We start from the raw sequence: 57,671 nt of genomic DNA, 5'->3' as shown, positions 1-57,671 counted from the left end.
CACCGGAGCGTACAACAGTACGTGAGGAGCAGAGCGAAGAAGCTGACGAAGAGATGCGAAGTTTATCTTTAGCCGAAATTGTTCCTTGAAAACTAGATTATGAAAAGTAAGAACCAAGAAAGAAACCGAGTAATCGCCATCTTAGATTCTCTATTTAGAGAATTACTTCTTTGAAAAGTAGTCGTATTAAACGAATACTCCTTCAAAGATTGGAGAGCAAAGAGAAGCAAGTAGGTCAAGGAAGCGACCGAACGAGCACCGGAGCGTACGACAGTACGTGAGGAGCAGAGTGAAGAAGCTGACGAAGAGATACGCCGCTTATCTTTGGTCGAAATTAAGTTAAGTTAGAAAGGGCGCACGGTGGATGCCTTGGCACTAGGAGCCGATGAAGGACGGGATTAACACCGATATGCTTTGGGGAGCTGTAAGTAAGCTTTGATCCAGAGATTTCCGAATGGGGAAACCCTCTATCCGTAATGGGATAGAATCTTTACCTGAATACATAGGGTACTGAAGGCAGACCCGGGGAACTGAAACATCTAAGTACCCGGAGGAAGAGAAAGCAAACGCGATTCCCTGAGTAGCGGCGAGCGAAACGGGATTAGCCCAAACCAAGAGGCTTGCCTCTTGGGGTTGTAGGACACTCTATATGGAGTTACAAAGGAACGGGGTAGACGAATCGATCTGGAAAGGTCAGTCGTAGAAGGTAAAAACCCTGTAGTCGAAACTTCGTTCCCTCTTGAGTGTATCCTGAGTACGGCGGGACACGAGAAATCCCGTCGGAAGCAGGGAGGACCATCTCCCAAGGCTAAATACTCCCTAGTGACCGATAGTGAACCAGTACCGTGAGGGAAAGGTGAAAAGCACCCCGGAAGGGGAGTGAAATAGATCCTGAAACCGTGTGCCTACAAGTAGTTAGAGCCCTTTTATGGGTGATAGCGTGCCTTTTGTAGAATGAACCGGCGAGTTACGATTACATGCGAGGTTAAGTTGAAGAGACGGAGCCGCAGCGAAAGCGAGTCTGAATAGGGCGAAATAGTATGTGGTTGTAGACCCGAAACCAGGTGATCTACCCATGTCCAGGGTGAAGTCCAGGTAACACTGGATGGAGGCCCGAACCCACGCACGTTGAAAAGTGCGGGGATGAGGTGTGGGTAGCGGAGAAATTCCAATCGAACTTGGAGATAGCTGGTTCTCTCCGAAATAGCTTTAGGGCTAGCCTCAAGATTTAGAGTATTGGAGGTAGAGCACTGTTTGGACTAGGGGCCCCCATCGGGTTACCGAATTCAGACAAACTCCGAATGCCAAATACTTATTCTTGGGAGTCAGACTACGAGTGATAAGATCCGTGGTCAAGAGGGAAACAGCCCAGACCACCAGCTAAGGTCCCAAAGTATACGTTAAGTGGAAAAGGATGTGGAGTTGCTTAGACAACCAGGATGTTGGCTTAGAAGCAGCCACCATTTAAAGAGTGCGTAATAGCTCACTGGTCGAGTGACTCTGCGCCGAAAATGTACCGGGGCTAAACGTATCACCGAAGCTGTGGATTGACATCTATGATGTCAGTGGTAGGAGAGCGTTCTAAGGGCGTTGAAGCTAGACCGTAAGGACTGGTGGAGCGCTTAGAAGTGAGAATGCCGGTATGAGTAGCGAAAGATGAGTGAGAATCTCATCCACCGAATGCCTAAGGTTTCCTGAGGAAGGCTCGTCCGCTCAGGGTTAGTCGGGACCTAAGCCGAGGCTGAAAAGCGTAGGCGATGGACAACAGGTTGATATTCCTGTACCACCTTTAAATCGTTTGAGCAATGGGGGGACGCAGGAGGATAGGGTAAGCGTGCTGTTGGATTAGCACGTCCAAGCAGTTAGGCTGGTAATGAGGCAAATCCCATTACCACATAAGCGGAGCTGTGACGGCGAGGGAAATATAGTACCGAAGTTCCTGATTCCACACTGCCAAGAAAAGCCTCTAGCGAGATTTAGGGTGCCCGTACCGCAAACCGACACAGGTAGGCGAGGAGAGAATCCTAAGGTGAGCGAGAGAACTCTCGTTAAGGAACTCGGCAAAATGACCCCGTAACTTCGGGAGAAGGGGTGCTCTTGCGGGTGCAAGCCTGCGAGAGCCGCAGTGAATAGGCCCAGGCGACTGTTTAGCAAAAACACAGGTCTCTGCGAAGCCGCAAGGCGAAGTATAGGGGCTGACACCTGCCCGGTGCTGGAAGGTTAAGAGGAGGGGTTAGCACGTTAGTGCGAAGCTCTGAATTGAAGCCCCAGTAAACGGCGGCCGTAACTATAACGGTCCTAAGGTAGCGAAATTCCTTGTCGGGTAAGTTCCGACCCGCACGAAAGGTGTAACGATCTGGGCACTGTCTCAACGAGAGACTCGGTGAAATTATAGTACCTGTGAAGATGCAGGTTACCCGCGACAGGACGGAAAGACCCCGTGGAGCTTTACTGCAGCCTGATATTGAATTTTGGTACAGCTTGTACAGGATAGGTAGGAGCCTTGGAAGCCGGAGCGCCAGCTTCGGTGGAGGCATTGGTGGGATACTACCCTGGCTGTATTGACATTCTAACCCGCACCCCTGATCGGGGTGGGAGACAGTGTCAGGTGGGCAGTTTGACTGGGGCGGTCGCCTCCTAAAAAGTAACGGAGGCGCCCAAAGGTTCCCTCAGAATGGTTGGAAATCATTCGTAGAGTGTAAAGGCACAAGGGAGCTTGACTGCGAGACCTACAAGTCGAGCAGGGACGAAAGTCGGGCTTAGTGATCCGGTGGTTCCGCATGGAAGGGCCATCGCTCAACGGATAAAAGCTACCCCGGGGATAACAGGCTTATCTCCCCCAAGAGTCCACATCGACGGGGAGGTTTGGCACCTCGATGTCGGCTCATCGCATCCTGGGGCTGTAGTCGGTCCCAAGGGTTGGGCTGTTCGCCCATTAAAGCGGTACGCGAGCTGGGTTCAGAACGTCGTGAGACAGTTCGGTCCCTATCCGTCGTGGGCGTAGGAAATTTGAGAGGAGCTGTCCTTAGTACGAGAGGACCGGGATGGACGCACCGCTGGTGTACCAGTTGTCTTGCCAAAGGCATCGCTGGGTAGCTATGTGCGGAAGGGATAAGTGCTGAAAGCATCTAAGCATGAAGCCCCCCTCAAGATGAGATTTCCCATAGCGCAAGCTAGTAAGATCCCTGAAAGATGATCAGGTTGATAGGTCAGAGGTGGAAGCGTGGCGACATGTGGAGCTGACTGATACTAATAGATCGAGGACTTAACTAAAATGAAAAGCGGAAACGCCTGTTTATCGGCGTACAAACTGGAGGAGCATCGACTGAGATAAAGGAAACACGATGAACGTTAGTGAATCGATGTGGACTTATCGTAGGGAGATGATCAGAAGTTTGATAGGCGATAGGCGTTGGAGCTGGACAAAATGATTACTTGTTTCTTTCTTCTTACCATAATCTAGTTTTCAGGGAATAATTTTCTAAAATTATACTTGAAAAAATCTCAAAAACATGTATAATAAAATATGTCTTGAGAAAAGTCTGGTGGCGATAGCGAGAAGGTCACACCCGTTCCCATACCGAACACGGAAGTTAAGCTTCTCAGCGCCGATGGTAGTTGGGGGTTCTCCCCCTGTGAGAGTAGGACGTCGCCAGGCTTTATATATGGAGGATTAGCTCAGCTGGGAGAGCATCTGCCTTACAAGCAGAGGGTCGGCGGTTCGATCCCGTCATCCTCCACCATTTATTATTGGACAACTATATTTACGCCGGTTTAGCTCAATTGGTAGAGCAACTGACTTGTAATCAGTAGGTTGGGGGTTCAAGTCCTCTAGCCGGCACCATCTAATGAGCCATTAGCTCAGTCGGTAGAGCATCTGACTTTTAATCAGAGGGTCGGAGGTTCGAATCCTCCATGGCTCACCATTAGAAAATTTAAAATAGTATTAAGCGGGTGTGGCGGAATTGGCAGACGCACTAGACTTAGGATCTAGCGCCGCAAGGCGTGGGGGTTCGACTCCCTTCACCCGCACCAATTTACTATCAATTAAATAGATGCGGAAGTAGTTCAGTGGTAGAACACCACCTTGCCAAGGTGGGGGTCGCGGGTTCGAATCCCGTCTTCCGCTCCATAAAACAATGCCGGGGTGGCGGAACTGGCAGACGCACAGGACTTAAAATCCTGCGGTAGGTGACTACCGTACCGGTTCGATTCCGGTCCTCGGCACCATTGTTTTTATATTAATGCGCCCGTAGCTCAATTGGATAGAGCGTCTGACTACGGATCAGAAGGTTATGGGTTCGACTCCTTTCGGGCGCGCCATTATATTTCGGGAAGTAGCTCAGCTTGGTAGAGCACTTGGTTTGGGACCAAGGGGTCGCAGGTTCGAATCCTGTCTTCCCGACCATTATTCTCATTATATGGGGCCTTAGCTCAGCTGGGAGAGCGCCTGCCTTGCACGCAGGAGGTCAGCGGTTCGATCCCGCTAGGCTCCACCAATTTTATAATTCTTAATATGATGGCGGCGTAGCTCAGCTGGCTAGAGCGTACGGTTCATACCCGTGAGGTCGGGGGTTCGATCCCCTCTGCCGCTACCATACATATTATCTTGGACCTTTAGCTCAGTTGGTTAGAGCAGACGGCTCATAACCGTCCGGTCGTAGGTTCGAGTCCTACAAGGTCCACCATATTATTGAGGAGGAATACCCAAGTCCGGCTGAAGGGATCGGTCTTGAAAACCGACAGGCGGGTCAAACCGCGCGGGGGTTCGAATCCCCCTTCCTCCTCCATAAAAATTAAATTATAATATTGTCGCGGGGTGGAGCAGTCTGGTAGCTCGTCGGGCTCATAACCCGAAGGTCGCAGGTTCAAATCCTGTCCCCGCAATCTGGTCCGGTAGTTCAGTTGGTTAGAATGCCTGCCTGTCACGCAGGAGGTCGCGGGTTCGAGTCCCGTCCGGACCGCCATATAAAATGGCTCAGTAGCTCAGTCGGTAGAGCAAAGGACTGAAAATCCTTGTGTCGGCGGTTCGATTCCGTCCTGAGCCACCATTTTAGTACAATCTAAAATGAATAATAAGTATAATGGCGGCTATGGCGAAGTGGTTAACGCATCGGATTGTGGCTCCGACACTCGTGGGTTCGATTCCCACTAGTCGCCCCATACAAATAAAATATGCGGGTGTAGTTTAATGGTAAAACCTCAGCCTTCCAAGCTGATGTCGTGGGTTCGATTCCCATCACCCGCTCCATATATGGGCCTATAGCTCAGCTGGTTAGAGCGCACGCCTGATAAGCGTGAGGTCGATGGTTCGAGTCCATTTAGGCCCACCATAAAAATATTCCGCAGTAGCTCAGTGGTAGAGCATTCGGCTGTTAACCGAACGGTCGTAGGTTCGAGTCCTACCTGCGGAGCCATTTTTTTTGGGGAAGTACTCAAGAGGCTGAAGAGGCGCCCCTGCTAAGGGTGTAGGTCGCGTAAGCGGCGCGAGGGTTCAAATCCCTCCTTCTCCGCCATTGGCCCGTTGGTCAAGTGGTTAAGACACCGCCCTTTCACGGCGGTAACACGGGTTCGAATCCCGTACGGGTCATAAAAACTGATAGCATTTGCTATCAGTTTTTTTATTTCTTATAAGATTCTTTCCGATAAATTCTCTATAGTCTCTAGGAGAACCTATGAGTTTGTATCGATTAAAATTTTCCCTGTCTCAGATTTTCTTCCATTTATCCTCACTTGTAAATAATCTATTCCCCGGGTTTTTTTAATCAAAATCAGAAAGAAATCCAGTATCAGGACCTCTAAACAGATCAATTGCTAGAACTTTTTTGTCTGTTGTTTCAAAAAAAGGATTCATTTCTTCCCCTATTTGTTCTTTTAAATATTCTTCTTCCCTTTTACTCATTATCATTTTCCTTCCTTATGTTAGAAATTCACTTTAGTATTCCTCTTCATAAAAAAAACTATGTTAAAAGTTCACAATCTAAATGAGTCAATTAAACATAAAAAGATTTATAGTATCATAAAATTTTAAAAACAAAAAAGGATTTACCTTCTATTGATAGAATATTAAAATTAATCAAATTTAATTAATCACCAATTTTTTAGCAATGTATGCCATAAATTGTTTTGGAAGCAAAAAAAAAGGGAATTGAAAAGTACAAAGTGTAAAATTTACTCACTTAATATTATTTGTAATAGAAAGTAGGATGACAGTGGAGACAGTATATCCAACAGAATTTCAACTACATTTATTTCATGAAGGAAACTTATTTGAGAGCTATAGATTATTTGGATCCCATATTCATCATAAAAATGGAGAGAATTATACCAGTTTTTGTGTTTGGGCTCCCAATGCTCTAAGTATTCAAGTGGTTGGGGATTTTAATAATTGGAATGGTGAAGGTTATTCCCTTGAAAAAATTAATAATGAAGGTGTGTGGCTTCTAAATGTAGAGAGGGATTTAACGGGTGCTATGTATAAATATAAAATAACTGCACCTGATGGAAGAGTTTTTCTTAAAGCTGATCCTTATGCTTTTCTCTCCGAGGTAAGACCTAATACAGCTTCCATTGTTTATTCCTTGGAAGGTTACAAGTGGAATGATACAAAATGGAAACAAAAAAAGACAAAAAAGAACTATTTAAATGAACCTCTTGCTATATATGAAGTCCATTTAGGATCATGGAAAATCCATGAGGATGGAGAACTGTATACCTATAGGGAACTTGCTGATGAATTAATTCCATATGTTGTGGAACAAGGATTTACCCACTTGGAAGTGCTGCCCTTAGTAGAACATCCACTCGATATCTCCTGGGGATATCAAGGTACAGGATACTATTCTGCAACAAGCAGATTTGGAGAGCCAAAGGATTTGATGTATTTCATCGATCAATGTCATCAACATGGGCTCGGCGTGATATTAGATTGGGTACCTGGACATTTTTGTAAAGATGAGCATGGACTTTATCAATTTGATGGAACTAGTCAATATGATTATAAGAATCCGGCGGATAGAGAAAATTATGTTTGGGGAACGGCCAATTTTGATTTAGGAAAAAATGAAGTCCAAAGCTTTTTAATTTCAAATGCAATTTTTTGGATGGAATATTTCCATGTAGATGGATTTAGAGTTGATGCTGTTTCTAATATTATTTATTGGCCAAATTCAAATGAAAATAGCGTGAACCAATTTGGAATCGATTTCCTCCAAAAACTGAATCAAACAGTTTGTCAATACGATCCAACAGTTCTAATGTTTGCAGAGGATTCTACTGATTGGCCTCAAGTAACTGCACCAGTTCATTATGGTGGCATTGGATTTCACTACAAATGGAATATGGGCTGGATGAATGATATTTTAACCTATATGGAAACTGATTCAGTTAATCGAAAGCAAGTACATGATAAAGTCTCCTTTTCCCTACATTATGCCTTTTCCGAAAATTTTGTTTTACCATTTTCACATGATGAAGTTGTTCATGGAAAGAAATCGTTAGTAGATAAGATGCCAGGAGATTATTGGCAAAAATTTGCTCAATTCCGGCTCCTCTTAGGATATATGATTACACATCCAGGAAAAAAATTATTATTTATGGGAAATGAATTCGCCCATTTTGCTGAATGGAAGGATAAAGAACAGTTAGATTGGATGCTGCTAGATTATGAGATGCATCAAAAAGCAAATGAGTATATGAAGGAATTACTAAAAATCTATAAAAGGTCCAAACCTTTATATCAGTTGGATCATGTCAATGATGGCTTTGATTGGATTGATGTAAATAATAGAGAGCAGTCTATCTTCTCTTTTATACGTAGGGCAGAAAAGGAAGAAGATTATTTAGTCGTCATTTGTAATTTCACTTATCATACATATGAAAATTACAGAATCGGCGTTCCTTTAAATAACTCTTTCCGAGAAATATTAAATAGTGACACTGATAGATTTGGTGGAGCTAATTATATAAATAAAAAGGTAATAAAAGCAGAAAAAGTAGAATTTCATGGAAAACCTTATTCTGTTCAACTAACGATACCAGCTTTCAGTATAATCATTTTACGTCCAGTTCAACACCGGAAGGGGAGAAAAGGAAATGGGAAAGAAACGGTGCGTCGCAATGCTATTAGCAGGAGGAAAGGGGAGTAGACTTTATTCCTTAACAAAAAGTCTAGCAAAGCCAGCAATCCCTTTTGGAGGAAAATATCGAATTATCGATTTCACTTTAAGTAATTGTTCCAATTCGGGAATTGAAACTGTTGGCGTCTTAACGCAATACCAGCCGCTCGTTTTAAACTCATACATTGGAATAGGGAGTGCATGGGATTTAGACCGTGTTAATGGAGGAGTAACCGTATTACCTCCTTATAGTGAGTCATCAGAAGTGAAATGGTATACAGGAACAGCAAGTGCTATTTATCAAAATCAGAACTACTTGTCTCAATATGATCCCGAATATGTTCTCATTTTATCAGGAGACCATATTTACAAAATGAATTATGAAGAAATGCTTGAATATCACATAGATAAGCAAGCAGATGCTTCTATCTCCGTGATTCAAGTACCATGGGAGGAAGCGAGCAGGTTTGGTATTATGAATACAAATAAAGAGATGAACATTGTAGAATTCGAAGAGAAGCCTAAACATCCAAAAAATAATCTAGCTTCGATGGGAATCTATATTTTTAAATGGCATGTTCTGAAAGAATTACTAGTAGAAGATAATTTAAATAAAAATTCCTCCCATGATTTTGGCAAGGATATTATTCCTTTACTCATCGAAAAACAGAAAAAAGTGGTTGCCTATCCATTTAAAGGGTATTGGAAAGATGTCGGAACTGTTCAAAGCCTATGGGAAGCAAACATGGATTTATTGGATGATAATTGTGAATTAAATATTTCTGATTATAATTGGAGAATTTATACGGTAAATCCCAATCATCCACCACAATATATTTCTAGTGAGGCGCATGTGAAAGAGTCGATGGTGAATGAAGGGTGTATTATTAGTGGGAATTTAGAGAAAACCATTGTTTTTCAAGGTGTTACTGTAGGAGAAGGGACAATTATTAGAAGTTCTGTCATCATGCCTGATGCGAAGATTGGTAATAATGTTTATATTGAAAAGGCTATTGTCCCTTCTGAAATAACCATACCAGATGGAATGGTCATTAAACCAAAAAAAGACTCCAATGAAGTAGTCCTTGTAACAGAAGAAATGGTTAATGAAGTGATTTCCTAACAAACTAGATAGGAGGGGTTAAGATGATAAGAACTATGCTGGGCATTATTGATGCAACAACACATAAGGAAGATTTAGAAGAATTAACTGCACATCGCACACTTGCTGCACTTCCGATAGGCGGACGGTACCGCTTAATTGATTTTGTCCTTTCCAATATGGTGAACTCTGGAATAGGTAGTGTTGCTATTTTTCCAAAGTATCAGTATCGCTCGTTAATGGATCATTTAGGTTCGGGGAAAAACTGGGATTTAGATAGAAAGAGAGATGGATTGTTCTTTTTCCCAGCATCTTTAACCGCAACAAATACAGATGGAATAGGTTCTTTTAATCATTTTGCGGCAAATATGGATTATTTTCAGAGAAGCAAGCAAGAATATGCGCTAGTTGCAAATTGCTTTACTGTGTTTAATATGAATTTTAATCCTGTATTAGAGCGGCATCTCTCTTCTGGTTGTGATATAACGGAGATCACGAATAATGGAAGTTCGTTAGAAATATATCTAATTAAGAAGTCAAAGCTGATTGATTTAATAGAATCTAGAGCTGTTACAGGTTATACATGTATGAATGATGTTGTCTTAGATATGAATAATCAGCTAAAAATATGTGAATATGAATATAACGGCTATGCCGAAAAAATAGATTCAATATCCAGTTACTATCATGTAAGTAAAGATATATTAAAAGCTAAAGTCTGGAATCAGCTTTTTATCAAAGAAAGACCAATATTTACAAAAGTTAAAGATGAACCACCTACACGATATACAACTACAGGTGAAGTGAAAAACTCCATGATAGCAAATGGGTGTTTTATTGAAGGCGAGATTATAAATAGTATTGTTTCTAGAGCGGTTAAGGTTGGAAGAGGTTCAAGTTTAAAGAATTGCATTATTATGCAAAAATGTACGATTGGAGAAAATTGCCACTTGGACTCAGTTATTTTAGATAAAGATGTGGTTGTAGAAAGTGGTACTGTGATGACTGGTACTGCAAGTTCTCCCTTTGTAGTCAGAAAAGGAACAGTGCAAGGAGCGTTGATGAATTCGTGAAAGTATTATTTGCAGTTTCAGAATGTGTACCATTTATAAAATCAGGGGGACTGGCAGATGTAGCTGGTTCTCTTCCTAAAGAATTAAAGAAGCAAGGTACGGATGTAGCGGTAATTATGCCAAAGTATCAAGATATTCCAGCACATTTACTTGCCAATGTTAAGAAAAGATGCTATTTCTTTGTTCAAGTAGGTTGGCGAAATCAATACTGTGGAATTGAAGAATTAGAAGTAGATGGAATTACTTTTTATTTCATTGATAATGAATGGTATTTTAAGAGAAGTGGTTTATATGGTTATGGAGATGATGGAGAACGGTTTGCCTTCTTTAATCGAGCCGTACTAGAGAGTTTACCTTATTTAACAGACTATCCTGATATTATTCATTGCCATGATTGGCATACGGCTATGATTCCTTTCCTGTTGGATGTAGACTATAAATGGAAAAAAGAGTATAGCAATATTAAGACTGTATTTACCATACATAATCTTCAGTTTCAAGGAATATTGCCAAGAGAAGTTCTTGGTGATTTATTTAATCTAAATGATTATTACTTTACAACAAATAATCTTGAATTCTATGGAAATGTTAATTTGATGAAAGGGGGACTTATCGCTGCTGATAAGATAACGACAGTAAGTCCTACCTATAAAAACGAAATACAAACAGAATATTATGGTGAGAAGCTGAATAATGTATTAAAACAGAGAGAGAAAGATTTATATGGAATTATAAATGGGATTGATGAAGAAACATATAATCCAGAAACAGATCCGGTAATTGCAGCAAATTATACGGTTACTTCTCTAGATAAAAAGCAAGAAAATAAACGATTTATTCAAAAAAAATTCGGATTGAAGGAAGACGTTGAAATCCCAATAATTTGTATGATAACTAGGTTAACTAGTCAAAAGGGATTAGAATTAGTTAGACATATATTTCATGAAATAATGGAAGAAGATGTACAGTTTCTCGTATTAGGAACAGGAGATCCTGAATTCGAGAACTTTTTCCGTGAGATGGAATATACGTATTCTGACAAATGCAAAGCTTATATTGGGTTTGATGAAAATTTAGCTCATCAGATGTACGCAGGTGCAGACTTATTTTTAATGCCATCAAAATTTGAGCCTTGTGGATTAGGGCAGCTAATTGCTTTACGATACGGGAATATCCCCATTGTGAGAGAGACAGGAGGGCTAAATGACACTGTTTTCTCTTATAACGAATGGACAGAGGAAGGAAATGGATTTAGTTTCACTAATTTCAATGCCCATGACATGCTTTACACGATTAGAAGAGGCATTCATTTTTATAAAGAGGAAAAAGAAGTATGGCATAAGCTAATGAAGAATGCCATGTCGATGGATAATAGTTGGGCTCAATCTGCATTTAAATATAATCAGTTATATGCAGAGCTTATCTCGAGGAGTGAATCCCATGTTTTCTAATAAAGAAAGTTTTAAAAGGTATTTCTTACAAAGGCTTGAAATGACTTATGGAAAGACCTTTGAAGATACAACAAGTAGTGATCATTTTCAAACGTTAGGGCATATGATTAGAGAATATGTAAGCTCAAACTGGATTCAGACAAATGAACAAAGTCGTAACAACAACGGAAAACAGGTATATTACCTTTCTATTGAGTTTTTATTAGGGAGATTACTTCATAATAATTTAATTAACTTAGGGATTGATCAAGTTGTTATCGAAGGTTTGAAAGATCTTGGAATCGATTTTTTTGAAGTGGAAGATATGGAGCACGATGCCGGACTAGGCAATGGTGGATTAGGAAGGTTAGCAGCTTGCTTTTTGGATTCTTTAGCTACATTAGACTTACCAGGGCATGGTTGTGGGATACGTTATAAACATGGTTTATTCGAACAACGAATTGTTGATGGTTACCAACTTGAATTGCCAGAACAATGGTTAAAGCAAGGCCAGGTTTGGGAAGTTCGAAAGGAAGACTTAGCGGTAGATATTTATTTCTGGGGAAATATTGATATGTATGAGAAGAATGGAAAGTTACAGTTTCGGCATTTAAATGCCGAAACTGTAACAGCAGTTCCCCATGATGTACCAGTCATTGGCTACCATACGACGACTGTTAATACATTAAGATTATGGAATGCTGAACCGTCGTCCTTAATTGCAAAAGATGTGAAGGATATAATGCGTTATAAAAGAGAAACAGAATCGATATCTGGTTTTTTATATCCAGATGATTCCAATGATGAGGGAAAGATATTACGGTTAAAACAACAATACTTTTTAGTTTCTGCAAGCTTGCAATCCATTATTCGAAATTATAAGCAGCAATATAAAAACATTAGTGAAATGCATCACTATATAAGCATACATGTAAATGATACACATCCCGTATTGGCAATCCCAGAGCTAATGAGAATATTAATGGATGAAGAAGGATTAGGCTGGGATGAAGCATGGGAGATTACTACAAATACTATTTCTTACACCAATCATACCACGTTATCTGAAGCATTAGAACAATGGCCAATCTATATATTCCAGCCCCTATTACCCCGAATTTATATGATAATTGATGAGATAAATGAACGTTTCTGCATGAAGTTATGGAAAAAGTATCCTGGTGATTTTTTGAAAATTGAAAAAATGGCTATAATTGCCCATGGCATGATTAAGATGGCCCATTTAGCATTAGTGGGTAGCTATAGTGTAAATGGAGTAGCGGAAATTCATACAGAAATTTTGAAGAAACGAGAAATGGCTGATTTTTATGCCTTCTATCCAGAAAAGTTTAATAATAAAACGAATGGAATTACTCATAGAAGGTGGCTAATAAAGGCAAATCCTAAGCTTACAAACTTAATTTCTAATATAATTGGTGATAAATGGGTCAATCAGCCAGAATCATTAAGGGAATTATTAAATTATCAAGAAGATGCTAGTTTACAAGAAAATCTCGCAGCAATTAAGCAAAGTAATAAGGAAAGACTTGCAAAGATAATCAAGGAGAAAAATGGAATTCTTGTAGATCCTTCCTCTATTTTTGATGTTCAAGTAAAGAGACTGCATGCTTATAAAAGACAATTATTAAATATTTTGCACATCATGTCTCTTTATAATAAATTAAGAGAAGATCCATCCATTGATATGGAGCCTAGAACGTTTATTTTCGGAGCAAAGGCATCACCGGGATATTATTATGCAAAAAAGATTATTAAATTAATTAATACAGTTGCTCATAAGGTTAACAATGATAAAAGGATACAAAATAAATTAAAGGTTGTTTTTATAGAAAATTATCGAGTTTCCTTAGCGGAACATATTTTTCCAGCTGCTGATGTAAGTGAGCAAATCTCCACCGCAAGTAAAGAAGCGTCGGGCACTGGTAATATGAAATTTATGATGAATGGTGCATTGACACTTGGAACAATGGATGGAGCAAACATTGAAATGCATGAATTAGTGGGAGATGATAATATTTTCATCTTTGGGATGAATGCAGATCAAGTATTAGAGCTTTATCAAAATGGTGGCTACAGCTCTCGAGAGTATTTTTACCATGATGATAGAATTCATGAAGTAGTGAATCAATTAAAAAATGGTTTTTATGATCATCCAGTGGGTGAATTCGATCCTATTTTTGATTCGTTACTAATTGAGAATGATCAGTTCTTTGTATTAAAAGATTTTAATTCTTATGCAAGCATTCATGAAAAGGTGAACCAAGCATTTAAGAATAAACAAGACTGGCTGCGAAAAAGCATTGTAAATATTGCGATGTCGGGCCATTTTTCAAGCGATCGAACAATAAAGGAATATGCAGAGGATATTTGGCGTATAAAACCTTATATTTAATTGTTTAGAAGCAGGCTGGGATATAAAGAAATTCAGCCAAAAACCGAGCAATTTTACGGAGATGCTAATAAGCTTCGTATAATTGTTTGGTTTTTTTATTCATTAAAAAAAGAAGGTTTGTAGTTTAATTCATGCCTGATACACCTTGATTTCCATGGGGCGAGCGGTGAGTTCTCCTGTTAGACGACACCGTTCTCACGCCACTCCCATAGAAACTCTTCGAGCATGCAGGCTGCTTTATTTTTCCGACTCCTTTATTATCCAATAAATTTCCCAACGAAAATTAAACCAAAAATATTCACCTTCACTGATTGGACCTTTAGTTTTATTTAAAAGTCTCTTAATCCTCCTCTTCTTCAGTATCCTCTTCTATATATCCATCTGATTTATGGAATGGAACATCACCAAAGGGAGCTTCTATTCCTTCCTCATCTAATGCTTGTTCATATTTTTCTTGATCTTTAGATGGATATACAGCTCTTTCTGTTCCATCGATATTTGTAGCTGTAAAGTTTTCATAATCTTCCGGGAAGGTATCATCGTCGTTCTCTCTATCGTAGAGACTGTCATAATCTTCGAAATCACCTCGTAAATCTGATGGCGTTTCAGAAGTTCCATAGCGAGCTACCTCTTGAAAACTATCATCGTAGTCTCTAACATCGCCAGTATCATAATGACGAAATTCATTACCATGAGCTAATTCTAGAATATCTTCCTCTACAGGTCGATCATTTGCAATAGTTTGTTCATCACTATATTCTTTTAGCGTAAGAGCTGTCGGAATTGCTTCTAATCTTTCGTAAGGAATTTCTTTACCTGAAACCTTACAAATTCCATAAGATCCGTCTTCTATTGCCTTTAAGGCGTTATTGATTTTTTCTAATTCAGATTGGTCATGTTGTTCTAAGGCAGAATCTTTTTCTCTTTCAAATAATTCTGTTCCCAGATCTGCTGGATGGTTATCATAACTAGATAATTCTCCAACTGATTCCAAGGCATTTTCTTCACTGGCGTATCCGTTTGTTCTATCTAATAAAGTTGCTTTTCTTTCTTCTAATTCTTTTTTTAAATGACTTATTTGCTCTGTTGATAACAAGGTAAACACATCCTTATCTGTTCCTACTATTAGTATATATAGACAACCTGTTCATAAATTTCCCTGTATTATGTTTATCAAACCTACTTTTCCATTTGTTATCCTTTTCTTAAGAAAAATAAATAGTTGAAAAGTGCATTAAGAATTCACTATGATTGACATAATATTAAAGACAGGTGTATCGTAAAATATGCTAAAATAGTAAGTGGCGTATATCTTTGAACCAATATAATCAAGCGTATATTCTTGATTAGTTTTAGGGGGATTTACAAAGGGATGAATGATAGCAAAGGAATAATGGTACAAACAATAATAAAGGAAAGTGATTCTCCTACTATCTTAGTTAGTGAAGTGAAGAAACTAGAAAAGAAAATAGATATTCTGGAGTTTTTTTCAAATTACAGTTCTTATAAAGGAAAACGTTTTTTCTGGAAGGACCCTTCTGAAAAAAACATGCTTGTAGGAATCGGCATTTGTGAAGGGATAGAGTATTCATTAGGGGAGAACTCTTATTCATTTGTAGAAAAAAAATGGAGACAGCTGTTAGACAATGCAATAGTATTTAATGAATATAATGAAATAGGGATCGGACCAGTCCTTTTAGGTGGTTTCTCCTTTGATCCATTAAAAGAGAAAACACAAGTCTGGGATGGCTTCTCGGAAGCACATTTTTACGTACCTCAATTTATGTTAAGTGAAATAAATGGAAGTCAATTTATTACTACTAATATAATGATTCAATCAGATAAAAAGGATGATGCAAAAGAAGAGTTAAAAAAGCATTCTATTAGGTATCAAAGAGTAGAAGCATTTTCTACAACTTTGCCTTTGATTGAAAAGATTACTGAAATCGATCAAGAAACATGGAAGGATAAAGTTAATAAAGTAATAAATGAGTTAAATGGAGATTTAAAAAAAGTAGTGTTAGCACGTGCTACTCAAGTGCATTTTTCTAATGATGTTGAGACAGAGTTTGTTCTTAAAAATTTAATACAACAACAAAGCAATGGTTATATTTTTGCTTTAGAAGCAAAAAACAAATGTTTCATCGGAGCTTCTCCAGAAAGATTGGTAAAAAAAGAAGGACCAACTGTTTTTTCTACCTGTCTGGCCGGGTCAATTGCGAGGGGAAAAAACAAAGAAGAAGACGATACCTTTGCACAAGCCTTACTTTCGGATTCGAAAAATAGAGAAGAACATAATTATGTTGTTAAAATGATTAAGAATGCTATGGAGGAAGTCTGTAGTACGGTAGAAATGCCATCCAATCCAAAAATCTTGAAGATGAGAGATATTCAACATCTTTATACTCCAGTTAGCGGGAAGGTAAAAGAAACAGAATCCTTAATTTCCTTTATTCGCTTATTGCATCCAACTCCAGCTCTTGGTGGATTCCCTCGAGAGGAAGCCTTAAAGGTTATTAGAGAGGTGGAAGGATTAGATAGAGGGATGTATGGTGCTCCTATCGGTTGGCTTGATTACCAGGGGAATGGAGAATTTGCAGTAAGCATCCGTTCTGGTTTAATAGATGGGAATGCCGCAACCATTATTGCTGGATGCGGTATTGTAGCTGACTCTGATCCAGAATCTGAGTATGTAGAAACTGCAATTAAATTTAAGCCAATGCTAACTGCGTTAGGAGGAAAATAAAATGAGTCATCAGCAACAGTTAACTGCCTATTTGGATGCGCTAATATCCGAGTTGGTAAAAAACGGGGTAGAACATGCTGTTATCAGTCCAGGATCAAGATCAACCCCCATCAGTTTATTGCTTGCAGAGGAAGAGGACATAAAACTGCATGTTCATATTGATGAAAGATCAGCTGCCTTTTTTGCTTTAGGAATAGCGAAAGCGTCCAAAAAACCAACTGTATTAGTATGTACTTCTGGTACTGCCGCTGCAAATTATTTTCCGGCAATTGTAGAGGCGAAGATTTCTCGCATACCTTTAATCGTACTGACGGCAGATCGGCCCCATGAACTTCGTGATGTGGGAGCACCGCAGGCAATTGATCAATTAGATCTCTATGGAAAGCATGTTAAATGGTTTATGGAAATGTCGACACCTGATAATAGTCCAGGTATGATAAGATATGCTAAAACAGTGGGTGCTAGAGCGGTAGCAATGGCAAAACAGCATCCTAGCGGTCCAGTGCATGTGAATATTCCATTGAGAGAACCATTAATTCCTGATTTAAATAATTTAGAACGCTACCGTTCAGAAGACCAGGAAACAAGAACTATCCAGATTAAAACCGGGGAGTTTACGATTCATGATTCCTATTTTCATGATTTAGCAGCAAGCCTGGAAGCGGAAGAGGAAAGAAAAGGGATTATCATCTGTGGAGAGATCGATAAAGAGGACTTTTCTTTAAAAATACTTCAATTGGCTGAAAAAACTGGTTTTCCGATTATAGCTGATCCACTTTCCCAACTACGAAGTAAGAGTGCGGACAAGGACGTTGTCATCGACACCTATGATACTTTTTTGCGAAATGAAAGGATTAAATCACTATTAAAACCGGATATCGTTATTCGTTTTGGAAGCATGCCGATTTCTAAACCATTAACTATATTCTTACGAGAAAATGAAAAGGCAAAACAGATTGTAATAGATGGGGGAAGCGGCTACCGTGATCCCAATCAACTGACAACAGAAATGGTTTATTGTGAAGAAGGATATTTTTGTGAACAGCTTTCATCTTTTGTTTCTCCTTGCTCAATAAATCACTATTTGAATAAATGGATAGAAATTAATGAAAAAACCAAAAAGGAATTAACAAAAATAGCAGAAATTAAAGAAATGAGTGAGGCAAAGCTTTTTCATTGCTTGGGTGAAATGATTCCCAATAAGGCCGTTTTATTTGTAGGAAATAGTATGCCCATTCGCGATTTGGATACTTTTTTTCATAAACAAAAAAAACAAGTAACCATTATTGCAAATAGAGGAGCAAATGGAATTGATGGGACGATATCTACTGCGCTCGGAGTGGGGGTTATTAAGCAGCCGCTCTTTTTAATTGTAGGGGATTTAACCTTTTTCCATGATTTAAATGGATTAATCCTTTCTGAGCTATATCAGCTTCCAATCACTGTCATATTAATAAATAATAATGGAGGCGGAATCTTTTCATTTCTTCCTCAAGTAGAATTGCCGAGACATTTTGAATTATTATTTGGAACGCCTTTAAATATTGACTTTAAGCATGCAGTGGAAATGTATAAAGGACAATATCAGCTTGTTAACAGTTGGAATCATTTAGAGATATTATTCCAAGATAGTGATTTCGCGGAGGGCTTAAGAGTGTGGGAAATACGTACTAATCGGGAAAATAATATTTTAGAACATCGGCAAATGACGAATCGGATTCTAAAGATGTTAGATCAATTAGATTAAAAAGGTGAAGCCTATGTTTATCAAACTACAGGATATAAGCTATCATGTAACGGTTGAAGGAGAAGGAGAACCTCTTTTATTATTACATGGATTTACTGGGGATAGTGGAACTTGGATGCCATTTATTCCTTTATGGAAGAAGAACTATAAGGTTATTACGGTCGATATTATTGGTCATGGAAAGACGGATTCGCCGGAAGAAATAGAAAAGTATACTATGCAAGAAAGTGTCACTCATTTAAGAGCGCTTATTGATCATCTTCAATTGGCTTCTGTTTATTTATTAGGTTATTCGATGGGTGGTAGGTTAGCGTTAGCATACGGTATGAATTATCCTGAAACAGTTAAAAAACTTATTCTAGAAAGTTCCTCTCCCGGCTTAAAAACGGATTTAGAGAGAAAGCAAAGACGAATACAAGATGAGAAACTGGGAGACTCTATCCTTGAACAAGGAATAATAAACTTCGTGAAAAAATGGGAAGAAATTCCATTATTTGAAAGTCAAAAGATGCTGAGTGAAGCTGCAAAGGAAGCAATTAGGAAGCAGCGGCTAGCTAATAACCCAGTTGGATTAGCAAATAGTTTAAGAGGAATGGGGACAGGTGCACAAAATTCGTATTGGTCCTCTCTTTCTCGCTTATCAATAGATACATTGTTAATTACAGGAGAACTTGATCAGAAGTTTTGTCAAATCGCTGAAGAAATGGTTGACTGTAATAAAAAAATAAAGCATTTAACTATAAATGATGCTGGTCATGCAATTCATGTGGAGAAACCAGAAATTTTTGGTACAATAGTATTGGAGTTTTTAAGGAGCTGACATTGATGTTCAGCCCTATTAATAAGGAGGAAAAAGAATGACAGTGGAATGGGTAGCTGGCAGACAATATGAAGAAATCATTTATGAAACATATAATGGTATTGCCAAGATTACAATTAATAGACCTCATGTACATAATGCATTCACGCCAAGAACCGTTAGTGAATTAATTGATGCGTTTGCAATGGCAAGAGATGATAGTGATGTAGGAGTTATCATTTTAACTGGTGCAGGCGATAAAGCATTCTGTTCTGGTGGAGATCAAAAAGTTAGGGGTCATGGTGGATATGTAGGAGAAGATCAAATTCCCCGCCTAAATGTCCTTGATTTACAACGTCTAATCAGAGTTATTCCTAAGCCTGTCATTGCGATGGTAAAAGGATATGCAATTGGTGGAGGACATGTGCTGCATATTGTCTGTGATTTAACGATTGCTGCAGATAATGCTATTTTTGGACAAACTGGTCCAAAGGTAGGTAGCTTTGATGCTGGTTATGGTTCTGGTTATTTGGCAAGAATCGTTGGCCATAAAAAAGCTAGGGAAATTTGGTTCTTATGCCGTCAATATAATGCCCAAGAAGCTCTAGATATGGGATTAGTAAATACGGTAGTTCCGTTAGAAAAAGTAGAAGAAGAGACGATTAAATGGTGTGAAGAGATTTTAGAGAAAAGTCCAACTGCCCTTCGTTTCTTAAAAGCTGCCTTTAATGCAGATACAGATGGTTTAGCTGGTATACAGCAATTTGCCGGTGATGCAACTTTGCTTTACTATACAACCGATGAAGCAAAAGAAGGAAGAGATTCCTTTAAGGAAAAACGCAAACCTGATTTTGGACAATTCCCGCGTTTTCCTTAATGGAAAAGGATGAATGAAAAGCTAGCTATCCAAGAGATGGAATCGCAATTCATTCGTATTAATTAATAGATACTGGGGTGACACTCGTTTTTAGCAATGGTGTTTTAATGGACATGCTAATAATAGTGTCACCTTTGTTTGTATAGAAAAGAGGGTTAATAAATTGACAGAAATACTTCCGAATTTTATTAAAAATAGAGCACAGTTAACACCAGATAGAGAGGCAATTGTATTTAAAGAAGAAAGACTAACATTTAAAGAATTATATGAAAAGGCTTATTACCGTGCAGGGATTTGGTCAGCCATTGGAGTAAATGACACAGATTATGTGGGGTTTCTTGTTAAAAGTGATTTAGAAACTGTACTTCACTTATTTGCTATGCAAATTATTGGAGCAAAGGCAGTTCTTCTTAATAATCGCTTAACAGCGAAGGAAATGGCTTATCAATTAAACGATGCGAATGTTTCCTATTTAATCTCAGAAGAAGCGTTTAAAGAGAAGGCAGCTTTGCTTGAAAAAGAGAAAGAAATGACTGTATTTTATAAAGAAAATATAACAGAAAGTACCTACATTGAGCCAAAAGAAAAGGATCAAGTGTCTTTAGAGGAAACTTGTACGATAATGTATACGTCAGGAACAACCGGACTTCCGAAAGGAGTCATTCAATCTTACGGTAATCACTGGTGGAGTGCCGTGGGAAATACGTTGAATGCAGGCCTATATGAAAAGGATACCTGGTTATGTACCGTTCCATTATTTCATATCAGTGGATATTCGATTTTAATGAGAAGTATCATTTATGGGATGAAAGTCGTTTTGCATGATTCCTTTGATGAAAAGAGGGTATTAGAGGATTTATGGAAAGAAAAAGTAACGATTATATCGGTTGTCACCACGATGCTAGAGCGAATCGAAAAGGCTGCTCATGATAAGTTTCCACCTTATTTTCGGTATATGCTTTTAGGTGGGGGGCCAGCCTCCATAGAACTGCTGACTAGATGTATGAATAAAGGGATTTCTGTTTATTATTCATATGGAATGACGGAAACTGCCTCACAAATTGTTACCCTTTCGCCAGAGGATAGTATTAGAAAAATTGGTTCAGCCGGAAAGCCACTTTTTCCTGCTCAATTACAAATTGTTAATCAAGCAGGAGATCGTTTAGGATCAAATGAGGTAGGCGAAATTAAAGTGTGTGGGCCGAATGTATCAAAAGGCTATTTAAATAAAGAGAATCATTTACAAGATAGCTGGTTTTTTACCGGTGACATAGGGTATATAGATTCTGAAGGATTTCTCTATGTGTTAGATAGACGGTCAGACTTAATTATTTCGGGTGGAGAAAATGTTTATCCAGCAGAAGTCGAAGCTGTACTGACTGAAATGGACGGGATAAAAGAAGCGGCAGTGATAGGGATTCCTGATGAAGAATGGGGACAAGTACCGATTGCATTTATTGTTACAGATGAAAGTATGCAAGAGAATACAATTATCGAAAAATGTACAAACGTTTTAGCAAAATATAAAATCCCCAAAAGAGTATTTTTTATATCAGAAGTTCCACGAAATGCCTCAGGAAAAATAGTCAGAAGAGAATTAAGAAAATGGATAGAGGAACAATCGAACTTATCTTTGTATTTTAACTAGTTCATGTTATTGTGGCTACTAGTAAAAAAATTCAATGAAAGAAGTGTACGCATGAGCTTATATCATGGATCATTATATTGGCCAACAACGGTTCAGGAAAGACCCGTTTATCCAAAGTTGAATAATCATGTTACTTGTGATGTGCTTGTAATTGGTGCTGGAATGTCAGGCGCCTTATTAACTTATATGCTTGCAAAGGAATCGCTTCAGGTGATTCTAGTGGATAAAGGTAGTGTTGGCAATGGAAGCTCTGCTGCCAACACAGGGCTATTGCAGTATTCTAATGATAAAATGCTGCATTCCTTTGCAGAAAGTATTGGGGAAGAAGATGCTGTTCGATTTTACGAATTATGCCTTAATGGGATGAAGGAATTGAAAAGTATCGCAAGTTCCTTACACGAAGATGTCCAATTTGTAAATAGACAAAGCTTATATTACGCAAGTACAGATTCAGACGTATTTTCTCTAAGAAAAGAATATGAGATGCTAAAAAAGTATAAATTCCCAGTAGAATTTTTAGAAAAGGATATGATTTATAAAGCATATGGATTTAATAAACATGCGGCAATAAGAACAAGTGGGGACGCAGAAGTGAACCCAGAAAGGTTTATTATTTCCTTAATAAAAGAGGCTGCACAAAAGAGCAATGTTCAAGTTTTTGAAAACACGGAAGTTTCAAAGCCTCAGAATAAAGATGGCTGCTGGTTGTTTAACAATGGCGATTCCAGTATAAAGGCAAAGCATGTCGTGTATGCAACTGGGTATGATTTAGATAATTTTGCAATAGACATACCTACAAAAATAAATAGAACGTTTGCAATCGTTACAAACCCAGTATCTTCTTTTCCACATTGGGAGGATCGGTGTTTAATTTGGGAAACCAAACGTCCGTATTTCTATATGCGAACAACCCTTGATGGAAGGATAATAGCGGGTGGTTTAGATGAAGAAATAATGGAAGCGCCTAGAGACGATCAGATTTTACAATTATATGCGGATAGATTATTAGTTCGTATTAAAGAACATTTTCCCCATTTGCAACTAAAAGCTGACTATGTATATGGAGCAACATTTGGAGAATCAAAGGACGGAATTCCCTTTATTGGCGAACATCCACAGCAAAAGAATTTATATTATTGTTTAGGATTTGGAGGAAATGGTACAGTTTATAGTGCTTTCGGTTCGACCATATTGAAGGATTTAATAATAAAGGGGAAGCACCCTGATGCTGATTTGGTACGATTAGATCGATAAAAAAAAGGAATCCCTAGTAGTTTTGATTGGGATTCCTCTTTGCATTTCCATAAGTTTAGCTTAAGCTATTTTCAGGTTCAAATGTCTTACAGTCTGTTTCATAACTTGTATCCGCATGTTTTCCCACATTACTTACAACATAAATTTGGTCGGCTCCACAACGGTTTCCTTTTTCCCAAAAAGTACAATTCCTTACTTCACAAAGTACGTCTTTTGCCATAGGATACCACTCCTTTTCTTAAGTTGTTAATCCAAAGCCTTTTTAGGAGATGTCTTCTATTTGCACATAGGATGCAATTGAGACTGTTAACAGTCATTGCACTTTAGTATTATTAGAAGGTTGGAGGAATTACATACATAGGACAAATGAAAAGAAGTACCAATGTTGGAAAGTATCATCTATTTCAAATTTGTATATTAGGCAAATTTTCATTACTATTAATAAGGAGACTCTTTCTTTAGAACAGAAATTATTTGTATTTTATGAATTGAATTTTTTAAGGAGTGCAAAAATGAGCCTATTACAAGATATGTTAGTCTATAATGAAGAATTTGTAAGGGAACAAAAATATGAAAAATTTATTACAGGTAAATTTCCCAATAAAAAAATGGTGATTCTAACTTGCATGGATACAAGATTGTTAGAACTTTTGCCACAAGCATTAAATCTTTCTAACGGAGATGTGAAAATTATAAAAAATGCAGGAGCAGTAGTTGTTCACCCATTTGGAAGTATTATGCGAAGTATTTTGGTTGCAGTATATGAGCTGCAAGCTGATGAAGTGATGGTAATAGGTCATCATGACTGTGGGATGAGTGCATTGCATTCAGATAGCATGGTGGAAAAAATGAAAGAAAGAGGCATATCAGACGAAACGTTTGCAACTTTACAACATTCTGGAATTAATCTAGAAAAATGGTTGACAGGTTTTGATTCTGTATCAGATAGTGTTACCCATAGTGTAGAAATGATTAAAAGGCATCCGCTATTGCCAAGTGGCGTTCCAGTTCATGGGTTAGTGATAGATCCAAAGACTGGAAAATTAGACTTGGTAATAGACGGTTATTAATTTTTCTCTTTTGGCGAATGAGGATGATTTCTACAGTGCCAATCTTCTGGTACTGGATCCAGACCACCTGGATGAAAGGGATGACATTTAAGAATTCGTTTAATGGTTAAGTACCCTCCTTTAAAAGCGCCAAATCTTTGAATCGCTTCTAAGCCATAACTAGAGCAGGTTGGATAAAAACGGCAAGTTGGCGGTTTTATTGGAGAAATTACTTTGCGATAAAATTGGATAATAAATAAAAAGACGTATTTCATTATGCTGTTTCCTCTCCTTCTTTGCATGTAGTATAACATGGGTGAAGAGAGGAGTAAAAGTAATCACTGTTTAACACAAAATTCCCACTGGAAAAATATTATATATATTAAGTTGATGAAATTACTCGGCTTTTTAGATATAATAAAGATAGAAGAAGAAAGGGAGATGACTTTATGCCTTCAGTTGAAAGTTTTGAATTAGATCATACTGCCGTAAAAGCCCCATATGTAAGACATTGTGGTGTACACAAAGTTGGTAGTGATGGAGTAGTTAATAAATATGATATTCGTTTCTGTCAGCCAAATAAGCAGGCAATGAAGCCAGATGTTATTCATACGTTAGAGCATCTACTTGCCTTTAATTTACGCGCACATGTAGAAAAGTACAATCATTTTGATATTATTGATATTTCTCCAATGGGGTGTCAGACTGGCTATTATTTAGTTGTAAGTGGGGAACCAACCGTTGAGGAAATTATCGATTTATTAGAGGCAACGATGAAAACGGCAATTGAAATTACTGAAATTCCAGCAGCTAATGAAACACAATGCGGTCAAGCAAAACTACATGATTTAGAAGGTGCAAAAAAGCTGATGAATTTCTGGTTAAGCAAAGATAAAGAAGAATTAAAACAGGTTTTTGCTTAAAAAAAGAAATAAACATTCCAACCAAATAGAAACCCAAACAAATTGTACGGAAATGCTAATGAAAAATTCCGTATATTGTTTGGGTTTTTATTCATAAAATTGATTTATCTTTAAAACATAATAACCAAAATATTAAGCTCTACAAAAGGGGACTAAGAAGCCTTGAAAATGATTCTTTGAAACGGATCCATAAGGATCTTTTTGAATATTGGTCGGCTGTTAAATGTGTGGATAAGTCCATGTCCTTTAAGAAATCGTCTGTCAGCTCATTAGCAATCTGTTCACTATAAATAAAGGCGTTTACTTCAAAGTTGAGTCTAAAGCTTCTCATATCAATATTAGCAGTTCCAACTGAAGCGATTTTTCGATCGACTAAAATTGTTTTTGCATGGATGAATCCATTTTCATATATATAAATCTTTGCTCCTGCTTTTAACATTTCTCCAATATAAGAATAAGTGGCCCAGTAAACAAACATATGATCCGGTTTATTAGGAATCATAATTTTAACGTCTATTCCTGAAAGAGCTGCAATTCTTAAGGTATCCAGCAAACTGGCATCAGGGATAAAATAAGGTGTTTGGATATAAACACTTTCTTTAGCAGACGTGATCATTTTTATATAACCATTTTTTATTTGTTCCCACTCTGAATCAGGTCCGCTTGAAACGATTTGCATTCCGATATTACCAATAATTTCTTCAATCTTACCAGGAAAATATTCAGGCGAATATTGAATTTCATGGAGATGAGAAGCTTGATTCCAATCAAGAATAAATCTTGTTTGAATGGCATAGACAGCTGTACCAACAATACGTAAGTGAGTATCTCTCCAATATCCAAATTTCGGGTGAAGTCCTAAGTATTCATCACCAACATTAAAGCCGCCGATATAGCCGATTTTCCCGTCAATAATTCCTAATTTTCTGTGATTGCGATAATTTAATCGCAAATTGATGAGGTGAAATTTACTAGGAAAAAAAACTTCAACAAAGCCGCCAGCTGCCCGCAGCTCTTTAAAAACCCTTTTACGTAACGTTCTTGAGCCGAGCTCATCATATAATAAGCGTACTTCTACTCCTTCTTTTGCCTTTTCAACAAGTAAGCTAATAAGATCGGAGCCGATCCCATCATTCTTCAAAATATAGTATTGTAAATGAATAGATTTTTTAGCATTTCTGATATCTTCAAATAATTGATCGAATTTTTTATGACCATCTGTAAATATCTGAACAGCATTATTCTCCGTAAGTACTGCATCATTATTAAATAAATTCATATAAATAAGATCTTGGTTTTTTCTAATGACTTCATTTGTTGTCCGCAATTGATTAGAACTTATTTGCAACAGTTGAGAAGCTAAAATTGGCTCTATGCCAAGTTTTTTTCGGCCATCCCATTGAAATAGTTTTCTATTTCGTAGATTTTGCCCGAAAAGTAAATATAAGATAAACCCAAGAATGGGGATAAAGGTCAGCACCATTAGCCATGCCCATGTTGCAATAGGATCTTTTCTTTCGAAGAAGATAACAAGAAAAGCAAAAATGATATTAAGTATAATAATTACACTTAAAACAATTGAATAGATGTGCATCGAATTTTGTCCTTTCTCACAAAAAAAGCAATAATATGTGCGATAAAAATAAGATAGAGTGTGTATATGACTGCTCTAAAATAAATATCCTGTATAATTATAGGGTAAAAGGGTAAAACTTTGTACTATTTTGTATTTATTTTAAAAAAGAAGAATTTCCCTTTTTTCTTTAATGTGATAAAGTAAAGATAAAACGAGAAGTACTTACTTAATAAATAATAACAAAGTTGTTTATGCAAGATATATGGTTTTTAACCTCAAGACTGCTAGCTTAAATCTCACCATAGATTAAGTTTTATGTTGGAAAAAACGAGTTAAAGTAAGGAGCTTTTATGGAAGAATTACATCTTGGTATGCTACTCTTTTTAATTGCCGCTGGATTTATCGCAGCATTTATCGATTCCGTAGTTGGCGGCGGCGGACTAATCTCATTACCGGCTCTATTGTTCACTGGATTGCCGCCGCAGATTGCGTTAGGAACAAATAAACTTGCTTCCACTATGGGCTCATTAACAAGCTCGATCTCTTTTATAAGGCATGGAAAAACAGATAAAAATTTACTATCAAAACTCTTACCTCTTTCCATTATTGGTTCTGCAATTGGAGTTTATGTAGTACAAAAAATCCCATCAGAATCGCTCAAGCCGCTGATTCTTGTTGTTTTAATTGTAGTGACCATTTATACCCTTACGAAAAAAGAATGGGGAATTCATTCTACATACAACGGAATGACGAAAAAGAAACTCTTATTTGCTCTATTTATTGTACCATTAATAGGATTCTATGATGGTTTTTTAGGAGGAGGAACGGGTTCGTTCTTTTTATTTTCCTTTCTTCTGATGGGATTTGATTTTGTGGAATCTGCGGGAAATGCTAAAGTTCTTAACTTTGGAAGTAACCTTACAGCACTTATTGTTTTTTTATATTATGATTCTGTGTATTATTTATATGGGCTTGTGATGGGCATTGCCATGATTTTAGGAGCATACATTGGTTCTAGAGTAGCTATTGCGAAAGGGTCTAACTATGTAAAAATATTATTTGTCTTGGTCTCCGCTATTTTAATTGGAAAAAATATATTTGATTATATAACAAATCCATAATATAAAAGGCTGTTTGCTATCCTAAACATTTTGTTTGGGATGTCAAACAGCCTTTTTATAGAAAATTAATGGAGATTTCGATGGGTAAAGATTGGGTTATTCGGTTTTCGATAATCTTCACTTGCAAATTTACCCTTTAAACTTTCAATTAAATAAAGACCCATTAAATCATATAATTCTTGTTCATTTAATTCTTGGATTATATGTAATAAATCTTCTCTACTCATTTCCTCTAAAAAAGCAAAGGCAAGCATATCGATATCCTCTTCATCACCAGTTAATTTATTTTTATATAAGTTATATAGTTCATCTACAATTTTCATCATTGTTTCCTCCTATTTCAGCCAGTTTTAAATGTAACCGTTTTATTTAACCGTATTATATATGATTACATCCTATTATTACTAGCTATTATGTGAACATTATGTTAAAGAATAATACAAATATTCATGTGCCATTCTAATTACCATACATGAAAATTCACTCTGAAAATAAATATCATTAAGAACTGTCTCTTCTATAAAAAATATACCCTATTTTAGTGGAAAAAACTCCTGTTTCAATGGTAGTATTTGCTATGATAATAATAGACAGTAAATCAGCTTAATGGCATGCTGTTTGCTTTAGTATGCAAGCTACTTATATTAATAATACATAATAATGGAGTAGGTATGGAAATATTTTATGATCAAAACAACAATTTAGTGAAACTTTCATTTGTAAAAAATGAATGGAACGAAGAAGCAAGACATGTATTAGTTATCTGTCAGTATAAAGATCAATGGTTATTAACAAAACATAAGGAACGTGGATTGGAGTTTCCAGGTGGAAAGAGAGAAACGGGCGAAACTACTATTCAAACAGCTCAGAGAGAAGTGATGGAGGAAACAGGCGGCATTATAAAAAGTCTGCAATGGATTGCAGCTTATCAGGTTTTTGGGGAGGTTCCTTTTTTGAAGGATGTATTTTTTGCAAGAATCAGTCAGTTAAGCTCCAAAGAGGATTATCTTGAGACAGATGGTCCTGTTTTGATTACTGGCAATATAATAAAAAAGCGATGGAAAGATTCCTTTAGTTTTATTATGCAGGATGAGGTCATCCAATTTTGTATATCTTATATTGAAAATGAATTATTAAGCAAAAAGAAGGGGTAATATAGGAGAAAAAAGGAAAGGAGCAGATAGTATGCAAAATGGCGATATAATAGAGAAAATTCGATTTCCATCTCCTAACCCTTCCATTGATTTATTTTTAGTTACTTATTATGTCGATGGTTTACGAGTAAAAGGAATGCTCGCTTCACCAAATGATGGGAAAACTTATGACGGCTTTCTTTATCTAAGAGGGGGTATAAAAAATGTTGGCAAAGTCCGTCCGGGAAGAATTATTCAATTTGCATCCGAAGGCTTTGTAGTCTTTGCTCCCTTTTATAGAGGGAATCAGGGTGGCGATGGAAATGAAGATTTTGCAGGAGAAGATAAAAATGATGCTATAGCAGCATTTACACTCCTTAAGAATTTATCGAATGTTCAGGATGTCCATGTATTTGGTTTTTCAAGAGGAGGAGTTATGGCTCTATTTGTAGGTATTTACTGCCCTGTAAAATCAATTGTTACATGGGGCGGCGTAAGCGATATGTTCTTAACATACGAAGAACGTAAAGATTTGCGCAGGATGATTAAACGAGTTATCGGGGGAACTCCTTCTAAATATCCAGACAGATATGAAGAAAGAACTCCGCTTTATCAATTAGAACAAATAAATGCTCCTACTCTTATTATTCATGGGAAGCTGGATAAAAATGTTTCGATTGATCATAGTCTCAAATTAGAAGAAAGATTAAAACAACTCGGAAAAGAAGTAGACTCTTGGTATTTTCCAGAGTTTACTCATTACTTTCCTCCAGCTACAAATCGAAAAGTGGTCACATCCTTAACCAGTTGGATGAAAAAACAAACGGAAAGGATGGTAAAATAAAAAATAAGCTTTATTATCTTAGTTGATGTTCCGATTTTATGGTCATGCAAGGAGCCTTGATTGCCGGTAACATATTACGAAAGAGAAAAAAATAGAGAAGGGGAATGTAAAATGGGCATGCCTTTAGAATTAAATACAATGATTGTTACAAAGGGAAAAGAAATAAGATTAGAAGAAAATTTATTTTTGTTAGAAAAAGAAGATTATCGTTTATATCCAATGAATATCCCGTTAGAGGTAAGAAGAACAAAAACTGCTGAGATATCGGGGATTGCTACGATTGAAAAATTAGAATGGGAAAAGAATAAAACATCGATTACTTATAAATTGATTTCATTAAATTCCACAAATTAATGAATAAAGTGAAAAATGATTGACATGTATTGATGGATTAAGCTATCATTTTACCTTGAACGGATACTCTCTTATCCTGAGCTGGTGGAGGGACTGGCCCGATGAAACCCAGCAACCTACTATGTGAAGAAAATTACTGAATCATTCATGTTTACATGTAATGGGACAGACATTCTCTTAGGAAAGGTGCTAACCTGAAGCAAGGAAATTCTTCCTTGAACGATAAGAGTGAAAGGTGCGAATTGATTTTACTAGGAGCCTTTTCACTAATGAAAAGGTTTTTTGTGTAAAATGAATTATTTATCTTTTATAAAAATGTATATTTTTAGATGTGTGTTTTTATTAGAAACAAAAATCTTCGTTATATATATTATATTTTTAAACATTTTTTCAGTTTTACATATAATAATGCACGGAATTGACTTCGGATAAAAACGCCATTTTTACTTCATACTATCTAGGGAATGAGTACCGTATCAAGATAAGGTTAAGGAGTGCAGGAAGAAACCACACTCTACTTTTTTCTAAAATAAGGAGGAAATCAGATGTCAACAAAACGTCGCTTGTTTACTTCTGAATCGGTAACTGAAGGTCACCCAGATAAAATTTGTGATCAAATTTCAGATGCTATTTTGGACGCTATATTGGCTAAAGATGCTAATGCAAGAGTTGCTGCTGAAACTTCTGTAACAACAGGTCTAGTACTCGTTGCAGGTGAAATAACTACTTCTACATATGTGGATATTCCAAAAATTGTTCGTGAAACGATTAAAGAAATAGGATATACACGTGCAAAGTATGGATTTGATGCAGAAACAAGTGCAGTATTAACTTCTATTGACGAGCAATCCGCTGATATCGCATTAGGGGTAGACCAAGCTCTAGAAGCTCGTGAAGGTAAGATGACGGATGAGGAAATAGAAGCAATTGGTGCAGGAGATCAAGGCTTAATGTTCGGATTTGCATGTAATGAAACTAAGGAACTTATGCCTTTACCCATTTCGTTAGCACATAAATTATCAAGAAGACTAGCTGAGGTTAGAAAAGAAGAAATCTTACCATATCTACGTCCAGATGGTAAAACACAAGTTACAGTCGAATATGATGAGAATAATAAACCAGTGCGCATTGATACAATTGTAATTAGCACACAGCATCATCCTGAAGTGACATTAGAACAAATTCAGCGCAATATTAAGGAATATGTAATCAATCCTGTTGTACCAGCTGAATTAATCGATGAAAACACGAAGTATTTTATTAATCCTACTGGACGCTTCGTGATTGGCGGACCACAAGGTGATGCTGGATTAACTGGACGTAAAATCATCGTTGATACATATGGTGGATATGCACGGCACGGCGGTGGAGCGTTTTCAGGAAAGGATCCAACAAAAGTTGACCGTTCCGCAGCTTATGCAGCACGTTATGTAGCAAAGAATATTGTCGCTGCAGGATTAGCTGATAAAGTAGAAGTACAATTAGCGTATGCAATCGGCGTAGCGCAGCCAGTATCTATTTCTGTTGATACGTTTGGCACAGGGATTGTCTCAGAAGATAAACTAGTAGAAGCAGTTCGTGAAAATTTTGACCTGCGCCCAGCAGGAATTATTAAAATGCTCGATCTTCGCAAACCAATATACAGACAAACAGCCGCTTACGGACATTTTGGCCGTACGGACATCGATCTACCATGGGAACGTACAGATAGAGCAGAGCTAGTAAAAAAAGCAGTAGAAGCATAAAAATTATTTCTTTTTGTTAACAAAAAGGGTATATGAAAATTAGCATTACAATTTCATGCATTGCTTAAAGTGGTAGGGGTGAGACTCCTGTGGGATTAGCGAGACAGTCTGAGCCCCTGCAGGTTGAAGGCAAACTGCGGCTCAGCGCGTGCTCACGGAAAGCAGCATTCCGATTCAAAGTGATTAATATATATGCTATACTCAAACTTCTTCTTCCAAAATACAGGAGTTTGCGGTTAATCTGAAAGAAGTTACAAGAAAGTGTAACTTCTTTCTTTTTTTTTCGTCTAATACTTAATGATGACAATTGTTTTACATGTATAAAAAATAAGGATGGAAATGCTAATAACTGATTTATATATTTACACTATTTATGTTAAAATAGAAGACTAAGTGAAGATTTTATAAAACTTATTACCTATTAACATCTATTCTATTTAAGCGTATAGTAAAAAATTGATTATAGTTCTGCTATTAGAACAATGAGTTAGTTATAGATGTCTCAATGCATGTAGGAAAAGAAATGGAGAAGGTGAGAGCAATATGTGTGGTTTTGTTGGCTGTGTACATGAAAAAGCACAGAACTTTCAAGAAGAACAAAAAGAACTATTTGCAGGAATGAATCGTGTTATAACACATAGAGGTCCTGACGATGAAGGATATTATTATGATAACCACATTCAATTCGGTTTTCGCCGATTAAGTATCATCGATATTGAAAGTGGGCATCAGCCTTTAACATATGAAAATGAACGTTATTGGATAATCTTTAACGGAGAAGTATATAACTATTTAGAAATAAGAGAAGAGTTAGTGAAGGCGGGATTGACCTTCCAAACAAATTCAGATACAGAAGTAATTATTGCTTTATATAGCCATGAAAAGGAAAAAGCGGTAGAGAAATTACGTGGTATGTTCTCTTTTATCATTTGGGATAAACAAGAAGAAACATTATATGGAGCACGCGATCCGTTTGGAATTAAACCATTCTTTTATTTTGATGACGGAGAGAAAACATACTTTGCTTCTGAGAAGAAAAGTATATCATTGGCATTAGAAAGTGATGTTATTGATTATCGTTCTCTGCAGCATTATTTAACCTATCAATTTGTTCCTGAGCCTTATACGATGTCAGAGGGAATTAAAAAGCTAGAACCAGGCCATTATTTTACCAAAAAAATTGGTAAGCCAATGGAGATTAAACGTTATTGGAGAGCATCCTTTAAACCTGTTGTAAAGCAAGAGGACGAGTATACAAAAGAAATTAAAGATGTGTTGTTTGATAGTGTGAAAATGCATATGAGAAGTGATGTTCCTGTTGGATCATTCCTTTCAGGAGGCATTGATTCATCCATTATTGCCAGTATTGCCAAGGAATTCCATCCAAACATTAAAACATTTTCTGTAGGATTTGAACATAATGGATTCAGTGAAATCGATGTAGCAAAAGAAACAGCTGATAAATTAGGATTAAAAAATATTAGTTATATCATTACTCCACAGGAATATATGAACGAAATTCCGAGAATTATGTGGCATATGGATGATCCTTTAGCAGATCCAGCTTGTGTGCCATTATATTTTGTTGCCCGTGAAGCAAGAAAGCATGTAACAGTTGTTCTATCTGGAGAAGGTGCAGATGAATTATTTGGTGGATATAATATTTATCGGGAACCACAATCTCTTGAAGTATTTAATAAAATTCCGAATGTCGGAAAAAAATTGTTACGAGCTGTAGCAAATATTCTTCCAGAAGGCGTGAAAGGAAAAAGTTTTATTGAACGCGGAGTTACACCGATGGAAGAAAGATATATTGGAAACGCGAAAATGTTCTCTGAGTTGGAAAAAGAAAAACTACTTTCTGTCTACAACAATGGTTTGCATTATCGTGATATTACTAATCCATTATATGAAGAAAGCAGAGGGTATGATCCTGTGGATCGTATGCAGTTTATTGACATTCATACGTGGATGCGTGGGGATATTTTATTAAAAGCGGATAAAATGACGATGGCTCATTCACTAGAATTACGGGTACCATTTTTAGATAAAGAGGTCTTTAAGGTTGCTTCTAAAATTCCTACTTCCTTAAAAACGGCGGATGGTACAACAAAATATATTTTACGAAAAGCAGCAGAATCCTTTGTTCCAGAGCATGTACTAAATCGTAAAAAGCTAGGTTTCCCTGTTCCAATTCGTCATTGGTTAAAAGATGAAATGAATGACTGGGCGAAAAACATTATTAAAGAAAGTGATACAGATCACTTATTAAATAAATCGGTTGTTCTACAGTTGCTAGAAGACCATTGTCAAGGTAAAGCAGACAATAGCCGTAAAATATGGACCGTACTGATGTTCATGGTTTGGCACAGTATTTATATTGAAAAAAAATATTCCTTCGAAAAGGAATATTTAAAAGAAGGAAAGGTAGCAATTAAGAATTAATCGTAATTGCTTGACTTCCCATTTGCACCCAGGATTCTTTGAAATCCTTTATGGGTGCTTTTTTATTTTTTTCTCCTGTAAGTGGATCATTAAAGTAGACAAATGTTTCATCATAGCCAGTAATAAGAACCGAGTGCTCTGAATAAGTTATTTTTACAGTTCCGCTTGGTGTGTTCCATGTCCGGAATTGGCTCTCTGGTAACTTTTTGAATGTTGAATTTGTAATGACCCATACAGGTCGATTATTTGATAGATGATTTTTTATTTCCTCAAAATCAGATCCAGTGAAATCGACAATAGAGTCTGGTAAATATTTCTCCGCTAATGCAGCAATTGGTTTATGGTATACACCTAAACCTGGACCGCTTAATGAGTACATATCCCCAATAAATCCATCATTCGGATGTCCATAATAAATTTTACCATCGACTCTTGTATAGGGAGTAGTATCTTTTTTAATTTGCTTTGCTAGTGTCATTTTATCGACATCTACATCTGCATATTGAAGCAGCATAGCAAGACTTGTTACCTCACAGCCTCGTGGAAGCTCTGGTAACTGGTTTAAAATAGGCGCATCTAATAATACAGATTCTTTTATTAAATTTGTTTCCTCTTTTATGGATATGAGGGCTTTTCGAGTATTCTGTGTGGCAAACTCCTTCGCATAAACAATTGCTTGATAGCCGTCTCTATTTATAAGTAGAAAACTAATTGCAATCATGGCGAATATCGTAAATAAATAGAGACTTTTGACAAAGATGCTTAGTTTATTTCTTACTAATAAATATAATAAGAAAAATAAAGTAATCAATGAAATTACTATTATTGTATTTGATTCCATTTAAATATCACCTAATCAATTTCTTTATTAAATTATATCGGCTTGAAAAAAAGTTCTTTTAGAAAATATATAAATTGTCACAAAATTTCCTTTCTTTAAGTTAATGTGGGAACTTTCTAAAAAAATGGTAACCATTTTTGCGTTCCTTTTCCCTATTTTTCGACAAATGAAACCATTTTAGTATACCATTTTTTTTGAATAATGATGAGGTTTGTATTATAAAGGTACATTTCTAAGTAATTTGCTATAATTAAAGTAACTTTGGCTCATAATAAAAAAGCTGATCTTCGTTTATTCGCATTTATTATAATGATTATATTACAAAGCAAATTTTTATTTTTTCTCAATAATTTGCTGGTTTGTTAAAGTTGGATAAAGCTAATTTAGATTTTTTACATGGGATGGAGGAGCTTTTATGTGGAAATGGGAAGCTGAGGGAAACGCGAAAGCGGTCATTGTTATTGTTCATGGAGCAATGGAGCACCATGGTAGATATGGCTGGCTTATCGAAATGTTTCGGTTAGCTGGTTTTCATGTTGTAATGGGAGATCTTCCTGGACAGGGAATGACAACTAGATCTGATCGAGGACATATTGATTCATTTGATGAATATACAATAGAAATTAAAGACTGGATTCAAGCTGCCTATCAATTTGATCTGCCTATTTTTTTATTAGGGCATAGTATGGGTGGCCTTGCTTCTATCAGACTTCTCCAACAGGAGAAATTAAAGATAGCAGGCTTGATTTTATCTTCACCATGCTTAGGGCTGATTAATTACCCCTCCAAGCTGATGAGTTTAGTATCACTTCTCTTGAATAAAGTGGCCCCAAAGCTAAGGGTTAATTCCGGTTTAACGATTGATATGGCAACTCGTAATGCAGAAGTAAGAGAAATTGATTCAAATGATACCTTATATATAACAAAAGTTTCTATCAGATGGTACCGAGAATTGATTAATGCAACAAAGAAAGCCTTTGAAGACATAGCCAATACGCAAGACTTGCCCCTTTTGCTTATGCAAGGCGGCGGCGATTTAGTTGTAGATAAAAAAATGGTAAAAACCTGGTTCAATATGATACCATTATCTGAAAAGAGATATAAAGAATGGCCAGAGTTTTATCATGAAATTTTTAATGAGCCAGAAAGAGATGAAGTTTTTGAATACACGAAGGATTTTATTAATAGTCAATTGAAAGCAATTGGTTATATTGTATAAGCGAGGTTTTTTATATGTCAGTTCCAAAGATGCCATTAACATTAATGTCAAAAGTTTACTTAAAGGTTTTTCCAGTTGTCCATCAGGAATTAAGTTATTGGACGCAAAGGGCAGGGAGTATTCCTAATTTAGAATTAAGAAAACAAGCATTAGCAAGTATTGAGAATAAAACATTTCATTGTGAAGGTGGCTCCATCATGGCTCTAATTGCCATGAGTAAGTACAAAGAAGTGATTAAATTTATTGTAGCCTACCAAACGATAAGTGATTATTTAGATAATCTTTGTGATCGAAGCACTTCGCTTGACCCGAAAGATTTTTCTGCTTTACATGAATCAATGGAACACGCTTTAACAGTTGGAGCTAAACCAAGTAATTATTATCGTTATCGAGAGGATCAAGATGATGGAGGCTATTTATATGATTTAGCTAAGACATGCAGAGATACGCTGTCAAAGCTGCAGAATTACGGAAGCATTAAGGAACAGCTTTTAGAATTATGCCGCTACTACTGTGATTTACAGATACATAAACATGTGATAATGGAAGAACGGATTCCTCGACTGAAATTTTGGTTTGAAAAAAATAAAAATCATGTCCCTAAAATGGAGTGGTATGAATTTTCTGCTTGCTCTGGCTCGACTTTAGGAATTTTTTGCTTAGTCTCTTATGCATTTCGTGATGATTTTGATGATTCTTATCCGGCGCTAATTCGAGATGGATATTTTCCTTATATTCAAGGACTGCATATCTTACTGGACTATTTTATCGATCAAGAAGAGGATAAAATAGGTGGCGACTTAAACTTTTGTTTCTATTATAAAAATGAAGAGGAATTATTTAATCGTTTAAAGCATTTTGTAACAGAAGCCGATCGCCATACTAATAAACTCCCTCATCAAAAATTTCATAAACTGATTAACAGAGGTTTATTAGGCGTCTATTTATCTGATGAGAAGGTAAATAAGCAACGAAATATCCGCAAACTTGCTAAAAACATGATAAGGACATCTGGTCCAATCGGTTATTTTTTCTATCTGAACGGAAGAGCCTATAGAAAGTTTCAAAAAGTAATACCGATTGGAGCATTGAGAGCATTGAGCAAATAAAAATAGACAAACTCCCTGGAAGTGGAGTTTGTCTATTTTTACTCTATTGAGCTATGGGCACTTGTTATCCGCAGGAGAAAAACGTCCATAGCTCCATTCCATTTCATTTCGTTTTTAAAGGTATCCTTTGGTAGGAAGTTATAAATATTAATACTACTTTTTCTCAATCGCGATAATAAAAGGAGGATTATTAATGCCGTTTATAAACTGATAACGAAGCACATGAGCTTCCTGTTGATTTATATTTTCAACATAGGTAATAAGTTTGTCCCGTTCAATAGCTCCCTCTGGATGACCATGATAAATCACTAATACAATAATTCCTTCTTTAGACAGGATTTGAAGTAGCTGTTCGATTGCGGCAATAGTTGTTTCAGCCTTTGTGACAATCGACTTGTCCCCACCAGGTAAGTAGCCTAGATTAAAAACAGCTCCTGTGACTTTTCCGTGGTACTGAGAAGGAATCACATTCATTATATGCTCATGTCCGCACAAATGAAGAGAAGCAGCTTCTTGCAATGCTTGATTAATTAGCTTGTCCTTTGTCGCCAGTAAAGCAGCTTCCTGAATATCAAAGCTGAATACCTTTCCTTTTTTTCCAACAAGATTGGCTAAAAAAACGGTATCATGACCATTTCCCATTGTAGCATCGATTGCAATATCTCCGGCCGATATTGCTTTTTCCAATAATTGATGAGCAAATGGAATGACTCTGTCTAACTTCATTGTGTCACCTTCTTATTTGCCTGATAAAATTTACCTTGCCAGCTATTGCGGCTTTTTAATTCTGCATCAATTTTGTTTAACACTTCCCACTTATTTACACTCCACATTGGTCCAACCATTAATTCAATTGGTCCATCTCCAGTAATTCGGTGAATAATCATTTCTGGTGGTAATATTTCTAATTGATCGCAAACCAATGATATATATTGATCAAATGTTAAAAATTCCAGGAGGCCCTTTTCATATTGCTTGACCATCGGAGTTCCCTTTAATAAATGAAGCAAATGGATTTTAATTCCTTGTACATCTAGCTCGCTAACGCTTTTGGCTGTTTCCATCATCATTTCGTTCGTTTCCATTGGTAAACCATTAATAATATGGGAGCAAATACGAATATTATGCTTTCTCAGCTTATTAACGCCTTCCACATATGTTTGAAAATCATGAGCCCGATTAATAAGGTTTGCGGTTTTTTCATGAACGGTTTGAAGACCTAGTTCTACCCATAAATAAGTACGTTCATTTAGTTCAGCTAAATACTCGACAACATCATCTGGTAAACAATCTGGGCGTGTTGCGATAGAAAGACCAACGACATTTTCCTGCTTAAGCACCACTTCATATTTTTCTCGAAGTACATCAACAGGAGCATGAGTATTGGTGTACGCTTGAAAATAGGCCATATACTTTCCGTCTTTCCATTTCGTATGCATTTTGTTTTTTATATCATGGAATTGCTTTTCAAGGCTATCCACACGATTGCCAGCAAAATCGCCAGAACCAGCTGCACTGCAAAAGGTGCATCCACCATGAGCTACCGTGCCATCTCTATTCGGACAATCAAAGCCGCCATCTAGGGCGATTTTGAAAACTTTGTGACCGAATTCATTTCGAAGATGATAATTCCATGTATGATATCTCTTATTATCAGAGGCAAATGGGAATGGGTTATTCTGATTCATATCAGTGTAACCTCCTAAGTAATTTTAATTCTTTTTTTTGTCATTTCCACCTAAGCATTTTAACATGACTCAGTACTTTATCCAACAGAATTTCTTCATCAGTTAAGAAAAGGAAGTAATAGGAGAGGGACATTAGACAGATACTACTTGTGAAGCAATCTGCTTCTAATTGAAAAGATTGTTGGGAGGTTATTTTTTGGCTACTCGTGATTCCATGAGCGACTTACTACAAAGATGTAATGATGTAATCAATTTTGCAGAGCAGCAATATGAAGCAGCAAGACGTCAGGAACATTTTAATGATACGGAATATACGGATGCACAAATGCAATTAGAGAATATTTACAATGATTTGCACACGATGGATCGCAGTGCAAACCAGCAGCAAAGAGAAGAACTGCATCGCATGCGATTATTGATAGAGCAAATGCAAAATCAAATGACATTAAGATTGCATTAAGGGGGAATTAAAATGGATAAACGTTCGAAGAAAAATAATCCAGAACAAAAAACACGTAATGGGATAAATAATCAGGATGTAGAGCTGGGGAAAGATGTTGATCTAATAAAAGCAGCCAAAAAGAAATATGAGAATTCTGGAGGCCAGCCTGCTAAATCCAAATCAAGACAAGAATAATTTATTAATAAAAAATGTCCCAACGGCATGAAGACTGTTGGGACATTTATATCAATTTGTTTTAGGCGTTAACTTAGAAGCTTCTTTTGTTGGATAATCATAGAAAAAGGCTGTAAACAAGCTAATTACAAGCAGTACGACTAATATAGGCACAAGCAAAGTCATACCACTGCTGTCTACAAGCATGCCTCCGACAAGTGGACCAATCATTCTGCCACCAGTTGCTGTACTGTTTACGATTCCTTGGAAAAATCCTTCCTTCCCTTTAGGAGCCAGCTTATCAGCAATGGTCGGAACTGCTGGCCAAATAAGCATTTCTCCGATTGTTAAGATAATCATCGCCGCAAGAAAACCAGTAAAGAATTCCGCTTTTCCTACAATAAGGAAGGAAACAATAAAAATGCCGATTCCAATAAGCATTTGTTTCTTTATAGATGTACAAACTTTTTTGGTGAAAAAAGAAATCAGCGGTTGGCCGAATACAATAAGACCACCATTAACAGCCCATAATAAACTATATTGTGTTAAAGGAATACCTAACTCCTGTGTATGGGTAGAAATGGTAGCTTGCCATTGGACATAGCATATCCAGCACAATAAATAACCCAATCCTAAAATTCCGAGAGAATACATAGCAGGACTGCCTTTTAACAAATGTTTTCCCTTTCTTTTAGAAGCAGTACCATTTGTAGAGGGAAGAACATCTGCTTTTACTTGAATGTTTTTATAACTAAAGAAGGCAATAAGGAAAAATACCCCATACATTAGGGTGTTTGACAAGAAGATTAATTGGAACGAATAAGAAGCGATAAAGCCGCCAATTGCTGATCCTAGTGCCACGCCAACGTTTTGCGCAACATAAATACTATTAAAAGCTTTTCTTCCTCCCTCTGGCCAAACATTCCCTGCCATTGCGTACATGCTAGGATATATAATACCTGATCCAAAACCAGATAACGTAAAGAATGTACAATAAGCTTCCCAATTGTGGAACAGAGTCAATCCTAGTAAAGAAAAGGCGGTTAAAGAGATTCCTAATAAGATGGACGGATATCCCCCTAATTTATCGTAAAGAATGCCTCCGATTAAATTACCGATAACACTTGCTCCTGAATTAAGCATAAGAATAAAACCTGCAACCGTAAGTGTTTTTCCTAAATGCTCATGAATGTATATACTATTTAAAGGCCAAAGTAAGGAAGATCCTGTAACGTTAACAGCCATTCCAATAACTAAAAGCCATAGAGAACGAGGCATAATAATGCTCCTTTTCAACTTTATTCTTAAATACCAAAATAAGTGTAGTTGCTTTTTAACAAACCTGCAATAGAATAGTGCCCATTTTTATATAGGCGGAATTTTCTGATAGAAAAGTGCGAGGAAAAGAGTTTTTGAAGAGTAAATTAAGAAGAAAAGTCAATTACAATAATTTTAATATTTAATTTGTTTGAAAAATAAGTATTTTTCTAATAAAGTAGTAATAACCCCCAAATTAAGCATGGAGAGAGGATAAAATAAATGACGAAAATATGTTTAATAAGGCATGGAGAAACAGATTGGAATGCACTGGGAAGGATTCAAGGAAAAACAGATATCCCTTTAAATGAAAATGGCAAGAAGCAGGCAGAACAATGCCGTGACTATTTAAAGCATTCAGAGTGGGATGTCATTGTTACAAGTCCTCTAAAAAGAGCAAAGCAAACGGCGTTGATTATAAATGAAGCTTTGCAACTAGAAGTAGTAGAAATGGATGAATTCATGGAGCGTAGTTTTGGCGATGCGGAAGGAAAAACAAGAGAGGAACGAGCGATTCTTTATCCAGATCACCAATATCCAAACCAGGAATCGAGAGAAGCTCTCGTAAAAAGACTAACGGACGGCCTCGAAAAAGTTATTTGCCGGTTTCCAGACGAAAAAGTATTGTTAGTTGCTCACGGTGCAGTTATCCATACATTATTAACCATAGTGTCAGAAGATTCGCTCAAAATAGAAAAATATTTATCAAATGCTTGTATTAGCAATATTCAGTATAAAGAGAAGCGTTGGGAAGTGAAAGATTACAACTTGGTTGATCATTTAGTGGAGATACCTGAATAATGATTGGAAGGGGCAGTGATCAATGAGCGATTTTGGTGCATATATCGATAAAAATATTTCATTGAAACCAATAAAACGAGGAAATTTGGATGGGTTGACTTTCGCTGTAAAGGATGTTTTTACAATTAAGGACTATCTTTCCTCTGCAGGAAATCCAGATTGGCTTTCTAGTCATCCCCCTGCTAAAGAAACAGCACCTGTGATAACTAGCTTGCTGAATAATGGTGCCCGGCTGCAGGGTACAACGATCACAGATGAATTGATGTATAGTTTAAATGGAGAGAATTTTCATTACGGAACTCCAGTCAATCCTAAGTCTCCTAATAGAATTCCAGGTGGTTCCTCCAGTGGTTCAGCTGTTACGGTTGCTGCTAAGCAGACGGATTTTTCCTTAGGGACAGATACAGGAGGATCGATAAGAATTCCATCTTCTTATTGTGGGATATATGGAATCCGCCCCTCCCATGGAGTAGTGAATATAGAAGGAGTCATCCCTCTTGCCAAAAGCTTTGATACCGTTGGATGGATGGCAAATGACGCAGAAATTCTAAATGAAGTTGGAAAAGTACTTTTACCTGTCCAAAGAGACGGCTCTTTTACGAGATTTATCATGGGAAGTGATGCATGGGCATTGGCCGACCAAGAAGTACATAAAGCTTTTGCTCCTTTATTGGAGAAATTAGAACAGTCGGTACCTAACTACGTAACAACGGTTATAGCAGAAGAAGGTCTACAAGAGTGGTCTGAAGTCTTTAGAATGTTGCAGGGCAGAGAAATTTGGCAAGAGCATGGAGAATGGATTCAAAAAGCAAAGCCTACGTTTGGTCCGGGAATAGCAGAAAGATTTAAGTGGGCTAGTACTATAAAAGACGAAGATTTAGCACCATATCATCAGTTGAGACGTAAAATTCAGCAAAGAATGGAAGAACTGCTTAAAGATGATGCAGTTTTGATCATTCCTACAGCTCCAGGAATCGCACCTCTTTTAAATCTACCTGTTTATGAATTAGAAGAAAGAAGAAAGCAAACCTTTCAGTTGTGCTGTATAGCAGGATTAACAGGTTTCCCCCAAGTGAACATACCATTAACTACAAGCAATGGAGTACCAGTAGGTCTTTCTTTTATAGCTGGTAGAAACCAAGATAGAAATTTACTTCAATTAGTAGCTGAGTGGGTAAAGAAATGGTAATGATATAACCTTAAAGGAAATATAGGCATATTATAAAAGAAGTAGTGAACCTAGTTTTTACAAGAGCGTACTAAGTACCGTATGTAAATGAATAAATACAAAAAGGAAGACCTTTTTTCTTGTAGAATTAAGTTGTTCCACACACAAATTCAAAGTAAGAGGGTCTTTCCTATGAACCAGTTAAGAACAGCTTTTGTCGATGGTCTAGTAAAAAAAACAAGAGATTACCGAACAATTTCGTTTATACCTTGAATAAGCAGTCCATGCGCTGCTTGCAGCCGAATTAACAGAAGAAAACACAAAAATTATATCTATTACGCACTTTACACGTTCTCCCATTACAAAGAAAGCAGATGATGTTTTATTAATAGGAACGAGAGAAAGTGTACTTCGAGGCGGTTCCTTGTCGACAAAGTTTACCCAATTATTGTCATTGATATGTTATGCTTGGGGGTGAGAACCGGTTAAAAGAAAAAGCATTGAAATATAGAGAAGCGACTGCAAAAGCAGTGGTTGACAAAGCATACAAGTATATTCACGAGAGGAGTAATTTGATGATTGAGAAACTAAAGGGAGGATTAATCGTTTCTTGCCAGGCATTGGATTCTGAGCCATTACATGGTTCAGAATTTATGGCAGCAATGGCGCTTGCTGCAAAAATAGGGGGAGCTGTAGGAATCAGAGCAAACGGTTACTCGGATATCAAAAGAATTAAAGAGAAAGTAGATTTACCTATTATAGGGATTCTAAAAAAACATTATCCAGGCTATGATGCATTTATTACCACAACTAAGGCAGATGCACAGCTTGTGGCTGATGCGGGCGCCGACATTATTGCGATAGATGCAACCGACCGTTCAAGGGCAGAAGATTTACAGGAATTAATTGATTTTATAAAGGATAACCTTAACAAAAAAGTGATGGCGGATGTTTCCACGCTAGAGGAAGGTATACGTGCAGAGACTATGGGTTGCGATTTCGTTGGTACTACCCTAGCTGGATATACAGTGAAAACGCAACATTTGAAAAATGGTCCAGCCTTTGAATTATTAGAGAATCTTGTTAAAGCAGTAAACGTTCCTATCATAGCTGAGGGGAGAATTGAAACGCCAGAAGATGCCAGAAAGGCATTAGAGCTTGGTGCTTTTTTTGTTGTAGTAGGTGGAGCAATTACACGTCCTCAGGAAATAACTAAACGATTTGTAAAGGGTATGAACAGCTAAGAAATACATAAGGTGTCTTGTCGTGATTTAAGATAGACAATCAATTATAAAAGGAGCTGATTCAAATGAAAAGAATTCCACTTAGTATGGTGATAAAAGATTTGTCGCATATTCCGCAATACCCGCTTCCAGCTGAATTTCGAATTAGGTTATTTGAAAAAGGTGACGAACATCATTGGGCGTTCGTGGAGGCGAGTGTAGATGAATTTGAAAGCAAAGAAGCTGCTCTAGCGCACTTCTATAAAGAATTTGGACCATATATTGATGAAATGACAAATAGATGCTTATTCATCGAGAATAAAAAGGGAGAAGTGATTGGAACAACAACGGCATGGTATGGTGACTTAAAAGGAGATGGAGAAATAACAGGAAGAATTCATTGGGTAGGAATTGTCCCTGCATATCAAGGACAGAAACTCTCCAAACCTTTACTAAGCGAGGCGATGAATATCTTGGCTAAATATCACTCAAAAGCCTACCTTACATCGCAAACAACAAGTTACCAAGCAGTTAATATGTACTTAAACTATGGGTTTAAACCGTTTATCAAAGCTCCAAGCTGTCATGAAGCTTGGTCCTTATTAGAGGATACTTTAGACCGAAAAATATTAAAGTGAGCCAATTTTAAAATTTAAGTAACTACTTGAATCTGAATAATCCTTTTTTGGAGAATTTAACGGTTGCTTTCCACTGAAAGTGCTCAAGTAGTCTTTAATTGTAAACTAAACTATTGAAACAGGTACGGAGTTAGCTGCAATAAGAATAATATATGTGATTAAATTGTGTAGGCAATGGAAATAATGAAAACAAGCTGAGAGTTAGATGGGTACCTATCATGCTGAAGTTTATGCGTTGCTTCCTCAAGCAGAATTAGTTGCTTTGTGTGAATACAATGACAAAAGAAGAGCTGAGGCTTAAGAAATAAAGTATATAAAGAGGATCCATAAGTAAGTCTATAAAAAATTGTTCATGTAGTTTTAGTCATTGATGTGATGTCAAGAGATGGGTTTTCATTGAAAATGAAAATGGCAAAATTCTAATGAATGTTTGACTATTATTAAGTTACAAAACGAATAATTTAATTTCTCTTATTAATATTTACTTAATCTGAAAACTACTTGCAACATACATTAAAATACAATACAATAAAAAACATATATAAGTAATCAACACGGATAAGGAATAGTAAAGATGCCCTTTTGAAAGAAGAGAACTGACGGATGGTGCAAGTCAGTCAAAAACATCTTGAACTCACCTTTGAGTTGCAAGTGTGAACTTTTAGTAATGCTTGCCGTACACCTGCGTTAAAGGATAATGAAGCGAGTGATTTATTCACTAATTGTGGGTGGTACCGCGGGAGATTATACATAATGCCTCTCGTCCCTATTTGGGATGAGCGGCTTTTTATTTTGGTCAAAACAACTTTATGGGAGGATTTAAGATGAGTTTTAATCATCAGAAAATAGAACAGAAATGGCAAAAGTTTTGGGAAGAAAACAAGACTTTTAAAACAAGTGAAGAAAAAAGCAAGAAAAAGTTTTATGCTTTAGACATGTTTCCATACCCATCTGGAGCAGGGCTGCATGTTGGGCATCCAGAAGGCTATACAGCAACAGATATTCTCTCTCGTATGAAAAGGATGCAGGATTTTAATGTTCTTCATCCAATGGGGTGGGATGCATTTGGTTTACCTGCAGAACAATATGCGCTGGATACGGGTAACCATCCAGCTGAATTTACACAAAAAAACATCGACACATTCCGACGTCAAATTAAATCATTAGGCTTTTCCTATGATTGGGATCGCGAAATTAACACAACAGATCCAGAATATTATAAGTGGACACAATGGATTTTTCTCAAATTGTATGAAATGGGCTTAGCTTATGTTGATGAAGTAGCAGTAAATTGGTGTCCAGCATTAGGAACGGTTTTAGCTAATGAAGAAGTTATTGATGGTAAGAGTGAACGTGGTGGACATCCAGTTGAAAGACGTCCGATGCGTCAATGGGTATTAAAAATAACAGCATATGCTGATCGTTTGTTAGAAGATTTAGATGAAGTAGATTGGCCAGAAAGTATTAAAGAAATGCAAAGAAATTGGATTGGCCGTTCAGAAGGAGCAGAAGTTACCTTCCAAATTGACAATCATGATGAGACATTCACTGTCTTTACAACAAGACCGGATACATTATTTGGTGCAACTTATGCTGTGCTTGCTCCTGAACATGCTTTAGTAGAGAAAATTACAACTTCAGAGCAAAAGGCAGCTGTAGAAGCTTACTTAGAAAAGGTTAAAAGTAAGAGTGATTTAGAAAGAACGGACTTAGCGAAAGAGAAGACGGGTGTATTTACTGGTGCTTACGCGATCAATCCAGCAAATGGCGAAAAAATGCCAATCTGGATCGCTGATTATGTCCTTGTCAGCTACGGTACAGGAAGTATTATGGCTGTACCTGCACATGATGAAAGAGACTATGAATTTGCTAAAACATTTGGTTTACCAATTAAAGAAGTGGTAGCTGGAGGAAATGTAGAAACAGAGGCCTATACTGGTGATGGGGAACATGTAAATTCTGATTTTCTAAATGGTTTAAATAAAGAAGAAGCTATTGTCAAAATGATTACTTGGTTAGAAGGGAAAGAAATAGGAACGAAGAAAATCACTTACAGACTTCGTGATTGGCTATTTAGCCGCCAGCGCTATTGGGGCGAGCCAATTCCTATTATCCATTGGGAAGATGGCACAATGACAGGTGTTCCAGAAGAGGAATTACCTTTGACACTTCCAGAAACATCTGAAATTAGGCCATCTGGAACAGGTGAATCTCCGTTAGCAAATATTTCAGAATGGGTAAACGTTGTAGATCCTGTTACTGGAAAAAAAGGCAGACGTGAAACAAATACCATGCCGCAATGGGCTGGAAGCAGCTGGTATTACTTGCGTTATATTGATCCAAAAAATAACGAGCAGATTGCTGATCCTGAAAAAATTAAAGAATGGCTTCCAGTCGATATGTATATCGGTGGAGTAGAACACGCTGTCTTGCATCTTCTATATGCACGCTTCTGGCATAAAGTACTTTATGATTTAGGTGTTGTTCCTACGAAAGAACCATTCCAAAAATTATACAACCAAGGAATGATCCTCGGTGAAAATAATGAAAAAATGAGTAAATCAAAAGGAAATGTCGTAAATCCAGATGAAATTGTAGCTAGTCATGGTGCAGATACACTTCGTCTGTATGAAATGTTTATGGGACCATTAGATGCTGCAATTGCATGGTCAACAAATGGACTTGATGGTTCAAGAAGATTCCTAGATCGAATTTGGCGATTGTTAGTGGATGATAATGGAGAGCTTACTTCTAAAGTTCAAGATATAGAGGAAATGAAGGCGCTAGATAAAATTTATCATCAAACAGTGAAAAAGGTAACAGAGGATTTTGAAGCACTTCGCTTCAATACGGCCATTTCGCAAATGATGGTGTTTATCAATGAATGTTATAAAGCAGATCGTATTCCGAAGAAATATGTGGAAGGATTCGTGAAATTGCTTTCTCCAATTTGCCCACATATTACAGAAGAGCTATGGCAGATCATTACTGGTTCTAACCAATCCATTGCCTATGAAGCATGGCCAGCATATGATGAGGCAAAATTGGTTGATGATGAAGTCGAAATTGTCATTCAAATTAACGGTAAAGTGAAAGCGAAACTAATGGTTCCGGCGGATGCTAATAAAGATGCTCTAGAGCAGATTGCTATGGAGGATAGCCAAGTTAAAGAGCAAATTGATGGCAAGCAAGTACGTAAAGTTATTGCTGTTCCTGGTAAATTAGTTAATATCGTTGCAAATTAAAAGGGAAGAGGCTGTCTTTTTTGACAGCCTCCTCTTTCTGTCAATTAGGCAGACTAATTGCATAACATAGTCATATAATCTATATTACAATGAGAGAAACTATATACACAGTATAAAAGGTGATAATGGAGGAAATAAAATGGATACGATAAAAACAATTACTACTGAGGAATTAGAGGAAAAGCTGACTAATGAAGAAAAGCTAGAATTAGTTGATGTTCGGGAAGACGAAGAAGTAGCAGAAGGAATTATTCCTGGAGCAAAACACATTCCGATGAATAGCATCCCTGAAAATTTAGATTACTTTTCAAAAGATAAAGAATATATCATGATTTGCCGCTCAGGCAGACGAAGCGAAAATGTATGTTACTATTTGCAAGACCAAGGCTACAAAGTGGTAAATATGGAAGGCGGCATGCTAAATTGGCATGGCAAAACAATTTAAAGGCTGATAAGCTTAATATAAGCGAAAGAGCTCAAAGATAAGGTATTATTTACCTTCATTCTTTGAGCTTTTTTATATGGACTTCGTTTATACATAAAACTTAAATGAAAGCTAAAAGTGTCTACACTATGAAAGTATAAGAATAGTTTTTTAAGAAATTAAAAGAAAGTTAAAAGTTTTCGTGAAATTGATTGAATAGTAAGAATTTTGTCTATCCTTTAATTATAATCTACAAAATAATAGGGAGAGGAAGAAAAGATGATTAAAGTAAAATTATTTGATCAAGAGCACGAGAAGGATCTAGAATTACAGATGAATAAATTTTTACAGAAAATAGATGAGAAGAAATTAATCGATATCAAATACAATGTCGCGGCCATGCAAGAGGATGAGGAGGATCAAATCTATTGTTTCTCCTCCATGATTATTTACAGAACTTAAAAAAGAGAAAAATAAAAAGCAGAGTGACTTTATGGAAAGCACCTCTGCTTATTTTTTACTCGCTTTTAGCAACTGAAGCAGCATTGACACCTGCCAGCCTTCCCGTTACAAAAGCTGATGTAATATTATAACCTCCAGTATATCCGTGAATATCTAATATTTCACCACAGAAGAATAATCCTTCCGTCATTTTCGATTCCATTGTCTTAGGTGCAATTTCCTTAATAGATACACCACCGCCAGTGACAAAAGCTTTTTCTATCGGTAACGTTCCGTTTACATCAAAGGTGAAAGCTTTACATAGACCAACAAATACTCTTATTTTATCTTGAGAAATAGTCGCACATGGAGCAGCTGGATCGATATTTGCTAGCTCCAGCAAATATAATAAATAGCGCTCTATCAATAGACCTTTTAACGTATTTTTAATTGCTTTCTTTGGTTCAGTTTTTAGTAATTTCATTGTATCTTGTAAAAGCTTTTCTTCTTTTTTATCTGGAAATGAATCAATGGAAACTTTCACTTCCTCTAAATTCCATTTTTTCTTTGCCTTCACGACAAATTGGCTGCAGCGTAATACAGCTGGGCCGCTAATGCCAAAGTGGGTGAAAATCATATCCATTTGATGGGTAATAATAGGCTTGCCTTTTGGGTTAAGCACACTTAATGCTACATCTCTTAGCGAAACCCCTTGTAAGGTTTTATTTTGAATAAATGCTTCTTTCGAAGTGATAGGTACTTCTGTTGGAAATAAATCCGTTATTGTATGCCCTGCTTTTTTAGCCCATGCATAACCATCCCCTGTAGAACCAGTATGTGGAACAGATTTACCACCAACTGCAATGATTAGTGACTTACAGGTTTTAGTTTCACCATTTTGTAGAATCACCGTTTTTGTTTTATTTTCATGATAGTTAACTGTCTTAACTGGGGAATTTGTCTGAATGGTTACCCCTAATCTATCTAGTTCGCTTAATAAGGCATCTACGACTGATTGTGCTTTGTTAGAGACAGGAAACATTCTTCCATGATCTTCTTCCTTTAAAGCAATTCCCAGGTTTTCGAAAAAAGCGATAATATCTTCATTGTTAAATTCAGAAAATCCACTGTAGAGAAAACGACCATTTCCGGGAATATGTTTTATAATTTCCTCTATTGGAAGCCGGTTGGTCACGTTACAACGGCCTCCTCCTGAAATTGCTAATTTTCTGCCAAGCTTATTTCCCTTATCGATTAGTAATACTTTCGGCTTTTGTTCCGCCGCTCCAATTGCAGCCATTAATCCTGATGGTCCTCCGCCAATCACGATTACATCATATTGCATATTACATCCTACTTTCTTGAAGAAGTATCGTTTTTTTTGCTATTATTTTAGTTTGTATCTATCTTTTAAAGGAATATGTCAGTGACTCATTTATTTAAAAAAGAGGTTATTTCCTTTTATTGTGAGCCATATCAGCATCATGCTTTTTATTAAAAGTAGCGTTTCTTTTTAAGAAAGGGTACACTACTAATAGTGTGTTAGAAAATGTTCATATTTACTTTTAGTCGAATATATTTTATTGCCTATTTTCATGGTAAAATACTTATTTGTGTAACGTTTTAAGAGAGCTTCGTTTAAGGAAGGGATTTTATGTCATCAAAATTGCTTAAAGGCACATTTATTTTAACACTTGGGACTATCATATCCAAAGCGTTAGGTTTATTTTATGTTATACCATTCAATATGATTGTCGGAAAACAAGGGACAGTGCTATATCAATATTCTTATGTAGCTTATACTATTGTAATAAGTATTGCAACAGCTGGTATTCCATTGGCTGTAAGTAAATTTATTTCGAAATATAATGCAATGGGAGAATATAAAGTTGGAAGAAGATTATTTAAGTCAGGATTAATGATCATGCTGGCAAGTGGGGTTCTGTCTTTTTTAGCTTTATATGCAGCAGCTCCCTTTCTAGCCGGGCTTATTATATCAGACGATGACTTGACCTCAACCGTAGGGCAGGTTACAACAGTTATCCGCGCAGTTAGCTTTGCGTTGATTGTCGTTCCATTTATGAGTTTAATCAGAGGCTTTTTTCAGGGACATGATGCAATGGCACCTTCAGCTGTCTCGACAGTAATCGAGCAGATTGTTCGGATTGTTTTCTTACTTGGCGGGTCAGCTATTGTTCTGTTTTTATTAAAAGGAAAGTTGATTACAGCAGTAAGTATTTCCGTTTTTGCTGCGTTTGTTGGAGCAATAGGGGGACTTGCTGTGCTGTTATTGTATTGGAGAAAAAGTAAAGACGAGTATGATAATCTTTTATTATATGATAAAGGCATGCAGACAGATATTCGTCTGCGCTCTATGTATAAAGAAATTCTTTTGTCTGCTGCTCCGTTTGTTTTCGTGGGAGTTGCGAATCCTTTATTTCAGGCAATCGATACCGTCACTTTTAACCGTGCGATGAGTAGTATTGGGCTAAGTTCAATTTCTGAAACAGCCTTAAATATTTTTAATTACCAAACCCATAAAATCATTATTATTCCTGTATCGCTTGCAACTGGTTTTTCAATGGCATTAATTCCAATGATTACAAGAGCCTTTATAAAAGAGGATCATACCGGTCTTGCCACAAACTTAAATCAAACTTTCCAAGTCTTATTATTTATTACTTTGCCAGCATGTATTGGCCTTTCTGTTCTAGCAGAGCCGGTGTATCGGTTGTTTTATGGGACAGAAGATCTTCTAATGGGTGCAGAAGTGCTAAGATTGTATGCTCCTGTTGCCATTCTTTTTTCCCTTTATCCAGTTACCGCGTCCATCTTACAAGGGTTAAATGAGCAACGATTTACTATATTAAGTTTATTAGTAGGGATTTTAATTAAATTAAGCTTAAATATCCCGTTCATAGAAAGATGGGAAACAAATGGCGCTATCCTTGCAACTTCATTAGGGTATACAGTATCTATCTTAATTAATTTGGGAGTAATAAAAGCATATGCAAATTATTCCTATAAAATAGTTATTCGAAGAAGCATTCTCATCATTGGATTTTCGATAATGATGTATATCATAACAGATATTGTCTATTCATTACTCCGTTTATTTTTATCAACAGAGTCTGTTGTAGCTTCTTTATTAATGGTTGTAATTGTAGCTGTTTTTGGAGTCCTCATGTACGTTTATTTAGCTTACCGCTCCAAATTGGTTTATCGCATTTTTGGAGAGCAAGCTTTTAAAATAAAACAAAAACTAAGACTTCCTTTTTAATTTAGTAGAAACAATAGGAAGCAAGCTTATAAATAATAGAAAAGAGCCTTTAAAAACAGAAATAATAGATAGAGGTTGAGTTTATATGCGAATAGATAAAATGCTCGCTAATTTAGGGTATGGAAGCAGAAAAGAAGTGAAAATGCTCCTGAAAAATAAGGCAGTAAAAGTAAATGATGTAATTATTAAAGATGCAAAGCATCAAGTAGATCCTGAAAAGGACGAAGTATCGTTAAATAATGAAATAGTCGAATATAAAGAGTTTATTTACTTAATGATGAATAAGCCGCCTGGCATTATTTCTGCAACTGAAGATACAAGAGAAGAAACAGTGGTAGACATTCTGCAAATAGAGGATTCCGTTTATAATCCTTTTCCTGTAGGTAGGTTGGATAAGGATACAGAGGGATTACTTCTGCTCACAAATGATGGGAAATTAGCGCATCGTTTATTATCTCCCAAAAAACATGTTCCGAAAACGTACTTTGCTGTTATCAGAGGGGAAGTAGGCGAAGAGGATGTCGAGGCGTTTAAAAAGGGTGTTGTTTTAGATGATGGATACCTTACGAAGCCTGGTCACCTAGTAATATTAAAAGCTGGCGAAACTTCTGATATTGAACTAACGATTTCGGAAGGGAAATTTCATCAAGTGAAAAGAATGTTTGAAAGTGTTGGGAAAAAAGTTGTTTATTTAAAACGGATTTCCATGGGACCACTAGAACTGGATGAAACACTAGAGCTTGGAGAATATCGGGAGTTGACAGAAGAAGAAATAGAGCTGTTAAGAAACTATGAAGTAAAATAATTACATGGGGTTTTAATAGCTCCTATTAGCGGAATGAAAGTAAAAACCTTACTTGGATTTTAGGAAAATATCAATCCTTTCCTGAAAATCTAGTAAGGTTTTTGCTTTTTATTATACAAATTTTAATCTTAAGTTCGTTCCATTCGTTTTAGGATGTCATTTTTACTTTTTTTCTAGTTGTTGTCCATTTTCCACGACTTGGACTTTGTACCAAGTCATTATAAGCTAACACATTCAAATCTCTTTGAATCGTTCGCGGAGTAATACCAAATTCCTCCACTAGCTCTTGTGTTGTAACAGTTCCACGCTTACTAATAAACATGTAGACGGATTTGATACGGTTTAACATCCGGTTAGTTGAAGGTTTCAATAAACCACTCCCTATCCTTTTTTCAAACCTTTGGCAAATTCCAGCGACCGACAGCTTATTTGAAGAGTAAAATCTTCAAGCGTATGTAATTTTCTTTTCCACAGACAACCCCTTTTCAACTGGTTAAATAAATAGTGAAATAGTTAATAGAATGAAATTCTATATAAATATTGTACCCCTATTTACTAATATATTCTACATTATTTGCGTTAATTTACAAAATATTTGCTTATTTATGTCTTAATTTACCACCCCCTGCAGGGTTTCTTTACATTCATCATATGGAATTTATGTTTATGATATGAATAAAAATGCAAAAAGTAAGTAAATAATTTTATTTCCCGATTTTTATGGTTGATAAACCAAATGGAATAAAAAATAAAACGGATAAGCTTTTTTAAATTTCCTTTATATTCATTTTAAAATCCTCAATCATTCTTCGATGGCTCCCGACCATTTTTTCTGGTAGTTCATCAAAATTGAAATATCGGAGACTGAATGCCTCTTCTTGATCATTTTTGAGCTTTCCTTCATATTCTGAAGTGCAGTAGGCAGTTGTTACAGTGTAAAATGGATCTCCATTTGCTGCCACCGCAAAATAATCTTTTCCAGAATAAACGGATAGTAATTGAAGATTCATTACTTGAAGACCCGTTTCTTCGAAAACTTCTCGTTTTGCTGTTTCTTCTGTACTTTCTCCTAATTCCATTAATCCACCGGGTAAACCCCACACATGTTTAGGATGTTTTCTCTCTTGCAAAAGTACTTTCTGGTCTTTAGTGAACAGGATAACTACGGCTCCAACGAGAATAACAGGCATTTTTCCGACAAGCTTTCTTAAATCTTCTACATATCCCAATTAAATACATTCCTTCCATATGCTAGATTAAATATAGTATAGCTTTGTTTTTAATAAAAGGTATACTATACTTAATAATAATTTAGTGAAATAGGGATTTAAAGCTTTTATTTTTCATATAAAGCGTTTTATGATATGTTTTTCCTATAATATATTTATAAGCTTGCAAGGAGGCAGCTATGAGTTCAATTGATTGGTTAAATGAAGTACATAATCGTAAAGATAGTTTTATTAAGGATTTGCAAGGGCTGTTACAAATAAAGAGTGTGTTAGATGAAGAAAATGCAACAGAGGATGCACCTTTTGGAAAAGGCGTGAAAGAGGCATTAACCTATATGCTATCATTAGGTGAAAAAGATGGTTTTGTTAGTAAGAATGTAAAAAATGTTGCTGGACATTTACTTTATGGTGAGGGGGCAGAAAGCGTTGGGGTTCTTTGCCATGTAGATGTTGTTCCTGAGGGAGATGGATGGACAAGTGACCCTTACAAGGCAGAGATTCGCGATGGTAAAATATTCGCAAGAGGCGCTTTAGATGATAAAGGCCCTACAATGGCTGCTTACTATGCAATGAAAATTGTGAAGGAGCTGCACCTTCCCTTAACGAAAGAGATTCGAATGATTATTGGAACCGATGAAGAAAGTGATTGGAGATGTGTAGATACTTATTTCCAAGAAGAAAGTATGCCTACAATCGGATTTGCCCCTGATGCAGATTTTCCGATTATTTATGCGGAAAAAGGAATTTCTGATTTTGACATCGTACAAAAATACACTGAAGCATCTAGCGATTCTGGTGAAGTTAAAATTCTCCGTTTTTCATCAGGTAGAAGATATAATATGGTCCCAGACTTTGCGCAAGCTGTGTTAGAAGTCAAAGAAGGAGCGCAAACGGAGGTTATTCAACGATATCAAAATTATTTGAAACTTGAAAATATCCCTGGCCGCTATTTAGTTGATAATGGCGATTTAGTTTTAGAGTTAGAAGGAGTTTCAGCACATGGTCTAGAGCCTAATAATGGGATAAATGCTGGATTAAAGCTGGCTAATTTTCTCGTAGAGTTAGAATTGGATGAAAAAGCGGACCATTATTTTCAATTTGTAAAAAACTTCTTTGTGAATGATTCTAGAGGAAAAAAACTTGGTATCGATTATGAGGATGAGATAACAGGAGAGCTGACCCTAAATGCTGGGATTTTGGATTATCAGGCAGATCATGGTGGAAAAATAGGACAGACAGTACGTTATCCTGTCACAAATGATATGGATCAAACAAAAGAAAAATTAATAAAATTACTAGCAGAATATAATTTCAGTCTTGAAAACTTTTCGGATTCTAAACCGCATTATGTAGAAAAAGACTCTGAATTAATTCAGACACTAAGTAAGGTCTATGAAGAGCAAACTGGTGAAAAGGCGAAGCTATTATCAATTGGTGGAGGCACTTATGCCAGATCGCTAGAAAAAGGGGTTGCATTCGGACCACTCTTTCCAGGAAGAGAAGATATTGCACACAAAAAAGATGAATATATGTATATAGAAGATTTGTTGAAGGCAACTGCTATTTATGCACAAGCAATATATGAATTAGCTAAATAAAGTTTTATTAAAGGAGAAGAGAAAATGAGAATGGTGTTAATGAATGGGGAATTTATACCAAGAGAACAAGCGAAAGTAGATATTGAAGATAGAGGTTATCAGTTTGGCGATGGAATATATGAAGTAATCCGTGTGTACAATGGTAAAATGTTCATGGCAAAGGAACATCTTGAACGATTATCTGCAAGCAGTGAGAAAATAGGCATAGCTATTTCTTATTCTATCTCAGAATTAACCACTCTTTTAGAAGAGTTAATTGCCAAAAACTCATTAAGCACCGGTATCATTTATATGCAATTCACAAGAGGCGTGAGCCCGCGAAATCATAGTTACCCAACAGAAGCTGTTACTCCAACGTTTGTAGCTTATACTAAGATGTTAAATAGACCACTTGATAATCTAGAGAATGGGGTGAGTACCATTACAGTAGAAGATATTAGATGGTCAAGATGTGATATAAAAAGTTTAAATTTGCTTGGTAATGTAATGGCGAAACAAAAAGCTACAGAAGCAGATTGTTATGAAAGCATCCAGTATAGAGAATTATCTGTAACAGAAGGAAGCTCTTCAAATATATGGATTGTAAATGGAGAAAAGATTCAAACACATGAAGCGAATCAATTTATATTAAATGGAATTACCAGACAAAAAATTATTCAATTATGTGGCGAAAATGGGATTGAGGTTGAAGAAAAGGCATTTTCTATCGAAGATTTAATCGATGCAGACGAAGTTTTTTTATCCAGCACAACTTCCGAAGTTACACCAATCGTTTCTGTGAATAATGTCCCCGTTAAGGAAGGAAAAGTTGGAGAAATGACAAAAAAACTCCAAAATTTATTTGTTGAAGCAATCATTAGTGAGTGTGGACAAATAAGCAATTAGCATTTGCTAAATAAAAATAAAAATGAGTTGTTTCAGTCTGGCTAATAGCCATGTCTCTGAGACAACTCATTTTTTTTAAGAAAGTAATTCAATGGAAAATAAGGTATAGTAAGATATATATTTCTAAAACATCGTACAGATACGGTTAAAATTAATCCGATAGGTTATATAATAGAATAAAGTTACTAGGAGCAAAGACAAAACAAAGACAGGCTGTTCTCCATAAAGTATATTTCTTATAAAGGATGCCAGGTCATGCATTAAGGGGCCGGAATTTAATGAATTTTATGAGGAAACAACACTCTGGAGAAAAAGGCTAAAAGGAAGATTAGATATGAAAACGACTATTCCGCATTATTTTATTGGTATTAAGCCAGATGTACAAGTTATAAATGAAATAGAAAAGATGCGAAAAGAGTTACAAATAAAATTTCCTTTTAAAAGATGGGTACATCCTTTAGATTATCATATTACACTTGCCTTTTTAGGAAGTGCCTCCGATGAACAAAGGGAAAAGTTACAAACTCTTTTAAATCAATTCCCTTTAAGTACCGATTTTCAAATACATATAGATCATTTGGGTGTTTTCGGCCAGCGACAAAGTCCGAGGATATTCTGGGCAGGGATGAAAGAAGAGCAGAAACTGGTTGAGTTAAGAAATCAGGTCTTTGCTGCAAGCAGCAAGGCTGGTTTTCAGTTAGAAACGCGGCCATTTCATCCACATATGACTTTAGCAAGAAAATGGAAG

The 57,671-nt window shown here is 36.6% G+C and carries 48 protein-coding genes, 21 tRNA genes, 2 rRNA genes, 1 pseudogene, 1 riboswitch and 1 other annotated feature (1 of these 74 cut by a window edge); of the genes and pseudogenes, 59 read left to right on the top strand and 13 right to left on the bottom strand.

The annotated features are described in order from the left end of the window. Window positions 1-337: 337 nt before the first annotated feature. The 23 genes from NSS71_RS13240 to NSS71_RS13130 all read left to right on the top strand — a co-directional run bounded on the left by NSS71_RS13240 (window position 338) and on the right by NSS71_RS13130 (window position 5,590). Window positions 338-3,273 (top strand): 23S ribosomal RNA (locus NSS71_RS13240). Window positions 3,274-3,541: 268 nt separating this feature from the next. Further along, window positions 3,542-3,658 (top strand): 5S ribosomal RNA (rrf, locus tag NSS71_RS13235). Between the two features lie 9 nt (window positions 3,659-3,667). Beyond that, a tRNA-Val gene (locus NSS71_RS13230) sits at window positions 3,668-3,743 on the top strand. 25 nt (window positions 3,744-3,768) lie between these two features. Further along, window positions 3,769-3,844 (top strand) — tRNA-Thr (locus tag NSS71_RS13225). 6 nt (window positions 3,845-3,850) lie between these two features. Next, window positions 3,851-3,926: transfer RNA gene (locus NSS71_RS13220), tRNA-Lys, on the top strand. A 24-nt stretch (window positions 3,927-3,950) separates the two neighbouring features. Further along, window positions 3,951-4,035: transfer RNA gene (locus NSS71_RS13215), tRNA-Leu, on the top strand. A 22-nt stretch (window positions 4,036-4,057) separates the two neighbouring features. Next, window positions 4,058-4,132 (top strand) — tRNA-Gly (locus NSS71_RS13210). A gap of 9 nt (window positions 4,133-4,141) precedes the next feature. Then, a tRNA-Leu gene (locus NSS71_RS13205) sits at window positions 4,142-4,230 on the top strand. A gap of 16 nt (window positions 4,231-4,246) precedes the next feature. Further along, window positions 4,247-4,323 (top strand) — tRNA-Arg (locus tag NSS71_RS13200). 8 nt (window positions 4,324-4,331) lie between these two features. After that, window positions 4,332-4,408, top strand: a tRNA-Pro gene (locus tag NSS71_RS13195). A 15-nt stretch (window positions 4,409-4,423) separates the two neighbouring features. Next, a tRNA-Ala gene (locus tag NSS71_RS13190) sits at window positions 4,424-4,499 on the top strand. A gap of 22 nt (window positions 4,500-4,521) precedes the next feature. Continuing rightward, window positions 4,522-4,598 (top strand) — tRNA-Met (locus NSS71_RS13185). Between the two features lie 13 nt (window positions 4,599-4,611). Beyond that, window positions 4,612-4,688 (top strand) — tRNA-Ile (locus tag NSS71_RS13180). Window positions 4,689-4,697: 9 nt separating this feature from the next. Beyond that, a tRNA-Ser gene (locus tag NSS71_RS13175) sits at window positions 4,698-4,790 on the top strand. 23 nt (window positions 4,791-4,813) lie between these two features. Beyond that, window positions 4,814-4,887, top strand: a tRNA-Met gene (locus NSS71_RS13170). Between the two features lie 3 nt (window positions 4,888-4,890). Then, window positions 4,891-4,967: transfer RNA gene (locus NSS71_RS13165), tRNA-Asp, on the top strand. Window positions 4,968-4,975: 8 nt separating this feature from the next. Further along, window positions 4,976-5,051: transfer RNA gene (locus tag NSS71_RS13160), tRNA-Phe, on the top strand. A gap of 36 nt (window positions 5,052-5,087) precedes the next feature. After that, window positions 5,088-5,163 (top strand) — tRNA-His (locus NSS71_RS13155). Between the two features lie 14 nt (window positions 5,164-5,177). Further along, a tRNA-Gly gene (locus tag NSS71_RS13150) sits at window positions 5,178-5,251 on the top strand. A 5-nt stretch (window positions 5,252-5,256) separates the two neighbouring features. Continuing rightward, window positions 5,257-5,333 (top strand) — tRNA-Ile (locus NSS71_RS13145). A 9-nt stretch (window positions 5,334-5,342) separates the two neighbouring features. Next, a tRNA-Asn gene (locus NSS71_RS13140) sits at window positions 5,343-5,417 on the top strand. Between the two features lie 8 nt (window positions 5,418-5,425). Then, window positions 5,426-5,516, top strand: a tRNA-Ser gene (locus tag NSS71_RS13135). 2 nt (window positions 5,517-5,518) lie between these two features. Further along, a tRNA-Glu gene (locus tag NSS71_RS13130) sits at window positions 5,519-5,590 on the top strand. Between the two features lie 171 nt (window positions 5,591-5,761). Here NSS71_RS13130 and NSS71_RS13125 read toward each other — a convergent pair. After that, window positions 5,762-5,902: a hypothetical protein gene (locus tag NSS71_RS13125; protein ID WP_162837594.1), complete on the bottom strand. Its 141-nt coding sequence runs from the start codon at window positions 5,900-5,902 to the stop codon at window positions 5,762-5,764. A 304-nt stretch (window positions 5,903-6,206) separates the two neighbouring features. Between NSS71_RS13125 and glgB the strand changes: the two genes are divergently transcribed. From glgB to NSS71_RS13100, 5 genes are read left to right on the top strand one after another with little or no spacing between them, the layout of a single operon-like run. After that, window positions 6,207-8,147 (top strand): 1,4-alpha-glucan branching protein GlgB, encoded by a 1,941-nt coding sequence (glgB, locus tag NSS71_RS13120; RefSeq protein ID WP_047944552.1) that lies wholly within the window; start codon window positions 6,207-6,209, stop codon window positions 8,145-8,147. Next, entirely contained in the window at window positions 8,095-9,240 is a 1,146-nt protein-coding gene (locus tag NSS71_RS13115) for a glucose-1-phosphate adenylyltransferase (protein ID WP_047944551.1), read from the top strand. Before glgB ends, NSS71_RS13115 begins: the two co-directional genes overlap by 53 nt. Before the next feature lie 23 nt (window positions 9,241-9,263). Further along, the gene (locus NSS71_RS13110; RefSeq protein ID WP_047944550.1) at window positions 9,264-10,292 is read left to right on the top strand and encodes a sugar phosphate nucleotidyltransferase; all 1,029 of its coding nucleotides are present in this window, start codon (window positions 9,264-9,266) and stop codon (window positions 10,290-10,292) included. Next, window positions 10,289-11,743: a glycogen synthase GlgA gene (glgA, locus tag NSS71_RS13105; protein ID WP_047944549.1), complete on the top strand. Its 1,455-nt coding sequence runs from the start codon at window positions 10,289-10,291 to the stop codon at window positions 11,741-11,743. The genes NSS71_RS13110 and glgA overlap by 4 nt, the downstream gene beginning before the upstream one ends. Further along, window positions 11,733-14,135: a glycogen/starch/alpha-glucan phosphorylase gene (locus tag NSS71_RS13100; protein ID WP_047944548.1), complete on the top strand. Its 2,403-nt coding sequence runs from the start codon at window positions 11,733-11,735 to the stop codon at window positions 14,133-14,135. The genes glgA and NSS71_RS13100 overlap by 11 nt, the downstream gene beginning before the upstream one ends. A gap of 340 nt (window positions 14,136-14,475) precedes the next feature. Here the strand turns inward: NSS71_RS13100 and NSS71_RS13095 are convergent, their stop codons facing one another. Beyond that, a complete protein-coding gene (locus NSS71_RS13095; RefSeq protein ID WP_309325578.1) occupies window positions 14,476-15,240 on the bottom strand; it encodes a TraR/DksA C4-type zinc finger protein in 765 nt (254 codons plus the stop codon). 267 nt (window positions 15,241-15,507) lie between these two features. On the opposite strand from NSS71_RS13095, the gene NSS71_RS13090 reads away from it, so the two are divergent. The 6 genes from NSS71_RS13090 to NSS71_RS13065 all read left to right on the top strand — a co-directional run bounded on the left by NSS71_RS13090 (window position 15,508) and on the right by NSS71_RS13065 (window position 23,206). Continuing rightward, the gene (locus NSS71_RS13090) at window positions 15,508-16,881 is read left to right on the top strand and encodes an isochorismate synthase (RefSeq protein ID WP_061798785.1); all 1,374 of its coding nucleotides are present in this window, start codon (window positions 15,508-15,510) and stop codon (window positions 16,879-16,881) included. A 1-nt stretch (window position 16,882) separates the two neighbouring features. Further along, window positions 16,883-18,628 (top strand): 2-succinyl-5-enolpyruvyl-6-hydroxy-3-cyclohexene-1-carboxylic-acid synthase, encoded by a 1,746-nt coding sequence (gene menD, locus NSS71_RS13085; protein ID WP_341151752.1) that lies wholly within the window; start codon window positions 16,883-16,885, stop codon window positions 18,626-18,628. 13 nt (window positions 18,629-18,641) lie between these two features. Next, entirely contained in the window at window positions 18,642-19,448 is an 807-nt protein-coding gene (gene menH / locus NSS71_RS13080) for a 2-succinyl-6-hydroxy-2,4-cyclohexadiene-1-carboxylate synthase (protein ID WP_047944544.1), read from the top strand. Window positions 19,449-19,485: 37 nt separating this feature from the next. Continuing rightward, window positions 19,486-20,304 (top strand): 1,4-dihydroxy-2-naphthoyl-CoA synthase, encoded by an 819-nt coding sequence (menB, locus tag NSS71_RS13075; protein ID WP_047944543.1) that lies wholly within the window; start codon window positions 19,486-19,488, stop codon window positions 20,302-20,304. A 163-nt stretch (window positions 20,305-20,467) separates the two neighbouring features. Further along, window positions 20,468-21,952 carry an o-succinylbenzoate--CoA ligase gene (locus tag NSS71_RS13070; protein ID WP_235844486.1) on the top strand — a complete coding sequence of 495 codons (1,485 nt, stop codon included), beginning with the start codon at window positions 20,468-20,470 and terminating at the stop codon, window positions 21,950-21,952. 51 nt (window positions 21,953-22,003) lie between these two features. Next, window positions 22,004-23,206 carry an NAD(P)/FAD-dependent oxidoreductase gene (locus NSS71_RS13065; RefSeq protein ID WP_047944542.1) on the top strand — a complete coding sequence of 401 codons (1,203 nt, stop codon included), beginning with the start codon at window positions 22,004-22,006 and terminating at the stop codon, window positions 23,204-23,206. A 55-nt stretch (window positions 23,207-23,261) separates the two neighbouring features. On the opposite strand, the gene NSS71_RS13060 is transcribed toward NSS71_RS13065, so the two are convergent. Continuing rightward, window positions 23,262-23,426 carry a DUF1540 domain-containing protein gene (locus tag NSS71_RS13060; protein WP_082138439.1) on the bottom strand — a complete coding sequence of 55 codons (165 nt, stop codon included), beginning with the start codon at window positions 23,424-23,426 and terminating at the stop codon, window positions 23,262-23,264. A gap of 292 nt (window positions 23,427-23,718) precedes the next feature. On the opposite strand from NSS71_RS13060, the gene NSS71_RS13055 reads away from it, so the two are divergent. After that, window positions 23,719-24,276, top strand: coding sequence for a beta-class carbonic anhydrase (locus tag NSS71_RS13055; protein WP_047944541.1), 558 nt, complete (start codon window positions 23,719-23,721; stop codon window positions 24,274-24,276). On the opposite strand, the gene yidD is transcribed toward NSS71_RS13055, so the two are convergent. Next, window positions 24,273-24,530 (bottom strand): membrane protein insertion efficiency factor YidD, encoded by a 258-nt coding sequence (gene yidD, locus NSS71_RS13050; RefSeq protein ID WP_047944540.1) that lies wholly within the window; start codon window positions 24,528-24,530, stop codon window positions 24,273-24,275. The two genes, NSS71_RS13055 and yidD, sit on opposite strands and share 4 nt — an antisense overlap. A 174-nt stretch (window positions 24,531-24,704) precedes the next feature. Between yidD and NSS71_RS13045 the strand changes: the two genes are divergently transcribed. After that, window positions 24,705-25,178, top strand: coding sequence for an S-ribosylhomocysteine lyase (locus NSS71_RS13045; protein WP_047944539.1), 474 nt, complete (start codon window positions 24,705-24,707; stop codon window positions 25,176-25,178). Between the two features lie 139 nt (window positions 25,179-25,317). On the opposite strand, the gene cls is transcribed toward NSS71_RS13045, so the two are convergent. Further along, window positions 25,318-26,772 carry a cardiolipin synthase gene (gene cls, locus NSS71_RS13040; RefSeq protein WP_047944538.1) on the bottom strand — a complete coding sequence of 485 codons (1,455 nt, stop codon included), beginning with the start codon at window positions 26,770-26,772 and terminating at the stop codon, window positions 25,318-25,320. A 332-nt stretch (window positions 26,773-27,104) separates the two neighbouring features. Between cls and NSS71_RS13035 the strand changes: the two genes are divergently transcribed. Further along, window positions 27,105-27,875, top strand: coding sequence for a sulfite exporter TauE/SafE family protein (locus NSS71_RS13035; RefSeq protein WP_047944537.1), 771 nt, complete (start codon window positions 27,105-27,107; stop codon window positions 27,873-27,875). Window positions 27,876-27,940: 65 nt separating this feature from the next. On the opposite strand, the gene NSS71_RS13030 is transcribed toward NSS71_RS13035, so the two are convergent. Next, the gene (locus tag NSS71_RS13030) at window positions 27,941-28,198 is read right to left on the bottom strand and encodes a DUF6154 family protein (RefSeq protein ID WP_047944536.1); all 258 of its coding nucleotides are present in this window, start codon (window positions 28,196-28,198) and stop codon (window positions 27,941-27,943) included. 348 nt (window positions 28,199-28,546) lie between these two features. Here NSS71_RS13030 and ytkD point away from each other — a divergent pair, with 348 nt between their 5' ends. The 5 genes from ytkD (at window position 28,547) to asnB (ending at window position 34,396) form a co-directional block, all read left to right on the top strand. Next, entirely contained in the window at window positions 28,547-29,029 is a 483-nt protein-coding gene (ytkD, locus tag NSS71_RS13025; RefSeq protein ID WP_047944535.1) for an RNA deprotection pyrophosphohydrolase, read from the top strand. 31 nt (window positions 29,030-29,060) lie between these two features. After that, window positions 29,061-29,852 (top strand): alpha/beta hydrolase family protein, encoded by a 792-nt coding sequence (locus NSS71_RS13020; RefSeq protein WP_341151751.1) that lies wholly within the window; start codon window positions 29,061-29,063, stop codon window positions 29,850-29,852. 111 nt (window positions 29,853-29,963) lie between these two features. Then, the gene (locus NSS71_RS13015) at window positions 29,964-30,206 is read left to right on the top strand and encodes a DUF2584 domain-containing protein (protein WP_047944553.1); all 243 of its coding nucleotides are present in this window, start codon (window positions 29,964-29,966) and stop codon (window positions 30,204-30,206) included. 68 nt (window positions 30,207-30,274) lie between these two features. After that, window positions 30,275-30,435, top strand: a riboswitch (SAM riboswitch). Window positions 30,436-30,751: 316 nt separating this feature from the next. Further along, a complete protein-coding gene (gene metK, locus NSS71_RS13010; RefSeq protein ID WP_047944533.1) occupies window positions 30,752-31,951 on the top strand; it encodes a methionine adenosyltransferase in 1,200 nt (399 codons plus the stop codon). A 543-nt stretch (window positions 31,952-32,494) separates the two neighbouring features. Next, entirely contained in the window at window positions 32,495-34,396 is a 1,902-nt protein-coding gene (asnB, locus tag NSS71_RS13005; RefSeq protein ID WP_144545036.1) for an asparagine synthase (glutamine-hydrolyzing), read from the top strand. Here the strand turns inward: asnB and NSS71_RS13000 are convergent. Further along, window positions 34,386-35,237 carry a C39 family peptidase gene (locus NSS71_RS13000; RefSeq protein WP_047944531.1) on the bottom strand — a complete coding sequence of 284 codons (852 nt, stop codon included), beginning with the start codon at window positions 35,235-35,237 and terminating at the stop codon, window positions 34,386-34,388. The two genes, asnB and NSS71_RS13000, sit on opposite strands and share 11 nt — an antisense overlap. A 415-nt stretch (window positions 35,238-35,652) precedes the next feature. Here NSS71_RS13000 and NSS71_RS12995 point away from each other — a divergent pair, with 415 nt between their 5' ends. Together NSS71_RS12995 and NSS71_RS12990 are read left to right on the top strand one after the other, a co-directional pair. Continuing rightward, window positions 35,653-36,456 carry an alpha/beta hydrolase gene (locus tag NSS71_RS12995; protein WP_047944530.1) on the top strand — a complete coding sequence of 268 codons (804 nt, stop codon included), beginning with the start codon at window positions 35,653-35,655 and terminating at the stop codon, window positions 36,454-36,456. Between the two features lie 14 nt (window positions 36,457-36,470). Further along, the gene (locus tag NSS71_RS12990; RefSeq protein WP_047944529.1) at window positions 36,471-37,565 is read left to right on the top strand and encodes a tetraprenyl-beta-curcumene synthase family protein; all 1,095 of its coding nucleotides are present in this window, start codon (window positions 36,471-36,473) and stop codon (window positions 37,563-37,565) included. A gap of 153 nt (window positions 37,566-37,718) precedes the next feature. On the opposite strand, the gene NSS71_RS12985 is transcribed toward NSS71_RS12990, so the two are convergent. After that, entirely contained in the window at window positions 37,719-38,291 is a 573-nt protein-coding gene (locus tag NSS71_RS12985) for a tRNA (mnm(5)s(2)U34)-methyltransferase (RefSeq protein WP_047944524.1), read from the bottom strand. After that, complete coding sequence (locus NSS71_RS12980) at window positions 38,288-39,253, bottom strand: TIGR01212 family radical SAM protein (RefSeq protein ID WP_047944523.1); 966 nt, start codon at window positions 39,251-39,253, stop codon at window positions 38,288-38,290. The genes NSS71_RS12985 and NSS71_RS12980 overlap by 4 nt, the downstream gene beginning before the upstream one ends. 196 nt (window positions 39,254-39,449) lie before the next feature. Here NSS71_RS12980 and NSS71_RS12975 point away from each other — a divergent pair, with 196 nt between their 5' ends. Further along, window positions 39,450-39,713, top strand: a complete 264-nt coding sequence (locus tag NSS71_RS12975; protein ID WP_047944522.1) for a YtzC family protein — start codon at window positions 39,450-39,452, stop codon at window positions 39,711-39,713. 12 nt (window positions 39,714-39,725) lie between these two features. Continuing rightward, complete coding sequence (locus tag NSS71_RS12970; protein WP_047944521.1) at window positions 39,726-39,890, top strand: hypothetical protein; 165 nt, start codon at window positions 39,726-39,728, stop codon at window positions 39,888-39,890. Window positions 39,891-39,941: 51 nt separating this feature from the next. Here the strand turns inward: NSS71_RS12970 and NSS71_RS12965 are convergent, their stop codons facing one another. Next, window positions 39,942-41,147 (bottom strand): MDR family MFS transporter, encoded by a 1,206-nt coding sequence (locus NSS71_RS12965; RefSeq protein WP_047944520.1) that lies wholly within the window; start codon window positions 41,145-41,147, stop codon window positions 39,942-39,944. Window positions 41,148-41,408: 261 nt separating this feature from the next. Here NSS71_RS12965 and NSS71_RS12960 point away from each other — a divergent pair, with 261 nt between their 5' ends. The 8 genes and pseudogenes from NSS71_RS12960 to NSS71_RS12925 all read left to right on the top strand — a co-directional run bounded on the left by NSS71_RS12960 (window position 41,409) and on the right by NSS71_RS12925 (window position 49,147). Beyond that, a complete protein-coding gene (locus tag NSS71_RS12960) occupies window positions 41,409-41,987 on the top strand; it encodes a histidine phosphatase family protein (protein ID WP_047944519.1) in 579 nt (192 codons plus the stop codon). 22 nt (window positions 41,988-42,009) lie between these two features. Continuing rightward, window positions 42,010-43,176, top strand: coding sequence for an amidase (locus tag NSS71_RS12955; RefSeq protein ID WP_047944518.1), 1,167 nt, complete (start codon window positions 42,010-42,012; stop codon window positions 43,174-43,176). Window positions 43,177-43,730: 554 nt separating this feature from the next. Beyond that, window positions 43,731-44,399, top strand: coding sequence for an N-acetylmannosamine-6-phosphate 2-epimerase (locus NSS71_RS12950; protein ID WP_047944517.1), 669 nt, complete (start codon window positions 43,731-43,733; stop codon window positions 44,397-44,399). A gap of 65 nt (window positions 44,400-44,464) precedes the next feature. Next, entirely contained in the window at window positions 44,465-45,016 is a 552-nt protein-coding gene (locus NSS71_RS12945; RefSeq protein WP_047944516.1) for a GNAT family N-acetyltransferase, read from the top strand. 205 nt (window positions 45,017-45,221) lie between these two features. Beyond that, window positions 45,222-45,311 (top strand): annotated as a pseudogene (locus tag NSS71_RS12940) (hypothetical protein); the annotation flags it as partial. A 251-nt stretch (window positions 45,312-45,562) separates the two neighbouring features. Further along, window positions 45,563-45,787: a binding site (T-box leader), on the top strand. Between the two features lie 53 nt (window positions 45,788-45,840). Next, window positions 45,841-48,261 (top strand): leucine--tRNA ligase, encoded by a 2,421-nt coding sequence (gene leuS / locus NSS71_RS12935; RefSeq protein WP_047944515.1) that lies wholly within the window; start codon window positions 45,841-45,843, stop codon window positions 48,259-48,261. 139 nt (window positions 48,262-48,400) lie between these two features. After that, complete coding sequence (locus tag NSS71_RS12930; protein WP_047944514.1) at window positions 48,401-48,706, top strand: rhodanese-like domain-containing protein; 306 nt, start codon at window positions 48,401-48,403, stop codon at window positions 48,704-48,706. A 258-nt stretch (window positions 48,707-48,964) separates the two neighbouring features. Continuing rightward, window positions 48,965-49,147: a sporulation protein Cse60 gene (locus tag NSS71_RS12925; RefSeq protein WP_047944513.1), complete on the top strand. Its 183-nt coding sequence runs from the start codon at window positions 48,965-48,967 to the stop codon at window positions 49,145-49,147. 55 nt (window positions 49,148-49,202) lie between these two features. On the opposite strand, the gene NSS71_RS12920 is transcribed toward NSS71_RS12925, so the two are convergent. Then, entirely contained in the window at window positions 49,203-50,471 is a 1,269-nt protein-coding gene (locus NSS71_RS12920; protein ID WP_341151750.1) for a BaiN/RdsA family NAD(P)/FAD-dependent oxidoreductase, read from the bottom strand. Window positions 50,472-50,780: 309 nt separating this feature from the next. Here NSS71_RS12920 and NSS71_RS12915 point away from each other — a divergent pair, with 309 nt between their 5' ends. Together NSS71_RS12915 and NSS71_RS12910 are read left to right on the top strand one after the other, a co-directional pair. Then, window positions 50,781-52,406 (top strand): putative polysaccharide biosynthesis protein, encoded by a 1,626-nt coding sequence (locus tag NSS71_RS12915; RefSeq protein WP_047944511.1) that lies wholly within the window; start codon window positions 50,781-50,783, stop codon window positions 52,404-52,406. 85 nt (window positions 52,407-52,491) lie between these two features. Further along, a complete protein-coding gene (locus tag NSS71_RS12910) occupies window positions 52,492-53,211 on the top strand; it encodes a pseudouridine synthase (protein WP_047944510.1) in 720 nt (239 codons plus the stop codon). Between the two features lie 148 nt (window positions 53,212-53,359). On the opposite strand, the gene NSS71_RS12905 is transcribed toward NSS71_RS12910, so the two are convergent. After that, the gene (locus NSS71_RS12905) at window positions 53,360-53,581 is read right to left on the bottom strand and encodes a DeoR family transcriptional regulator (RefSeq protein WP_016202849.1); all 222 of its coding nucleotides are present in this window, start codon (window positions 53,579-53,581) and stop codon (window positions 53,360-53,362) included. Between the two features lie 397 nt (window positions 53,582-53,978). Then, window positions 53,979-54,440, bottom strand: a complete 462-nt coding sequence (locus NSS71_RS12900; protein WP_047944509.1) for an NUDIX hydrolase — start codon at window positions 54,438-54,440, stop codon at window positions 53,979-53,981. A gap of 179 nt (window positions 54,441-54,619) precedes the next feature. Here NSS71_RS12900 and pepV point away from each other — a divergent pair, with 179 nt between their 5' ends. The 3 genes from pepV to thpR form a co-directional block, all read left to right on the top strand. After that, on the top strand, window positions 54,620-56,038 hold the full coding sequence (gene pepV / locus NSS71_RS12895; protein ID WP_047944508.1) for a dipeptidase PepV: 1,419 nt from the start codon (window positions 54,620-54,622) through the stop codon (window positions 56,036-56,038). Window positions 56,039-56,062: 24 nt separating this feature from the next. Beyond that, the gene (gene dat / locus NSS71_RS12890) at window positions 56,063-56,923 is read left to right on the top strand and encodes a D-amino-acid transaminase (protein ID WP_047944507.1); all 861 of its coding nucleotides are present in this window, start codon (window positions 56,063-56,065) and stop codon (window positions 56,921-56,923) included. Window positions 56,924-57,257: 334 nt separating this feature from the next. Further along, window positions 57,258-57,671, top strand: the 5' portion of a protein-coding gene (gene thpR, locus NSS71_RS12885) for an RNA 2',3'-cyclic phosphodiesterase (protein ID WP_061798763.1). It continues 159 nt past the right edge of the window; only the first 414 of its 573 coding nucleotides appear in the window; the start codon lies at window positions 57,258-57,260; its stop codon lies beyond the right edge, outside the window.

The organism is Niallia sp. FSL W8-0951 (assembly GCF_038006525.1).
GTDB classification, from domain to species: Bacteria; Bacillota; Bacilli; order Bacillales; family Cytobacillaceae; genus Niallia; species Niallia circulans.
The sequence above is the reverse complement of the archived record's forward strand: the minus strand, read 5'-3'. Positions and strand labels throughout refer to the sequence as shown.

Excerpts from the sequence above, each read along its gene's own strand:
- NSS71_RS13125 (WP_162837594.1), bottom strand. The coding sequence starts at position 5,902 with ATGAGTAAAAGGGAAGAAGAATATTTAAAAGAACAAATAGGGGAAGAA.
- glgB (WP_047944552.1), top strand. The coding sequence starts at position 6,207 with ATGACAGTGGAGACAGTATATCCAACAGAATTTCAACTACATTTATTT.
- NSS71_RS13115 (WP_047944551.1), top strand. The coding sequence starts at position 8,095 with ATGGGAAAGAAACGGTGCGTCGCAATGCTATTAGCAGGAGGAAAGGGG.
- NSS71_RS13110 (WP_047944550.1), top strand. The coding sequence starts at position 9,264 with ATGATAAGAACTATGCTGGGCATTATTGATGCAACAACACATAAGGAA.
- NSS71_RS13100 (WP_047944548.1), top strand. The coding sequence starts at position 11,733 with ATGTTTTCTAATAAAGAAAGTTTTAAAAGGTATTTCTTACAAAGGCTT.
- NSS71_RS13090 (WP_061798785.1), top strand. The coding sequence starts at position 15,508 with ATGAATGATAGCAAAGGAATAATGGTACAAACAATAATAAAGGAAAGT.
- menD (WP_341151752.1), top strand. The coding sequence starts at position 16,883 with ATGAGTCATCAGCAACAGTTAACTGCCTATTTGGATGCGCTAATATCC.
- menH (WP_047944544.1), top strand. The coding sequence starts at position 18,642 with ATGTTTATCAAACTACAGGATATAAGCTATCATGTAACGGTTGAAGGA.
- menB (WP_047944543.1), top strand. The coding sequence starts at position 19,486 with ATGACAGTGGAATGGGTAGCTGGCAGACAATATGAAGAAATCATTTAT.
- NSS71_RS13065 (WP_047944542.1), top strand. The coding sequence starts at position 22,004 with ATGAGCTTATATCATGGATCATTATATTGGCCAACAACGGTTCAGGAA.
- NSS71_RS13060 (WP_082138439.1), bottom strand. The coding sequence starts at position 23,426 with ATGGCAAAAGACGTACTTTGTGAAGTAAGGAATTGTACTTTTTGGGAA.
- NSS71_RS13055 (WP_047944541.1), top strand. The coding sequence starts at position 23,719 with ATGAGCCTATTACAAGATATGTTAGTCTATAATGAAGAATTTGTAAGG.
- yidD (WP_047944540.1), bottom strand. The coding sequence starts at position 24,530 with ATGAAATACGTCTTTTTATTTATTATCCAATTTTATCGCAAAGTAATT.
- NSS71_RS13045 (WP_047944539.1), top strand. The coding sequence starts at position 24,705 with ATGCCTTCAGTTGAAAGTTTTGAATTAGATCATACTGCCGTAAAAGCC.
- cls (WP_047944538.1), bottom strand. The coding sequence starts at position 26,772 with ATGCACATCTATTCAATTGTTTTAAGTGTAATTATTATACTTAATATC.
- NSS71_RS13035 (WP_047944537.1), top strand. The coding sequence starts at position 27,105 with ATGGAAGAATTACATCTTGGTATGCTACTCTTTTTAATTGCCGCTGGA.
- NSS71_RS13030 (WP_047944536.1), bottom strand. The coding sequence starts at position 28,198 with ATGAAAATTGTAGATGAACTATATAACTTATATAAAAATAAATTAACT.
- ytkD (WP_047944535.1), top strand. The coding sequence starts at position 28,547 with ATGGAAATATTTTATGATCAAAACAACAATTTAGTGAAACTTTCATTT.
- NSS71_RS13020 (WP_341151751.1), top strand. The coding sequence starts at position 29,061 with ATGCAAAATGGCGATATAATAGAGAAAATTCGATTTCCATCTCCTAAC.
- NSS71_RS13015 (WP_047944553.1), top strand. The coding sequence starts at position 29,964 with ATGGGCATGCCTTTAGAATTAAATACAATGATTGTTACAAAGGGAAAA.
- metK (WP_047944533.1), top strand. The coding sequence starts at position 30,752 with ATGTCAACAAAACGTCGCTTGTTTACTTCTGAATCGGTAACTGAAGGT.
- asnB (WP_144545036.1), top strand. The coding sequence starts at position 32,495 with ATGTGTGGTTTTGTTGGCTGTGTACATGAAAAAGCACAGAACTTTCAA.
- NSS71_RS13000 (WP_047944531.1), bottom strand. The coding sequence starts at position 35,237 with ATGGAATCAAATACAATAATAGTAATTTCATTGATTACTTTATTTTTC.
- NSS71_RS12995 (WP_047944530.1), top strand. The coding sequence starts at position 35,653 with ATGTGGAAATGGGAAGCTGAGGGAAACGCGAAAGCGGTCATTGTTATT.
- NSS71_RS12990 (WP_047944529.1), top strand. The coding sequence starts at position 36,471 with ATGTCAGTTCCAAAGATGCCATTAACATTAATGTCAAAAGTTTACTTA.
- NSS71_RS12985 (WP_047944524.1), bottom strand. The coding sequence starts at position 38,291 with ATGAAGTTAGACAGAGTCATTCCATTTGCTCATCAATTATTGGAAAAA.
- NSS71_RS12980 (WP_047944523.1), bottom strand. The coding sequence starts at position 39,253 with ATGAATCAGAATAACCCATTCCCATTTGCCTCTGATAATAAGAGATAT.
- NSS71_RS12970 (WP_047944521.1), top strand. The coding sequence starts at position 39,726 with ATGGATAAACGTTCGAAGAAAAATAATCCAGAACAAAAAACACGTAAT.
- NSS71_RS12965 (WP_047944520.1), bottom strand. The coding sequence starts at position 41,147 with ATGCCTCGTTCTCTATGGCTTTTAGTTATTGGAATGGCTGTTAACGTT.
- NSS71_RS12960 (WP_047944519.1), top strand. The coding sequence starts at position 41,409 with ATGACGAAAATATGTTTAATAAGGCATGGAGAAACAGATTGGAATGCA.
- NSS71_RS12955 (WP_047944518.1), top strand. The coding sequence starts at position 42,010 with ATGAGCGATTTTGGTGCATATATCGATAAAAATATTTCATTGAAACCA.
- NSS71_RS12950 (WP_047944517.1), top strand. The coding sequence starts at position 43,731 with ATGATTGAGAAACTAAAGGGAGGATTAATCGTTTCTTGCCAGGCATTG.
- NSS71_RS12945 (WP_047944516.1), top strand. The coding sequence starts at position 44,465 with ATGAAAAGAATTCCACTTAGTATGGTGATAAAAGATTTGTCGCATATT.
- leuS (WP_047944515.1), top strand. The coding sequence starts at position 45,841 with ATGAGTTTTAATCATCAGAAAATAGAACAGAAATGGCAAAAGTTTTGG.
- NSS71_RS12930 (WP_047944514.1), top strand. The coding sequence starts at position 48,401 with ATGGATACGATAAAAACAATTACTACTGAGGAATTAGAGGAAAAGCTG.
- NSS71_RS12925 (WP_047944513.1), top strand. The coding sequence starts at position 48,965 with ATGATTAAAGTAAAATTATTTGATCAAGAGCACGAGAAGGATCTAGAA.
- NSS71_RS12920 (WP_341151750.1), bottom strand. The coding sequence starts at position 50,471 with ATGCAATATGATGTAATCGTGATTGGCGGAGGACCATCAGGATTAATG.
- NSS71_RS12915 (WP_047944511.1), top strand. The coding sequence starts at position 50,781 with ATGTCATCAAAATTGCTTAAAGGCACATTTATTTTAACACTTGGGACT.
- NSS71_RS12910 (WP_047944510.1), top strand. The coding sequence starts at position 52,492 with ATGCGAATAGATAAAATGCTCGCTAATTTAGGGTATGGAAGCAGAAAA.
- pepV (WP_047944508.1), top strand. The coding sequence starts at position 54,620 with ATGAGTTCAATTGATTGGTTAAATGAAGTACATAATCGTAAAGATAGT.
- dat (WP_047944507.1), top strand. The coding sequence starts at position 56,063 with ATGAGAATGGTGTTAATGAATGGGGAATTTATACCAAGAGAACAAGCG.